This window comes from Paenibacillus sp. 7523-1 (genome assembly GCF_002276415.1).
Classification (GTDB): Bacteria; Bacillota; Bacilli; order Paenibacillales; family Paenibacillaceae; genus Paenibacillus; species Paenibacillus illinoisensis_A.
Genome location: NZ_NPBR01000020.1, coordinates 57,672 through 115,342 on the forward strand (window position 1 = coordinate 57,672; position 57,671 = coordinate 115,342).

Here is a 57,671-nt window from a genome sequence, read left to right on the forward strand (position 1 = left end):
GTGATTGCCCAGATATTTGAGGACAAATCCCTCAAGGACATGCAGAGCCTGGCGACCAAGCTGACGGAAGATCATGAGGGCATCGTGCTCTTTGCCAGCATTTCGGAGGCCAAGGTCGTTCTGGCCCAGAACGGGCAGCCGCCGGAGTGGTCTTGCGGTCCATTCTTCAAGGGCAATCTCGGAGCTTACCAGGGCAAGGGCGGGGGCAGTGACAGAATGGCTCAGGCAGGCTTTGCCAGCAGTGAAGATGCCTTAGCCTTTTATGAATTTACCAAGGACCAACTGGGACATCACTAAGGTGAATTGTGGTTTCGGGATGAAGCGATATCAGTAAGGAGCAGCACGTCACCTTGTGGCGTGCTTTTTCACATGAGGCGAAGATCCGTCTGAGAAGAGCCAGTACATCCCATGATTTTCCTATGATATACTCGGGGGTATATCGATCAGACGGCAAGGAGGTACAAAGGAATGACAGAACGCATTCCGTGTATCCGTGAAGGATGCACAAATACGATTTTACCGGCAACCGCGGCAAAGACAGGTGGGTACTGCATGCCCTGCAAGCAGGAGATGGAGCGGGAGGAACGCCGGAAATACATTGAAGCGAATCGACGGGACGTGAATTTGTATGAAGGAGTGCATGACCCGGTGGAGATTCTGAAAATCATGCATAAACCTCATGTACGCGATCCATTAATTCACTATGTGCCATATGAACTTTCCCAAGAGCAAGTCTACCTGTCACTGTCTGCGGAGCAGCAGGAAGCGATGGCAGACTATGCGATGGAGTTGATTCGTACCGATGATACGGATACCGGCAAAGACATTCTGCTGTATCTGGTCTGTTACCATGATATCTCGCTCGCTGCACAGATCCCCGAGTTGTTGGAGCAGGAGATCTACTATCCTGCGATTCTATATAAAAGTGCTTCAGCGAACGTGCGGGATCAGCTCTTGCAGCAGGTGCACAACGATGACGAGAATCGTAACCATATCCTGATTATGTTAGCCTATATTGGCGATGAGGTAGTAGTGGAGCAGTTTTGGCAATGGAAGCAGTCTCCGCCGGCCTGGGCAGATCAATTATATGTAAAACCAGAGCAATACACCTTCCAAGCCGGGTGGGAACTCACCAAGGACGGGAAGCGGAGAGAATTGTTCACCACCCCAAGTTATTCATTATATAAAAGTAAGGATGAGGATGGAACGATTGCGCCTTCAAGCGGCGTGCCCATTCAAATGCTTCAAACAAGTTCCAGCAGCTGTCCATGGTGTGGAACCGCTTTAACGAACTTGGTTGCTCTGGATGTGAGACATCCGGCCTTGCAGAATGTTTCCTGGCAAGCCGAAAAGCTGCAGATTCGAACTTGCATCAACTGCAGCTGCTACGGTGTGGTCTATATGGAGACAAGCTCAGCAGGGGAGCCCTTCTGGAGTTCCCACAATGTCATGCCAGTAGGAATGGATGACATTGATCCGGATAACTCGTTTGAAACTGCCCCGGATGTTTGTGATTCATTCTACATTGCGAAAGAACCCCGTCAGGCCTTCCATGGCAGTGAGTGGGCCATGGAACCGTCACTATCCCAGATTGGCGGTCATCCCGGATGGGTTCAGGATGCAGCGTATCCGGTCTGTCCCTGCTGCTCCACAACCATGAAGGCGGTTGGGCAGGTAGACTGGGCGCAGATCGAGGAGTATGGCGAGGGCATGTATTATATGTTTGTATGTGAACCGTGTCAGATGACTGCGGTGACGTATCAGCAATCTTAACTAGATTGCCGAATGATCGGAACTTATTTATTTGAGCAGGACTCAGAATAGGTTCCAAGTAGTATTATGTTTTGGAGATAATTAGGGAAAAGTGGACTATGTAAATACATCGTGAGTAGCTACCTACTTACGGTGTACCTCATTTATAATAATATTTCATACTACGGGTTGCCGAATTCTTGTGCCATTGTAGTGAGGATGAAAGATTCGTTTAACAACGGATACTTATTATATGAGGTACGCTATGACTACTATAAAAGTAACACCAGAGCAACTTCTGGCTGTATCCAGACAGTTCGAAGCTGCTCAGAACCAGATTTATCAGATGAATAACAACCTGAAACAACGAATGTTTGAGGTTGAGAGAGTATGGGATGGGAGTACAAAAGAAAACTTTTATGCTGATTTTACTCATGCACAGCGGGTTATGGATAACTTTGTGACCTTATCCATGTCAATATCGAAAGAGCTCAGAAGTCATTCCGAAAAGTTTCGGATGGCCGATAGTCAAACGGTACAATCCTATGATCCAAGATGTGCTCCACCTCCACCGGATGAATGTAGGGCTCCCGCAGCCGATACACGTAATGCTTTCCAGAAGTCTGCTGACAGTTTGGTCGAATTGGGACAAGCCTTTATGCAATCTGCAGATGATCGGTATCAGAAGCGTTACGATAGTGTAGGTGGATTTTTGGATTATTGGACGTTCGGCATCCCTAGTGGTCTTGTTCAGGGGTATGTGGATCGAGCGAATAAGGCGTTCGACTCTCCGAATGATACAGCGAATTGGCTTACATTCGGTATTCATGGTACGATCCGTGAAGCTACGTTTCCAACGAATGCTTGGTCTAGTGAGCACTGGGCTAACCTTTTTGGCGTAGGTGGATTGATGCTAGGTGGCGGGTATGCTTCTACGATTAAGCCCCACAATCTATTTACGTCTACAGGAGGGGGAGCGAAAATCAATTCGTTTTCCCGTCCTGGAACAGGAAATATGACGGGTGGCTTTCATGGTTTTCAGGATCAACGCTTGCGAATTACTGAAAACATTGCCGAAAGCAAAAAGGCGAGAGAGTCCTCGAAATTTTCTGAATTCGTGGAGAAGGAAAAGGAGATTGTTAAGGAGACTGTTAAAGGTAATTGGAATCTCGATGATTTACAAAATACAGAAGCTTTCAAAAAAGGAACAACGAGTAACGCATTAAATCATATTTTTGAGGGCGAACTCATAAAAGGACAAGCAGTTGGATTTCATTATGAAGGTATGCCAAATAGTAAGGGGAAAATTGTTGGGAATGTTGATCCCCCTAATGAGTATGGCGTATATAGAGCTAATATAGAGGTTGATGGAGTACTGAAAAAAGCAAAGACAACGTTTTTTCCGAAAGACTGGACATCGCAGCAAGTTATTGATGAGATAAATATAGCTTTCGACAACAAAGTTGTTTTCAAGAATAATAGATATAGAGGGACTGCGAGTACAGGAATGAATATTGAGTTTGTTGTAAAAAATGGGAAAATTACGTCAGCATATCCGTTGTATTAAGAGAATGGAGATAACTATATGATTAAATATTTGTATACAATTGAATACAGTGAAAATTTTAATGAGGTTATTTTTGATTTCGGTATAGATACATCATTAAAGAATGGTTATCTGATTAGTAATTCACTTGGTTCGGATATTTTTGGGGATTTTGCTACTGTAAAGGATGAAATCGAAAAATTATTCGAATTATTAGAAGGAAAGGTAACTTTATACGAAGGTGGGGGGAATGTAAACATAATAAAAGCAGATGAATGTTTTACAACCATTGAAGACATTTTTGCCGAAGATGGTGAAGAGGACAGTACATGTAAAATTGAGACTTTAGAATATGCAAAGATCATACTGGTATGGGCAAAGGAAAATTATCAGTATAAGTGCAAACGAGGCGTTATGTTAAGAGAAGAAGCAGAATTAGCAGTAGACTGGATAAATAAAAAATGCAATAAGGTGTATGAACTAGAGAGTAGATAGAGCGTTTTATGTAAACTCTCTACAGTCTTAACAACAAGGACTTACAACACCCCCAATGAAGCCACAATACCACTAACCCTTTTTGTCGTAGTTTTTTGGTTCTTAATCTGAATGCGAGGAACGTCGTTATATACACCAGGTCGAGCATGGTCAGGCCCACCATGGTTGACCTGGTGTATGTATTTTCGTTTTCTTACGGTTTAAAAAACAAATGCAATTTATGATTCGATAACCGGATGGATATAGTGTTAAGACCATCATATTCAAATTACAGGACTACATATACTATCTTGGAAGAGAACCAGTCTAACATATAACACTCGAACGAGATCACTTATAATAGATTAGTTTGTACCTCTCTCTAAAATTCGGCAGATGCCTGCGTCAGGAGACCAGCAAGCCATTCGTAATCCGGTGTATCCTTTTCCTTGATCTTGATCGTTTTGCGTTCCGCTGGTCCTTCAAATACTCCATCGGGTAGATCAAGAGCAGCCGCATTAAAAATGGTGAAGGACACCGCCTGCTTGGAAGGAGAGATGACTGCGGCATATTTGCCGTTCTTCAGGAAGTGAGGCTTCTTGTATTGTATGCGCTCTTGCGCGTCCGGAATGGAATCATGCACCAGCTGGCGTAATTGTCCTGCTACGGCGATTTGCCAGGGGGTTGAGATCTGTTCGATAAACTCCGTGACTTCTGTATTCAAGGCCATTATTGTTCTTCCTCCATTTGTATTGGATTAAGTGCTTCCCACTCCGGCTTAAGAATGCCCATCATCAGGCGGTCATAACGCCGTCCATCACGGTAAACTGCTTCGCGCGCTCGTCCTTCCAACTGAAAACCGGCCTTCTCATAGGCACGAATCCCTTTTGCGTTATACGAAATGACGTCCAGCCCCACACGATCGAGGTTCATCTCATGGAAGGCATATCGCAAAATCAGATTCAACGCTTCTGTTCCATACCCTTTGTTGCGATGTTCGGCAAGTCCAATGCCGATGGCCAGCTGTCCGCAGCGGTTGTTCCATTCAATGCTGTGAATGACAACAAAACCGATTAGTGTATCTTCCTCATGTGTTCGAAGCCTGAAGTACACTTCTTTGTTTTTCGTTTCCCCCTCATCTTCCAGTTGTTTCTCCGAATAGGGAATGGCAATATCGGTATCCACATTACGAAGATACTCCGGATCTTCATTCCATTGCAGCATTGTCTGCACGTCTTCCTCACGTGGAGGTGTCATTTTCAATCGTTTGCTATAAAACAGGTTGTCCGTTGTCAGTGTCATGTTGGTCTCCTTTGAAGATAAATGAAGCTCGCTTCACCTCAGTACGAAAATGAACTGTATGGTTGGCTCAATATCTTCGCCCCTTTGGAAAATCAGATAGCCCCATCATACTGGAAATTTTAGGGGATCACAATACACTTTTCAGTGGGTTTTCTTAATCTCTTGTCAGTAAACCTGCCACGGTAGTAAGATGAAATCATAAAGTTTAAAAACAGCGATGGAATATACCAAAATTGTTGGCAGGAGTGGTTGTTATGGAGATCAGAGTGGATGATTTGAGTGGGGATCAGGTTAAGGGGTTAATCGCAGTACATTTGCTTGGCATGGCCGAAGATTCGCCGCCGGAAAGCATTCATGCATTGGATCTGGATGGGTTGAAGAAACCTGAGATTACATTCTGGTGCGCATGGGAAGGTGAAGAATTGCTGGGATGTGGGGCCATGAAGGAATTGAGCGCCGAGCATGCCGAACTGAAATCGATGCGTACAGCCAAGGCCCATCTTCGAAAAGGCGTAGCGAGACAAATCCTGACTCACATCATTGAGGTTGCCAGAAGTCGGGGATACAAACGCATTAGCCTGGAGACCGGATCGATGGATTCGTTTATCCCGGCACGCCGGATGTATGAAGACTTTGGATTCGAATACTGCGAGCCTTTTGCAGATTATATATTGGACCCGAATAGTGCATTTATGACGAAGGAGTTATCACCGCTCGAATAGTCCTCCTCGTTGTTTCAATTTCATTTACAAAAGGGTAATCAACCAGGATTCTGCCTTCGCAGGGTTCTGGTTTTTTGGCGTGGCCGTATGAATTGAATGAATTTGCCATAACGAATCTCTGTGCTGAGGCATGAACAATAGGGTATACTGGAAATTATGTTATAAAAGCTTGAGAGAAGATTACAGACGTTGTTGACATCAGGAGGACTTGAATTGGCTCAGACAGAAGGAACATTACAGAAAAAGCTTAAACCAAGACACATCAGCTTCATGGCCATGGGCGGTGTCATTGGAACCGGAATTTTTAAAGGCAGTGCCGAAACGATTGGACTCGCAGGTCCGGGTGTTATTTTAACGTACATTTTTGCTGGACTATTACTGCTGGTTGTAATGGCAGCGATGGCGGAGATGGCTACCGTCTATAAAAACAAAAACATGAAAGACTTCGTGCAAGAAGCCTTTGGCAGCAGGGTATCCTTTGTAATGGGGTGGATGTACTGCTTCCTATGGTTATCCGTGTGTGTCATTGAGGTAATTGCTGCGGGGAGCTTCTTGCAATATTGGTTTACGGAAGTGCCGTTATGGATGCTGAGTCTGGCGTGCGCGGTATTTATTATACTCGTCAATCTGCTGAGTGTTGGGGTGTTCGGGGAGTTTGAATTTTGGCTGGCAGGCATTAAGATTGCCATGATCATTATTTTTATCATCCTTGGTGCCGCATTGATCTTTGGCATTATTCCAAGTGATAACACACCTTATCTGCAAAATTACACACATGCCGGAGGTTTCCTCCCGAATGGTTGGTCATCGATCTTCTCCGCGCTGCTTGTCGTCATGTTCTCGTATGGAGGCTCAGAACTCATTGGTCTGACACTGACGGAGACGGAAAATGCGGACAAGGTCATGCCGAAAATTGTGGGCAATTTCATGCTCCGAATTATTTTGTTCTTCACGCTGCCGATTCTCATCATCTGTGGTCTGATTCCATGGAATGAGATCGGGCCGGAAAGCAGCCCGTTTGTACAAGTGCTGGCTTCCACAGGTTTACCTGGTGCAGCGCATATTATGAACTTTATTCTGGTGACTGCCGTTCTATCGGCTGCCAATTCCGGCATTTACGGCGCATCCCGGATGCTTCATTCCATGGCGGTGGGTGGTGAGGCTCCAAAAGCACTGTCCAAAACCAATCGGAGCGGCAGTCCGGTGAATACGCTCTTGGTCTGTTCCGTTATTTTGCTCGGAGGCTCGATGCTTGGACTGTTCGCTCAGGATCAATTGTTCCGCGTATTGCTCGCAGTGCCTGGGTTTGTCGTGATGCTTGTATGGATCTGCATCGCCACTTCCCAATTAAAATTGCGGAAGAGATATCCGATCACACCGACATTCAAAGTCTGGGGATTCCCTTACGTAACCGGATTGGCCGTACTGGCGCTTGGAGTAATTGCGATGATGTTCATATTCGATGAGGGTAATCGATTCAGTATCAGTATCTGCCTCGGTGTTCTAGCCGTATTGATTATCTGGTCCCTGATCCGGTTCAGGAAGTCGAATGGGTAGGAAGTTTAAGGCTTGCAGAAGTAATATTGAAGAGCAGAGGTATGTACCTCGAAATGGATCAAACATCTCGGCATGTATGCCGGGGTGTTTTTTTTATGTGCAAAGGAATGGGCTCAGAGTATAAGGGAAGATATGATCTGTTACAATTGGGAGATATTGGGGGTAATACGAACTATGTAAATAAACCAGCAGTCGCTACGAAATAATTTTGTTCCATTTTATAATAGAAGGCCAAGTGTATATTTGAATCAATTCAATATTTCGTGCCTGCAGTATTCTTATAACAACGAAATACATATTTCGAACGAGGTATCATATGACAACGATAAAGGTAACACCTGAACAATTATCATCTGTTTCTAAACAATTTGCAGTCGCACAGAGCCAGGTTTTTCAGATGAATAGTATCTTGAAACAACATTTATTCGAGATCGAAAGACAGTGGGATGGAAGCACAAAGGAAAAGTTTTACGTTGATTTTGTGGTTGCCCAAAAGATAATGGATAACTTTGTTTCATTATCTCAGTCGATTTCGAAAGAACTCGAAGGACATGCGGAAAAATTCAGACTTGCAGATCAGCAAGCAGTGCAATCTTATGATTCGAGGTGTGCACCGCCACCGCCCGATGAATGTAGGGCTCCGGCAACGGACAACCGTAATGCATTCCAAAAATCAGCTGACAGCTTGGCCGAGTTAGGTCGTGCATTTATGCAATCTGCGGACGATCGATATCAAAAACGTTATGATAGTGTAGGGGGATTCCTGGATTACTGGACGTTTGGTATCCCGAGTGGACTGGTTCAGGGATATGTAGACCGAGCGGATAAAGCATTTAACTCTCCCAATGATACAGCAAACTGGCTTACATTCGGTATTCATGGAACGATTAGGGAGGCTACGATGCCAACCAATGCCTGGTCCAGCGAACACTGGGCGAATATGATTGGTATGGGAGTGCTGATGGTTGGTACCGGATATGCATCTTCTATGATCAAACCGCATAATCTACTGACATCTTCAGGAGGGGGCGTGAAAATAAATTCGTTCACACGTCCATCGGGTACAGGACAAATGACGGGTGGATTTAATGGCTTTCAGGATCCCCGCATGCGAGTGTTGGACAATATTGCCGAGAGTAAAAAGGCGAGAGAATCATCTGGATTCTCCGAGTTTCTGGAGAAGGAAAAGGAAATAGGAAAAGGGGATCATCGTCAGATATCTTCAGACGGTTTGAGGAACGAACTAGAATTAACAGATGCCCAGAAAACCGAACTGGTTAATTACTCTAAAAGATTAGGTTTCCCAGAAGAGAATATAGTGTTTCGAGAACATTGGAATACCGGAATGATGTATGACAGACTGTATATCAATACAGACGTTCTACCTGCAGAGTCCCATGGAATTGGCACATTGAGTGCCAACGCACGTGTTTCGGGTAGAGCTACTGTAGCTCATGAAATTATTGGACATTATGAAGCGTTTAAAAGCGGAAGAGCCTTTGAACTATATAATCTTGATGATAATACGTATACACGGAATTTTGCTTTAGACGAAGCTCAAGCCAGCATAAGAGCAGCGAGATTTGCTCCCGAGTTAAATTCTGTAGAGAGAATAACACTATTAAGAGATGCAATTACGAGATTAAAAAATGCAAATCTCCGTGTACGAGATGTCAAGAATGAACTTTATATTCAACATAGATAGAAAGGAGATTAGTATGTATAAATTGATGAATGTTGGAGATGTTTTTGAATCATTGGAATATGGCACTATTTTAGTGGGGATCAATCCTGAACTTGATGATCTCAGCCATGATCAAATTAAAAATCGCATCGATAATCGTATTGTTATTAGAACACCTGATAAAAAAGAATTTTCAATAGAAGTGGTTTCAATACAAATCTCAAGTTCATTAATGAATAAGAAAAGCATTGGTATCTGTGTTGGTAGATCAATCAACCAATCTGAAATTCCCCTTAACTCAGAAGTGTATACTGAAAAGTCTTAATGAGTTTAATGTCATGATTAGATGATGGTTGCCTTAATGAGTATATTATTATAGCTTGTTAGGATAAACATGAAACTTTAAGACTTTAAAAACTTACCTGATGTAATGTCGAAGGATGTATTAATTAAGTACTTTAATGCTTACTTGGATTTAATTGAAAACACAGTTGATTTGGCAAGCATAGACGTTTTAGAAACATTATCAGAATTAGCTGATAGAAAGGTTTATACTCACGAATTGTTAGAATCTAATCTAAGATCAAGAGTCGATCAAATTGTTCTTAATCTTTGGGATGTTTGATCTGTGGAACTGGTTGATAATTATGCCTATGTAGTTATAAACCTGAATTTGCGAAAAGGTTATGAGTTGATGAAGTCAGCTTTAAATATGGATTTGGATAAGCAAGTTAAGGAAATCATTGAAGAGTCTATAGATGAAGTTGGAGAAGGCATAGATATTCCTTACTGAGAGGTGCCCTTATTGAATCAACTTAACATTTTAACCCCTGAATTATTTAACGAAGAAATTTTGTCAGATCCAGCGAGTGTTGGTGCACCGAGCTGCACTGGACCAAACATCTCGGCATATATGCCGGGATGTTTTTTTATGTGCAAAGGAATGAGCTCAGAGAGTTGAGATCAGACGGCAACGAGGTCTTGCTCTTTCATGCCTTTTCTATGTTGAAAAGTGAGGCAGAGATCCTTGGTCAGCAGGAAGTCTTTAGAGAGTATTGAAACCAGATATGAAAATAGAAGTATATAATTAGAAGAATTAAATATTTTAGTTAACGACTGGGAGAAGGGAGAGATGGATGTAATAACATTTTTTAATAAAGTTTGGTTACGAAGGATTAGCAGGGGGAGAGTTTAAGCAGAAGTGTAATTCTAAATGTGTGAGCTGCTACGTGATGATGAAGTTTGTGTTGAATACAACCATAGAGGGAGGACGAGTATGCCATTCATTGGGGGAATGATTTTAGTCTTTATCTTAGCTTTTATTCTATGGTCATTAATGTTCCCGCTATTCAATATGGTAGGTAGAAGAGTGTTGAAAAGATACAACAAATTCAAACAAGAGGAGAATGTAAATGAAGAATCTAAAGACGTTTAAGGTAGGAGCCATTTCAGTAGCTTTAGTGATTATTGTGGGGGTAGTATTGGTAAGCTTTTTTGTGACACGAATTCCTAACGGTTATGTTGGCGTTGTCTATTCACCAAATGGGGGCGTAAAAGATAATACGCTGAGTCAGGGATGGAAGTTGGTTGGTGCTTTTGATAAGGTAACCAAATATCCAATTAGAATTCAAACCGTTGAATACAAGGATATCCAGATTGCCACGTCTGACGGAAAAAACATCACAATCGACTTTGCTTACAACTATCAAGTAGAACCAAGCCAAGTGTCTTCGATCTTCAATACCTTTGGACCCATTAGCATTCAAGAAATTGAAGATACATATCTGAAAACACGTTTTCGTGATGCTGCCCGGAAAGGTATTTCTAAATTTACTGTAATTGATGTATATGGCGAAAAATCATCTGAGGCTGGCGTAGACGTTCAACAACGTTTCGCAGACGATGTCAAAGAGCTAGGATTCATTGTATCCAATGTAACCGTTGGTGTTCCTCAACCAGATGCGAAAACCCAAGAAGCCATAGATAAACGGGTTGAGGCATCCCAAGAGTTGGAACGTAAAACGACTGAGCTTGAAATTGCGAAGAAAGAGGCAGAACGGAAACGTGTGGAAGCACAAGGTAACGCAGACAAACTATTGATTGAAGCAGAAGGTCAAGCCAAAGCAAATAAAGAGCTTCAACAATCACTTACAAGCCAACTTGTTCAATACGAAACGATTAAGAAGTGGGATGGTGTGCTGCCATATGTCAGTGGATCCAATACACCAATGATTCAGTTACCAACTGCAGCTGCAAAGACAGAAGAGGTAAAATAAATGAAGGGGAGTTTTTCTCCCCTACTGAGGTACAGATATGCAGGATCGGAAGAAGCTTCTGCTGGAGCAGCAAACCAATGAGATGAGCGAAGCCGTGAGAAAAGTAAAAGTGTAGGCATCACAAAGAAAAGGTACCCATGCTGCTGGAGGAGTTGAAGTGGATCATCCCCAGTGTGTGGTGTACCTTTTTGTTTAGTTTGGACCTGATTAATGATGCGAATTCTTATTAAAATTAAAAGAACTTAACTATTCAAATAATCCAGCTCGATCGCCTGTCTGAACTTCTGGGCAAATCGTTCTGCGGCAACGGCAACCTCCTTGGACTCGGTCTGTACGAAGCCGATTTGCATCTTGGGCTGGTCGATGGAGGCAATCTCAACCATCTTCACAAGGCCTTCTTTCCATAACGTGTTTTGATAGAAAGAGAAGTCATGGCCGATGCTGGCTGCTATATTGTTTCTAAGCACCGTGTTGATCGCTTCCGAATTGTTGGTCTTGAAGAGGATGGACAATGCTCCATAATCGTATGTGAAATCCTTAATGAAATCTTCTATGAAGCCATCGCGGTACAGCGCGAGGGGATGTTCCTTCAGTTGATCAGGCGTCACCCGATTCAGCTTGGCCAGATCAGACTGGTGATGGGTGCCTACAACCAGTTTACCGGAATACATTGGGCTGAAATGCAGTCCGTCGAATTCACGCAGCTGTTTCGTGTAGATGGCGATGAAGCCAAGGTGTGCCTTGTTGTTCCGGATATCTTCAATAATCTCCATGGAACCTTTCTCTTCAATGGAAATGTTCAGTAGAGGATGCTCCCGTTTCATATCGGCTGTGGTCTGGACAAGATAGTGCATGACACTGGGAAAAGTCGCTACATGCAGGTCGCCTGTGAGGCAGGATGCTTCCACATTCAGCGATTTCAATTCATCAACCCGCTGCAAAATGTCCAGTGCCTTGGCAATAAACTGTTTGCCCTCCGGTGTAGGGTGGGTCCCCTGACGGGAACGTTCGAACAGGATCAGGCCAAGCTCCTTTTCCAGACGATGGATAGACTGACTGATGGCCGATTGGGTAACGTGAAGGTGCTCCGAAGCGGCGGAGAACGATTGGGTTTTGGCAATTTCAACGACATATTCAAGCTGTTCCAGATTCATGGGCTCATCTCCGTTTTAACATTACTTCTACTAATATTAACATTAGTATCTATAAATATGAATAATAAGTGAACGGCGATATAATACATAGACAAGCTATTTATAAGCTCAATAAAAGGGGATGGATTTTCATGAAAGCAGCAGTATGGTACGGCCATAAAGATGTTCGAGTGGAAGAACGTGAAGTTCCGGTTGCTGGATCCGGACAAGTCAAAATTAAAGTGGAATATGCGGGGATCTGCGGCAGTGACTTGCATGCTTATCACCATGGTGTAGGGATTCAGGAAGGTGAGAATCATCCGCTCTCCGGTCAGAAGGCACCATTGACATTGGGCCATGAGTTCGCCGGAACGGTCAGTGAATTGGGAAGTGATGTAAGCGGTATCAGTATAGGAGACCGTGTTGTGGTAGAACCGTTGTATCATTGCGGTAAATGCGAATATTGTATCCAGGGCCGCTATAACCAATGTACCGAATTCGGTTTCGTAGGTTTGAATGGGGATGGTGGTTTTGCCGAGTATGTTGTTGTTGAAGCATATATGGTGCACCCATTGCCAGACAAGGTTTCTTTTGAAGAAGGTGCACTTGTTGAGCCTACAGCGGTAGCCTTCCATGCCGTTCGCCACAGCAAGCTGAAAGTGGGACAGAAGGTAGCCGTGTATGGTGCAGGCCCAATTGGACTGCTGACCATTCTATCTGCAAAAGCGGCAGGAGCTTCCACGATCTATGCGGTTGACGTGTTCGAGGAACGCCTGAATCTGGCGGCTAAACTGGGAGCCATTCCGGTGAACAGTGCCAAAGTGAATGCAACGGAAGTCATCCTGGAGCAATCTGGTGGAATTGATGTCGCCTATGAAGCAGCAGGTGTGCAACCTACGATGGATAGCGCTGTAGCGGTTGTCAAAAAAGGCGGAGAAGTGGTTGTCATTGCAGCCATCCCCAACCCACTGCAGGTGAACTTCTTCGATCTTCTGGTGAAGGAAGCGAATCTGACGGCCACACTGGCGTATCGCCACATTTTCCCTGAAGTCATCTCCCTCATAGCTGAAGGAGCTCTCGATGTGAAACAGGTTATTACGAAGAAAATCAAACTGGATAACATCGTGGAAGAAGGACTGGAGCTGCTGATGAGCGACAAGAGCCATGCGAAAATTTTGGTGGAGATCGGCGGTTAATAAGCAGTATTACATTGCTGCATCTTCCAATAGTAAAGGCCACTCGGATGAGTGGCCTTTTTTTCATCTTTATCACTTCAATTGAACTGAAGTTTATAGCTTGCGCTTAATAGCATGTGTTCTCATATGAATCATGAATCGTAACGATAACAGATGGCGTTTCCCCCACTGCTGCGTGTACTGAATTCTTCATCCTCCACAAAGCCAAAACGTTCATATAAACGGATGGCATTCGTCATCTGCCCGCCCGTGAACAGATACACCGTATTTTTGCCCATGTCCTTGGCGGATGCAACACACTGACGAAGGAGCTCCTGGGCAATACCGTGACCCCGCCACGCAGGATCCACGCCAAGCAGGCGAATGAACGGATAATCAATCGGGAGCTCGAAATTGGGATAGGCATTATGTGCAGTTTCGAACAATTGCACGGTTCCTACAATCTGGTCGTCCACTTTGGCGACCCACAATTGTGTGAGGTAGGGATTGTCCAGTGACTCCTCGATGTCTTTCACATAGGCTTCCCAACGTTGTTGATCCTGAAAGGTATCCTTGTACTCTGCATAACTTGCAATGAGGATATCTACAATCCCTTTATGATCAGCTTCTGAAGCGGGTTGAATCGTGACTGCCGTTGTCGTCATTGCAATTTCTCCTTCTTAAATGGGGTGGATGAAATACAGTTATTCCACATCTTAACACAACTAAATTTATCGGAATAATCAAAATATTCTATAGAATACGCATGAATTTCTATGAGTCAGTCTATGCGACAATCTTATGATTTCGTACTAATCCATTGATTATAAACGATTGAGCTGAGTGGAATACAGGTTATTGCGATATTCTGTTGGCGTACTGCCTTCGTACTGCTTGAACATGCGCAGGAACAGTTTGTAATCCGAGAATCCGCATTGCCCGGCTATTTCCTTAACACTGGCATTGGTATTGAGCAGCAGCTGTTTGGCCCGGTTAATTCGCTCGGTAAGGATGTAGGTTTTCAGCCCAATGCCCTTCTCGCGTTTTACCATTTTGGAGATATAATCCTTGTTAAAATTAAAGTGCTCCGCAATCTTGCCTACTGTTATATCGGTATGGAGATGAATACCAACCCACTTGCAAATATGGTCAACAACCGCATTATGAGGGCGATAACCAGCCTCCGTATTGCGTTCCAATTCTTTTAACAGCAGGAAAAGTGCAGCATTTGCCTCTTCAGTGGAGAAGGAGGAGACATGCAGCAGCTGCTTGAACAGCTGATTGGCCGTAGAGGGTACCGGGATAGTCGCATGTGTAGGATAACGATCGAACTCTTCAGCCATCGTGTCATAGTGAACCCAGTAAAAGCTGACAGGAGCATCGCTGACTTGATATCCGTAATGGGTATGGCCGGCTCTCAGAAACAGCAGATCATTGGCGCGAACCACGTAATGTCGCTCCTCCTCCGCAATGTACATTTCTCCCTCCAGCATCAAAATGATCTCATGCACAGGCATGATCCGTTTCATGTGTGTCCAATTGCCTTCCGTGATGAACTTACCGCACAGATAAAATTCGAGTGGCTTCTGCATAAGACGGATTTATCCACCTTTTCTTGGATTATGAGTCTGATGTAGTTGTATTTTATTTGATAATATGTGGATATTCAAGGGTTTGTATGAATTTGGGGTTATGAAGCAGCTGGTGGGTAGAACGGATTTTACCCTCTCGTATGATGCCGGAAAGATATCAGGAACTATAACATTCTGTACATAATGAGGAGGAGCATAGGTCATGATCGAAACGAAACGGGGATTTTTGGGTCCGGAGCACGTGCAGCTATTAAACGGGGTTTTCCAAACGTCTCAGGAGGTCGGGGAACGTTACCTGTTATCGCTGGATATTGATCGGTTTCTGGCTCCGTGTTATGAAGCACACGGGTTAACGGCGAAGAAGGAGCGGTATGCCGGCTGGGAAGCACGGACGATCAGTGGACATTCCCTGGGGCACTATATGTCTGCTCTGGCAGTGACTTATCAAGCCACAGGTAATGAGACGCTCAAACAAACATTGGATTATGCCGTGAACGAACTCGCGGGAATTCAGAAGACTACGGGAAGCGGCTATATTGGCGGTTTGACGGAAGAAGCATTCCATATCGCATTCCGGGCCGAACATATCGGTGGATTCAATATCGGTGAATACTGGGTTCCTTGGTACAGTGTGCACAAGATCTATCGTGGTCTGATTGACGCCTATACACGGACAGGCAACGGACTGGCACTTGAAGTTGTTACTCGATTTGCAGACTGGGCGGTAGAAGGATTGCTCCCGATGACAGAAGAACAGATGCAGACGATGCTTCAAAGTGAGCACGGAGGCATGAATGAGGTATTTGCACAATTATATGGGATCACTGGCAAAGCCGTATACCTTGAGATTGCTAACAAGTTTACCCATCAGTTGATCCTTGGACCCTTGGAACACAAGCAGGACGACCTTCAAGGCAAACACGCCAATACTCAGATTCCCAAAGTGATTGGTGCTGCCGAAATCTACAACCAGGATCAATCTCGAGAAAGTTATCGGACGGCGGCGGAGTTCTTCTGGGACACAACGATTCATCACCGTTCCTATGTGTTTGGTGCCACGAGCATATCGGAACATTATGAAGCAAAGGGTATGGAGAGTCTTGGCATCAAAACCGGGGAGAGCTGCTGTACCCACAACATGATGCATCTGACGAAGCAGCTGTTTGCCTGGAACCCGGACAGTGCCTACATGGACTATTATGAGAACGCTATCTACAATCACATTCTGGGCACACAGGACCCTGACACAGGGAATAAAACGTATTTTGCCTCAACCCTTCAGGGCCATTACAAAATCTATGGTACACACGATACCGCATGGTGGTGCTGCACAGGCTCAGGCTTGGAGAACCCGGGCAAATATGCCGAGGCCATCTATTTCGAAGATGAACAGGACCTGTATGTGAACCTCTATATCGCATCCGGGCTGGACTGGACGTCACAAGGGCTATCCCTGAAGCTTGAAACCGACTTTCCTTATTCGGAAAAGGTAACCCTGACGATTACCGGAGGACGTGCCCCGGCCAATCTAAGACTACGCGTGCCCTCTTGGCTGGAGGAGCCAATGACGGCAACCGTCAATGGGGATACGGCTCATCCGTATACACGGATGGAAGCCGGCTATCTCTCCATCCAGCGCACTTGGTCTGCCGGGGATGTCGTGACCATCACCCTGCCAATGTCGCTGAGCCGATACACGTCCAGGGATGATACCCACAAAGTCGCCTTCCTGTATGGACCCATTGTGCTCGCGGGCGCACTGGGAAGCGAAGGGCTGCCGGAAGATACCATCGTGGATGAGACGGCTCTGAATCCGAAGACAGCAACCGTGCCTGTGATTTGGACGGAGCAGGAAGATGTCCGGGAATGGATCAAGGTGGTGGATAAGGGGGCGTTAACCTTTGAGCTTAGCAAGGATGTGACGTCTACGGGTGAAGCCGTGAAGCTGGTTCCGTTCTACGATGTGCATCATGAGTTTTATACGGTCTATTGGCCGTTCAACGATGAAGGCGATGCACTGGAGAAGGAACTGAATGCGATTACGATCGACAGGGTGCAGCCAGACGGTCAGCAGGACGAGATCGGGCATCAGCTGGATAGCAACTGCCGAGCAGAACATCACAATGGTTCATACACGGATAGCCGTAATAGGCTGCATATGTGGCGCGAAGCTTTTGGTGTCAGCGAAGCCTATTTCAGTTACCGGCTGGCCGTGGATGGTTCTGGTACCAATGTCTTGTGCGTCGGCTACTGGGGCGGGGATCATTCACCATTTGAACGGGAAGGGACGAGGTATGACAGAACATTCAACCTACTGGTGGATGGAACCGTAGTTGGCGAACAGCGAATTCATCTGAACAAGATTGGTGAAGTGTTCTATGCGACCTATGATATTCCTCAGGCTGTTACCTCTGGTAAGGAGAGTGTGACAGTTACGTTCCAGGCCATTGGTGATCATGGGTGCGCAGGGAAAGTCGTAGAGGTGCGGACAACCCGAAGCAAGCCAAACTTTGTGATCTCATAAACGGGCAGAGCATGGAAATCAGCTAACACAATGGTATAATGAGGACAAAGTCGTACCCTTTCATCAGCTGTTCAGGCTGGAATAGAAGAATAAAATTTAAGTTACTCCGGTGCCCTGTGCCCGGAGTATTTTTGGTTGCTTTTTCGGCTCGTCCTATATAAAAAATGACACGTAACCTCTGGATTCCACGTATTACCTGTAAATCTTTCTTTTTCCTTTAACGGATATTTTCGTTTGTCTCCTCCGTCGTAAATCGGTTCAATAGTGAGCCGTCAAAAATCCGTCCACATGTCCCTGTATCGATGAAATGGGATAAGCTGGCGTCACGTATATTAGGAATATCCATATTCTTCGACCGAATCAGGGCTGCATCATGTACAATGAGTGATATACGCTAGTGGGAAATATCGACAATTGATCCGTCATATAGCGAGAAAGGAGGTCAGTGGATTACGATGACCAAATACATAAAATGGCTAGGCCTGATCTTCGGCGTTGTTGTCCTCAATATTTTGTTATTTTCACCAGGCTTCATCGGGCTTGGCTTCGGTGGTGGAGCCTTCTCCACTGCACTGTCCGTCACCATGCTGTTCGGAAGTGTGATGGCCCTGTGTTACGGAAGTTATACCCTGCTGTTCAAACAGCCTGTAGTCTTGCCGGTTAAGCAGATCGAGACACATGAAGATTATGTAGAAGCTTTATCCTTTTACAGACGAATTAAAGTGCTGGAGGAAGATATTACGCTGGGATTGTCCCAATTGAGCCGGATGAAGAAAAAGAAAGAGACGCTCCTGAACGTGCTGAACCAGCGGTTCGATCCGGGGGAGCTGAGTTATAAGAAATTTGCCTCCGTCACGCTTGAAGTGGAGAAGCTGCTGTATCTCAACATTCGAAGCGTGCTGAACAGACTCCATGTGTTCGATGAAGCCGAATACGCCGCCTTAATGAAATCCAAATCCTCTAAGATTCCACCCAAATTAGTTCAGGAAAAGACCAAAGTGTATAACGACTATCTATCCTATGTAAAAGACTCGCTCCATACGAATGAAGAAATACTGCTCAAACTTGACCAGCTGCTGCTGGAAATATCACGCCTGGACAGCTTTGAAGCCGGGGATATTGAACAGATGCCCTGTATGCAGGACATTGATCAGTTAATCAAGCACACCAAATTATACAGACAGTGAGGGGTTGCATTTATGGCCAAGAAGGGGAAGTTTTTTCTCATATCGATTGTGATGTTGGTGCTCGTGTTCGGATTGGTCTATGCAGGAATTACATTAACATCGAATTTCGGCAAATCCAGTACACAGGTGACAACAGAGAATGCAGGCAAAGAATTAGGCAAGTTGTATGCGGACATTGCGCCATCGACAGCTGAACCCGTGAAGGGACAGATTGATCTCGATCCGGTTGATGTGGCAGAGTCCCTGCCGGATATCTCGAAGTTCCCGATTACCGTTGAGAATACCACGAACGAGTATGTCGAGATTTTCTCTTCCATTGAGAAATCAGGCACCGGAGCAGACGGCTGGTTGACCGAGGTCAGTGAAGAATTCAACAAGGCTAACATTACAGTGGGAGGTCAGCCGGTATCGGTAAAAATCCGGAATATTGCTTCCGGTACGGCAGCCGATTACATCAAGTCTGGCAAATACGTGCCTGATGCATACACACCTTCCAACGAACTGTGGGGCGAGATGGTTGCCGCAAGTGGTGTGAAGACCGAGAAGGTGTCCGATAGACTCGTGGGCAACGTTCCCGGAATCGTAATCTCCAAAGCCAAATATGATTCGCTCGTTGACACGTACGGCTCCGTCAATGTCAAAACGGTCACCGAAGCGATTGCCAACAATGAACTCGCAATGGGGTATACCGACCCGTTTGCCAGCTCCACAGGACTTAACTTTCTTGTGACGGCACTGAATACGTACGATAGCTCCAATCCGCTGGGGGAGAAAGCGATTGAAGGTTTCGAGAAGTTCCAGGCTAATGTGCCATTTACGGCTTCCACAACCATTCAGATGCGTGAAGCCGCGAAGTCGGGCCGATTGGATGCTTTTGTGCTTGAATACCAGACATACGTCAATACCGCAGACCTGAAGAGCGGATATGTTTTTACCCCGTTTGGTGTAAGACATGACAGTCCGCTGTATGCACTGGGGCAGCTGCCGCAGAACAAACAGGAAATCATTCAGAAATTCGCTGAATTCGTCACTCAGGATAAGTACCAGAAGTCGGCAGAAGAGTTCGGATTTAACGGTTTGCAGGATTACAAGTCCGAGCTGGCAACCGTCGATGGGGGGACTCTATTATCCGCACAGAAAGTATGGAAAGAGAAAAAGAACGGAAGTAAACCGATCGCTGCCGTATTCGTAACGGACGTATCCGGAAGCATGGATGGAGAACCACTGAACCGGTTGAAGGAATCTCTTCGCAAAGGTCAGAAATATCTCGGTACCGATAATAGTATTGGCCTTGTTTCTTATTCCAGTGGCGTAACCGTTAACCTGCCGATTGCCAAGTATGATACCAACCAGCAGTCCATGTTCGTCGGGTCTGTGGATAGCTTGCAAGCAGGGGGCGGTACAGCGACCTTTGACGGTATCGTGGTAGCCATGAAGATGCTGGAGGACTATATGGCGGCTGATCCGAACGTGAAACCGCTGATTTTTGTCCTGAGTGATGGAGAGACCAATGAGGGACATACACTGAAAGATATACGTGAACTGGTCGAGACATATCAAGTGCCGATCTATACGATCGGATACAACGCTGACATCAAAGCACTGGAGAGCATCTCCAGCATTAACGAAGCGGCGAGTATCAATGCCGATACCGATGATGTCGTATACAAGATCGGAAACCTGTTTAACGTCCAGATGTAAATAAGTAATCTACCCTGAAAAAGGGAGATCAAGAAATCTGGGGATAACAGCGATCGGAAGATGGTACTGCATTCGTAGTGGGCGAGTGTAATCATCATTAGTTCATTTATATAGCTTGTAATTTAAGGGGGAGTTCGGATGTCGTTTTCGATGGAAATACCCAGCCAGAAGGAGATTCAGAAGGTTATCGAGGAAGAGGTGAAGCCTGTTCCAGCCGAGGTGGCAGAGCTGCAGCAGGTGGCGAACGCCAACGTGGAGATGATCATGTCGCTGGATCTGGAATCACTGGATAAGCGCAAGGAGATTTTGCAGTCCATTGAAGGCTTTGGCATGAACACGATGAGATCCTCATCGGAGAAAAACGCGCTGCTTCAAGTCTCTGTTGGACATCTGTCCAAGACGGGAGACGAGGGCGGTCAGGTCGCCAAAGGCTTGACCGAGCTGCACATGCAGCTCAAGGATCTCGACCCCAGCGTGGTCGATTTCGCCAAAACCGGATTCCTCGGCAAATTGTTCAACCCGCTGCGGGCCTATTTTCTCAAATACCAGAAGGCCGATGCAGTCATCGCCGATATTGTGACCTCGCTGGACAAAGGCAGGGCAACATTGCGCAATGATAATACAACACTGGAGATCGAGCAGCATACGCTTAGGGAACTGACCAAACGATTGCAAAAGGAGATCCAGCTCGGCGTGCTCATGGATGAGTCGATTGACGGACAGATTGAAGCAGCAAAGGTTCGGAATGAAGACCCGGAGAAAGTCCGGTTTATCACCGAAGAAGTATTGTTCCCGCTGCGTCAACGGGTCATGGATCTGCAGCAGATGCTGGTCGTGAACCAGCAGGGCATCATGGCGATTGAGGTGGTGATCCGCAACAACAAGGAATTGATCCGCGGAGTCGACCGGGCCAAGAATGTGACGATCTCGGCATTGAAAATTGCCGTTACCGTTGCCAGTGCGCTGTACAATCAGAAGATTGTTTTGCAGAAAATCGAGCTGCTGAATCAGACGACCAATGACCTGATCGCAGGCACGTCCAAGATGCTGAAGGACCAGGGTATCGCCATTCAGAAGCAGGCATATGATGCCAGCATATCAGTCGATACGATGAAGCAGGCCTTCACGGATGTGCTGTCCGCACTGGATTCCATCAGTGTATATAAGCAGGAGGCACTACCGCGAATGCGGGAGACGATCAACCAGTTCCGTGAACTCGCGGATACCGGTGAGCAGCAGATTCAGCGCTTGGAGAAAGGGCAGAAGCTGGGGCTGTAATGAGAATAAATACGTATTAGATTTTATCTTTATATTAAATTTAAAAAAGCGGCCATTCTCCATTATGCATGGGGAATGGTCGCTTTTCTGGGTTTCTATGAAGATTGGTACTAGCTGCCATAGCCCAAACTTCTTGCATAAGCGTATAACTGCTCTTCGCATTGGCTCATAAGAACATCAGCGGTGTTTACTTTGGCATTACCCTGTTTTAGTAACGTGTAATTTACTTTTTTCTTGGATACTGCCTTTTGGTACAATAAGTACCCTTCAAGCTGAGTGTAGCTTGCCTTGATAAATGTGGCGTGGATTTTCTTGAGTTGTGGGTTGGTAGGCTTGATTTGCTTTGCCTTGGATACCAATTTCGTATAATTGGGGATTACCGTATTTGTAAGTTTAAGATACATGGACTTGCGATTCGTTGAAGTTACCTGGGTGTCGATGCTTTCCAAAGCGGTAAAGGCTTTGGACTCATAAGTTTCAAGAGCAAATAACTGAGTAGTGTACTCTTTAAATTCTTCATAACTCTGATTTGAATATGTAGATGTTGCTTCTTTGGCTGCATTCGCAGAAGTGGCTGGAGAGAGAAGCGCTTCGCCAAGCAAAACCAAACTGGTAATCAATGATATAATCCATGACTTCTTCAAATGTAATGTCATCCTCCTTTTGTTTGTATTCCATTGGATAACCTAACATATAAATACCAGAAATTACAGGAATGTATTTACATCATTTTGGTTGTGAAGTTTCCTCGAAATTCTTCTCGATCCCCATACTATAGGGAAGTATAGCAATATAAATTTTTAGTCTTTCAACACGACATTGTCAGGCCGGTAATGAATGATCTTGAACAACTCCTCAGCCATGTAGGCGGGGGTGTGCTTGAAATCCTGTCTGATCCACTCCAAGATCATGCCGAAAATCGCATGAGACTGATAGCTTGCCAGCAGTTCAGGGTTGATGTGCTGCGGGAAGATCTGATTCAGATCCTTTAAGGAGAGATCCCGAAGAACATCACAGATCATGCGCTGAAAGTTGGAAGAAGCCTCGGATTTCACAACCAGCGTGTAGAATTGTGCGTGCTGGTGCACATGCTCAAATATGGTGATTGCCGAAGAGGGCATCAGACCAACCTCGAATTTTTTCATACCTTGATAGGGTTTGCGAAAAGAAGTCACCAGATCCTGTATCACATCATCAATAATTTCATCAAACAGATCTTCCTTGTATTGATAATGTCTGTAGAAAGTACCCCGATTCAGATCAGCGCGCTGCACAATATCCGTAATAGATATTTCTTTAAAGGGATATTTCTGCATCAAATGGATGAGTGCATCCTTCAGTGCAGCTTTTGATTTCTTGATTCTTCTATCCATTGAATTGGAAATATCAGACATGTGGAATCCTCCTGAGAAAGGCCTATTTAAAGTAAAAGTACATTTAGGCTCTATAGTGTTCATTAACGTACAATTGGGCAAGCTTTTACTGATTGAACCAGAATGCTATGACTTATTATACTAAGGATAAGAGTTAATGAACATTTGTTTGTTAACTTATTGTAAACGAATACACAAAGGAGGATACATCAGATGAAACTTCAAGATAAAGTAGCAGTAGTTACAGGCGCAGGTTCAGGTATGGGGAAAGCGATCGCAACGCTCTATGCACAAGAGGGGGCCAAAGTGGTTGTGTCCGATATCAACGAGGAGTCCGCACAGACGGTTGTCAATGAGATCAAAGCCCAAGGCGGGGAAGCCATCGTTGTGCTAGCCAATGTGGCCAATGAAGAGGATGTGCAAAACCTGATCGATACGACAGTTAGCACGTACGGTACAGTAGATATTCTGGTGAACAATGCAGGAATTATGGATGGCATGGAGCCGGCTGCAGAAGTAACGGATGAGAAGTGGGAACGACTCTTTGCGGTGAATACCACGAGTGTAATGCGTACAACGCGCAAAGTGCTGCCGATCTTCCAGGAGAAGCAAAACGGCGTCATCGTTAACGTTGCTTCGGCAGGCGGATTGCACGGTGGACGTGCGGGAGCGGCTTATACGGCATCGAAGCATGCTGTAGTCGGCCTTACCAAAAATACAGGGTTCATGTATGCAGAGCAAGGTATTCGCTGCAACGCCATCGCTCCGGGAGGGGTAGCAACCAATATTGGTTCCTCCATGGCAGGAATCAGCCAATTCGGCGCATCGAGACAACAACTGGGCATGGCGATTAACCCGCGCATAGGAACAAGTGAAGAGATTGCCAAGGTAGCCCTGTTCCTCGGCTCGGATGAGTCCAGCTTCGTGAACGGAACTGTGATTGAAGCGGATTCAGGCTGGAATTCCTATTAATCCCTTCGTAGATTGAAAAAACCGAATAATGATATGTAAACAGGAAGCCGCATGCTGCGGCTTCTTTTTTTGCTGCTACCCATTGTTACTAACCGAAGGTATTTCAAGAAATAGGACAAACGTTTGCATTGCTGCATGGAATTTCGAAAATCGTTTAAATGGAGGCAGGTTTAGACTTCGAAAAGAGAGAAGATTCGCGCACAATTAAACGATGCGGAATAATGACCGGATTCTGAGGCAGCGTTTCCCTGTTCAGAATTTTCAACAACACTTGAACGGCAGTATAACCAAGCTGGTAAGTTCCAATATCGATGGAGCTTAGGGGCGGAGAAGCCAGTTCCGATAAGGCGATGTTGTTAAAGCTGACCACGCTGATATCTTCAGGTACACGATAACCTAGTTCGGCAAGAGCTCTCAGTACGCCAAAAGCAACATTGTCATCAATCACAACGATGGCGGTAGGTCTGTCCGGCAGGGCCATGAACAATGACATCGCTCGGAATCCGCTCTCTTGTAGAAATTCACCTTCCACAATCCAGTCATTATTGGTATGAAGTCCCGCTTCGGCAAGTGCCTTTTGGTATCCTTGCATGCGGTCATGCGATAATGTAATGTCCGGTGGGCCGCTGACGAATCCAATCCGTGTATGCCCTTGAGCAATTAAATGCTGGGTCGCATCATAAGCGGTCTGTACGTTATCGTTATCGACCATGGGTGCGTCCGGGTGAGCCTCGCTGCGTCCGATCAGTACGAAAGGGAACTTTTCCTCTTCCAAAAAGGAGATGATTGGATCGTCCCGTTTGGAGCCTAACAGCAGAATGCCATCCACTCTTCGTCCATGAACCAGGCGGGAAATGGCGTGCAGTTCATTGTCTGATGACGTTTCGGTGGTCAGCAGCAGTTCATAATTCATGCGGGTGGCATGCGTAATAATTCCTCGCAGCAGCTCTCCGAAAAAGTAGTTCTGAAACAGCTCTTCTGCAGGACGTGGAAGCATAATGCCGAGAGTTTGGGTTGTTTTGGATACAAGGCTCTTGGCCATGATATTGGGATGGTAATTCAGTTCTTTCATAATTTGCTTCACTTTGAGAGACGTCTCGGTGCTGATTCTGGGATGGTTGGAAATCACCCGTGAAACTGTAGAAGGGGAGACACCCGCCATTTTGGCAATATCTTTGATCGTAATCATGTAAAAAATCCCTTCTGATCCATCATTTCAACATTCTCCTATGGTAATGCAACAGATTCGATAAATCAATTGCAAACTACAGCATGGAGGATACAGAAGAAGTAAAAATAAGGAAGAAGAAGACAGATCAAGCAAACAGGAAATTACTGGCGTTAGAACAAGAAATATGGATGAAATTGAACAAATATGGCTTGTGCAAACGTTTGTGCAAAGAAAGCCTGATATTGTATGATTTGATTGTTGTTGTAGCGCTTACATAAGTGGATTTAGCCTACATCTTAGAATATTTCTCCCTGAATACATACTTAGGAGTATCCTTGTCTTCCATTTGAGCAAACGTTTGTGCAAAAGCGAACATGGATTGCAAAACCTGCATCATTTGTACCAATCAAGGGTGGAAAGCGCGAGACTGGTTGAACCAAACAGAGGAAAGGGGACATTTACATGAGAAAATGGCAAGGGGCAACATTGTCTGTCATCATGGCCTTTACATTGGCCGCATGCTCGGCTGGAGGTGGAACGACCTCTCCGGCAGCGGGGGGAAGCGAGAATCCAGAGGAAGTTGTGGAGCTGACGGCAGAGAATCTTCAGCCGGAGGAAGGCGCAACTTTGGTCATCTGGGAAGATAAGAACCAACAGAGTTTTGTAGAGGAGAGAGCCAGGCTGTTTGAGGAAAAGTATGGTGTAACCGTGAAGATGGAGGAGCTGCCTCCTACCGATCAGGTAACCAAGCTGACAACGGACGGTCCGGCAGGACTCGCAGCAGATGTGGTCGTATTCCCACATGACAAGATTGGAAGCGCTTCAGAGGCGGGTCTCATTTTACCGAATGATATTTTTGAAGCAGAGACCGTAGCGAACACCAGCGAAAATGCGCTGAAGGCCGTAACGTTTAAGGACATTTTATATGGATATCCGTACAGCGTGGAAACGTATGCTCTCTTCTATAACAAGGCACTGTATCCGGAAGCACCGAAGAATTTTGAGGATATTGTCAGCTTCGCCAAAAATTTTAATGACGTGAAATCCAACCAATATGCCCTCATGTGGGAGCTGCAGCAGTTCTATTACAATTATGCGTTCCTGGCTTCCCAAGGCGGCTATATTTTCGGGGATAACGGAATGAACAGCGAAGATCTTGGCCTGAATAATGAAGGAGCCCAGAAGGGTGGGGAGTTCCTGAAGACACTGAAGTCGGAAGTGCTGCCGCTCAAGATGGGTGACGTGAACTATGATATCAAAAAAGGATTGTTCTCCAGTGGGAAGCTGGCTATGGACATTAACGGTCCTTGGACGATTGCCGACTATCGCAATGCAGGTATTGATTTCGGTGTTGCACCACTCCCAGCAATCGATGGCAAACCAATGACATCCTTTTCTGGCGTGAAAGCCTATTACGTCAATGCATTTACGCAATATCCGAATGCAGCCAAACTCTTCGCGGCTTTCCTCTCCAATGAAGAAGCACAGATGACCAACTTTGAAATGAACGGCACGCTTCCTGCCAACGCCAACGTGGCAGCCGATCCGAAGGTGCAGGAGGATCCGATCAACAAGGCGTTCCTTGAGCAGTTCAACAATTCAACGCCGATGCCTTCGCTTCCAGCAATGGATAGCGTCTGGGGTCCGATTACATCAGCCATGACGGATATCTGGGATGGCGGCAAGGATGTGAAGGCGTCGCTGGATAACGCCGTGAAGCAGATCCAGGAGAGCCTTGCAACGGTTCAATAATCGGATGAAGCACCTGGTTTGGAGAAGGTGGGGAGGAGAGAGCGAATGAAACAGCAGCATGTCCCGGTGTCTGCTCCGCCCAGCAGGGAAAAGCAGCACCGGATGACAGCGGCCATATTATCGATCATACTGCAAGGTCTAGGACAGCTGTACAATCGGCAATGGATCAAGGGAATTTGCCTACTGTTACTGGAGGGGGCAGGTCTTGCTTACCTGCTTCCCCGCCTGTCGCAGGCCGTATGGGGAATATGGACACTGGGGGAAAATACGCAGCGTTTTGTCAAAGTGAATGGGTCTACGGTGCTTCAACGGGGCGACCATTCCATCTTTTTACTGTTAGAGGGAATTATTGTGCTGCTCGTGTTTTTTGTGTTTATCATTGTCTACATCCTGAACATCCGTGATGCGTACCTTACGGGACTTGCGAGGGAGGAAGGAAAGAAAACACTGGGAGCGGCAGCTTCACTCCGTAACATGATGGACAAAAATTTCCCGTATCTGTTTTTGTCCATTCCGGCTCTGGGGGTACTGTTCTTCACGATCATGCCGATCCTGTTTACAATCACCCTGGCGTTTACCAACTACTCGGCACCGGATCATATTCCGCCTGCCAAGCTCGTGGATTGGGTAGGGTTCAAGACATTTAGCGACCTGATTCAGCTCAAATCATGGAGTCATACCTTTTATGGCGTATTAACATGGACGGTTATATGGGCGATACTCGCAACCGTGACCACTTATTTTGGCGGGGTACTTGTAGCGCTGCTGATTGAGCAGCGGGGCATCCGGTTCAAAAAGCTGTGGCGGACGATCTTCATTCTCCCTTATGCCATACCACAGATCATTTCCTTGCTGCTCATGCGGAACCTGTTCAATGGTCAATTCGGTCCAATCAATACGTATATGAGAGCTTTTGGTCTGGAGGGACTGCCCTGGCTAACTGATCCATTCTGGGCCAAGGTCACGGTCATTGTTGTTAACATGTGGATCGGTATTCCGGTCAGCATGGTACTGATCCTTGGCATTCTGACGGCGATTCCACGTGATCTGTATGAGGCCGCTGAAGTGGATGGAGCATCCGCATTCCAGAAATTCCGGATCATCACGATGCCATTCATCCTTTTTGCAACAACTCCGGTGCTTATCATGCAATTTGCCGGAAACTTCAACAATTTCAATGTCATCTTCCTGCTGACCAACGGTAATCCGTTACGAGGCGACTACCAGTATGCAGGGGCAACAGACCTGCTGGTGACCTGGCTCTACAAGCTTACGCTGGACAACAACAAATACAACATGGCTTCAGCGGTGGGCATCATCATCTTCATTATTATCGCGTCGTTTTCCATCTGGAATTTCCGTCGCTCCAAATCGTTTAAGGAGGAGGACATGATTCAATGAAGAAACGTAATAACCCGCTGCGCCTAACCCTTAGTTATGTGCTGCTGATTATCATCGCCGTGGTTTCCATCTATCCGGTATTGTGGATCTTTCTCTCTTCCCTGCGACCTGGTGCGGCACTGTTCAGCGAGCGCTTATGGCCAGAAGCCTTTACCTTGTCCCACTATGGAGAATTGTTCAACAATCCATCCTTCATGTATGGCAGGTGGTATCTGAACACGCTGAAAATTGCCTTTTTCACCATGATCTTCTCCACGCTGATGGTGACGCTCGGGATGTATGCCCTATCCCGTTTCCGTTTCAGGGGGCGGCAAACGATTCTCTCCACCATGCTGATCCTAGGCATGTTCCCGAGCTTTATGAGTATGATCGCGATCTATATCATTCTGCTGCAGATCAAGCTGCTCGATACGCATGCCGCGTTAATCCTGGTGTATTCTTCCGGAGCGGTACTCGGCGGATTTATCGTCAAAGGATTCTTCGATACGATCCCGCGCAGTCTGGATGAGGCAGCACGCATTGATGGTGCGAGTCATCTGAAGGTGTTCACCAGCATCATCCTGCCGTTATCCAAACCGATGCTGACCTATGTGGCGCTAACCAGCTTCACTGGTGCATGGATGGATTTCATCTTCGCCCGCCTGGTTCTTCGGACGAAGGAAAACTGGACGCTTGCAGTAGGCATGTGGGACCTGGTTAATCGGTACCAGGACAGTAACTTCACCATGTTTGCCGCAGGGGCTGTGCTGATCGCGATACCGATTACGCTGCTGTTCGTGTTCCTCCAGCGCTTCCTGGTCCAGGGGCTCACTACAGGTGCTTCTAAAGGATAATGCCGTGCCAGTAACAGCATAGATGGCCGCCTCTACGCGGCCGTACATTCAGGCACTTCCGCCATGTCATGTCTCTTTTCGACGGACATGACAACGGAAGTGCCTGATTTTGCATAGGGCTCCATCATAATTTGGGGAGGAAAGGGATGTATGGGAATAATACCGTCCACTGAGCCCGAGGCGATTGGATATCAAGATGGACAAGCCTTGCTGGGCGAAGAAAACAAGGTTCCTCCAAAGCTCTGGCAGCATGTCACCTTCCGCAGGATTTTATATGGTTACGGCATCTCCGTGTTCGGAGACTGCTTTAACGGCATTGCCATCAGTCTATGGGTGCTCCAGACAACTGGAAGTGCCAAGAGCATGGCTGCCGTACAGATCTGCAACATGGCAGTCAGTTTTTTATTTGGATCATTCGCAGGTACCGTTGCTGATCGGTTGGATCGCCGGAAGCTGATGCTGACCTCGGATGTATTTCGGGGCGTGATGGCCATATTCATCGCGGTTAGTTTGTTTGGGCTGCATGCACCATTTCCTGTGCTGCTGCTGATGCTCTCGCTTTCCATGTTCTCCAGTCTGTTTCAGGCGCCTGCATTCCACGCGTCTGTGGCAAGCATGGTGGGCAGAGAGCACATTCAGCAAGCTACGGGAGCCATCCATCTGGTGGATAACCTGGCCCGAATCAGCGGGCTTGCTGCAGCCGGGATCGCGGTTGCCGCCTTTGGCGGGTTTGTCGCCATATTGATCACGGGAGCAACCTTTCTTTTGTCGGCGGTCTGCGTGCTGATGGCCGGTCGCTTCCCAGAGATCCGACGATCTGAAGACCAGAAGACGACCTTTGTTCAAGAATGGCGGGGATCATTCTCCTATATCTACCGCAGTCCTCTAATTCGGTCGATCGTATTGCTTAATCCACTGCTGATTTTATTTTTCATGTCGGCCATGATGCTTGTTCAGGTGATGGCAGTCAAGGTATGGGAGGCAGACCCCGTGCAGTTTGGATTGATTGAAACCTGTATTCCGCTTGGTTATATGATTGGATCGGGGGTGTTGATCGCATCGGGGAAACGAATGAAGCGAAGAGGACGATGGGTATTTATCGGTCTGCTGGTACTGGGGCCGCTCTATATTCTCCTGTCCCAGGTAACTTCGCCCATGATGGCACTTCCGCTCATCATGGGCGGGGGAGCGATGTTTGCCTGCTGCACGATGCTCACCCAGATCATGCTAAGAACAGCGGTACCCGATGAGCTGCAGGGGAGAATCTATGGTGTTGTCGGTACAATTACAAGCACGGCGCCTATCCTGGGATTGACAGTTGTCTCGGTGATGGCTGATCAGTGGGGTGCAGCGGCGGTGCTGGAGGGACTCGGTATGCTGCTGCTCGCAACCGGAATTCTTGCGGCAACCACATTGAAGTCCATTCGAACGTACCGATAAACCAGAAACAGATTAAACGTCAAAACCCGGAGCGTACGCTGTATAAGCGCTGCTCCGGGCTTCCTTAATGAATCATGGCTAGTTATTGCCAGTTTACCGTTACTGTGGCTGTACCACTCGTCGGGGTTGTAAAGGTGTGATTGGATCCACCCTCCCACGTAATGGTAGCGCCGTTTTTCTTAAAGAACTTGAATTCCAGCTGTTTCCCGGCTGGAACACTTACGTCATAATACCAAGTCGGGTAGGCGTGAATGACCTGATTGAAAGCCGGTCCAATAGAAGCTGAACCTGTGGTCCAGTTACCGAGTTCGGACACGTTGCCTGTCAGGTAGATATTCTCACCCAGCGCGGTTGTGGCATTATTGATGACGAACCGAACCGATACCTGATCGCCGCTAAGGATGGTGAAATCGTTATAGGCGTTGCTGTTCACACCATTGGCAGCTACTTTCACTGCATAGTCACCGCCTGCTACTGGTGGAATAGTGACTTTAATTTGAGTGTCTTCCCAGGAAGTGATGGCTGAGCCCGTAACGGCTGTTGTACCGAAGTAGACGGTACCTTTGGCAGAGCCGAACCCGCGTCCGTCGATGGTAACGACGTTACCTGGTTTGCCCATTACAGGGCCAACGTGACCGATGGTCGGCGTCGTTTCACTTGCCGTATACTGCCACACAGCGGTAGCTCCTGCTGCGAGCGTGAAGGAAGAAATATTGCCTCCGCTGGAAGTAACATTGTTTCCGTTCAGCACGCCGCCCAGCACATCGGTGTATGTTCCTGATGGAAGCGACGTATTCAGGTTGGTGATACTGGTTGGCGTCGTGAGATTGCGGTTAACGGCCACGACGGCAACGCTTTTGCCAAACTTGCGCTCATAGATATATACATCATTGTTGATCCAGCGCTGTTGTGTGGAACCGTAGGCAATCGCCGGGTTGGATTTGCGCAGAGGTGCCAGCTTGCTGATGACGCTGAACGCTGTAGTCGATTTGGAGAAGGAAGGCATTTTGCCCCGGTTATCCGGATCGCCGTTCCCGGTCAGATACTGCTCGGTACCATAATAGATGGCAGGTACGCCGCGTGATGTCAGCGTGAAGGCCAGAGCCTGTTCCAGGCGACGGTTGTTCACCGCACTTGTTTTGAAACGGTCCATATCATGGTTGTCAATGAAAGTGACTTGGTCATTCACTTGATTGTAATCTGCTGCCGTAGCCGTAAGCATGGAATCCAGCGCGTACATGTTGGATGTGTTATCCCGGAACACGTTGCGCACAGCCGAATTGAAACGGAAATCAAGCAAACTCATGCCGGATTCGTTGGCAAAATCTGTGTTATCCGCATCGGGTGCAGCAGATCCCAGGAACCATTCGCCGAAGGTAAATACCGGCTTGTGTGCATAGATGGATGACATCCAGTTCTTCTGCCAGCCCTGAGGCATGTGCTTCACCGCATCGACACGGATGCCGTCCACGCCCATATCCAGCCACAGCTTGATGGCGTCTTTGAAATATGTATCGATCGTGCTGTTATTGTGATTCAGATCGGCCAGATCGTAGAGGTTTTTGTAAATGCCATTCTCAAGAGTGGAGAAATCGGAGCCGCCATTGTGGTGGAAATATCCGTTCGTATCATTGGTGTACCCGCCAACCAGGTTGCCGTTATCGTACAGCTTGCCATTCTCAGCGAAGGAGGTATCGGTTTCCATGGCAGGGGACGTATGGTTTGGCGCAAAATCAATAATGATTTTGATGCCTTTAGCATGTGCGGTGGTTACCAGATTCTGAAAATCGGTCATGGTTCCGAAATATGGATTGGTCTTCTTGAAATCCCGTGCCCAATAGCCGTGATAAGCAGTGTTGGTTACACCACTGTAATTGATGGTTGCAAAAATATTTTCGACAGGCTGGGAGATCCAGAGGGCTGTGACACCCAGGTCACTGAAATAGTTGTCATTGATTTTGTTAATCAGCCCCTGCCAGTCGCCTCCGCAGTACAGCTTCAGGTTGCTGCATGTGCCATCAAAGGCAGCCCCGGTAGGGTTGTTGGATGGGTTACCATCCAGAAACCGGTCCGTAAAAACTTGATAGATGACATCGGTACTGAAATTTTGCTTGTTGGTGACAGCCGTATCCGCATCGGCATAAATCGCGGAAGCAGGCAGGAAAGGCAATGCACTGCCGGCAAGCATGCTGAACGTTAGCGTGGTACTGAGGAGAACGCGTTTGGCCATTTGAAACATGGTAATCCACCCTTCATGAATGTAGTAGTTTTCAACAAAAACAACTAACCTGGCTCTTAAATAATAGCGCTTACAATTGTACGAGGAGACATTCTTGTGGCTTAAAGACTTCCCTCCTTCGACACGCCAACAACCCCGGTATCTCCTGGGGAGTTACCGGGGTTGTCCTAAACCGCTTGGGTTTAAAAGCATGGCCCTCGAGTTATGATCACATCGTTATCGTAAGAAATAATTACAGTTATGTCAATAACTTTTTTAGAAGCATTTTTTTTCTATTTTTATATTTACAAATGACGATCCGGGACTTAAACTATTCGCAGATCCACCAATATGAGGGCCATGTATTTTAGGACATTGATGTGTCTTGAAACAACCCCGTCTCTACTGAGGCGGGGTTGTTTGTGCATGCAGCCATGGCGGGGATGGAATGAGGGGAACGTAGGGTACCTGAATCATGTATGATTCGGAGCAATTCGGAGATGAGAGGCGGTTGATGATCCATTGAGCACGCATTCGGTCATTGAATGTCTGGAAGGTATTCGTGCGTCACAGCTGGGCAATGTCCGCAATATTTATGTTTACCTCCCGCCAGGTTATCAGGAGCAGACGGATCGCCATTATCCTGTTCTGTATGTTCATGCTGGTCAGCGGGCTTTTGGTCCATCTGGACCCGGTAATGAAACGTGGCATATGGATCGAGCGGTGGACGAGCTAATTACCGCCGGGCGGATCGAGCCACTGATTATGGTTGGCATTGCACATGTTCGCCCGGTTACGCACAACGAGTTATATCACTTCATTGCACCCGAGAGGGAAGCCATAAGTGTGGGTTGTTCAGGGATCGCATACGAGCATTTCATCATTCATGAATTGAAGCCACTGATCGACCATCGATACCGTACGCTTCCGGACAAGTCCAATACAGGGCTGCTTGGTTCATCAGCAGCGGCACTATGTACACTTCATATGGGCATGCGGAATCCGGAGGTATTCGGCAAACTGATAATGATGTCGCCGTTTTTGGTAGATGTGCAGCTGGATGAATGGTCGGACAGCGGTCTGTTGGAGGAAGCCATGTATCGCTTGCCGGATAAGGTGCCAGACGTCCAAATGTGGATGGACATTGGGGATGCAGAAGGACTCTTTCAGCCCTCCCAGGTAAGAAAGGTTGCTCATGAATTACTTGAGAGAGGGATCGGAACTCGGGATCGCATGGCTTTTCTGGAGCAACCGGAAGCCTGCCATCAGGAATCCGATTGGGGCGCACGCGTCTACCTTCCGTTACTGTACATGTTCGGCGAAGTAGGCCAACCTATGGCATTGGAAATGCAAGGCAGAGAGATCATTGGTTTATCCGGTGGAATGAACACGTGCATTAATGCACGACTCCACTATGATAGCGGATGGGTACAGAGCCTGCTCGAAGGGAGCTATACAACAAGTCATCCGCATGTGCTTCAAGTACGTCCGAATGGTGAATTGGTGCCTGTCGGCCCAGGCAGTGCGCTCATCACCCTGACCGTAGGAGAATTATCGACGACCCGTCAGTATACCGTTGTTCCTGAACTATCTGCTCACGTTGAGGTGTGTATCTCTGCTGAAGTGGAACATGAAGAAGAGCCTGCTGAATCCATTTATGGAGGGATGGGCATGAAGCTGGTTCGCACGGGAACGGGGCGTTATGAAGGCTGTTACCGTGTTCCACGCGATAGTGGTTTTTCCTTTCGGTTCACACGCGGTTTCCGGCGCTTTGAGACGGACATGAATGGCAACTCCGTAGCCAATCGGGTCATTCGGGCAACAGATAACTTGTCAGTACATTACAGCATTCAGTCTTGGGGCAGTTCGACTGCCAAAGCGGGAACAGGAGGCCAATGATGATGATCCAATCGTTCGCTCCAGTAATGGACATCCCGTACTACTATCCCTGCAACTTTCCTCTGATTCATGAGGTGCTTCTACGGCAAGGGTCGATCAGCAGCCTGGCTCTGCTCGCCGCAAGCCGATTATACTGCCTCCCTTCGTGCGCGGATAACGGACTGGTGAAGCCTTATTTTCACAAGCTGGACTATGAGGAACCGATCTGGGAGATGTATGGCCAGCGGGAGCTGGGCAGCTTCGAGGAGGGGAAGGTGCATATGCGGCAGCATATAGGCGAAGGCGGACTTTTTCTCGCTACGGGAACTAGTTATCATCTGCCTTATTGCGAAGATTATCAGAACCCCGAGTACATCCGCAAACATGTCAAACCAGGCTCTCGTCTGCATCTGGTAGATCACTGGATTGCAGTGTATGGCATCGATGATGAGCATTTTCACGTCTATGATCCGGTTCCCTCGAAATATATCGGAAAGGTCTCCCAAGAAGCCTTTCATGAATTCTGGAAAGGAAACCAAAGCATACCCGAGCTAGCTCCTGCGAAGCGCAAGGAGAAGCTGCGTACCTATGGCACCATGGACGTCCGCGCAACCGGAAAGCTTGATTCCTCCGGTTATCGTGAGATGTTGACCCAGGCGCTGGGGACACAGATCAGTGAATTTATGACGGGTAGGACCATTACCCAAGGGGAGCGCAGCTATCATTTTGGACAGGGCGTGTCCCTTCATTTGATGAAGGCACTGCAGGAGTGGGAGGAAGGGAATTTAGGGAATCAACCGAATGACACGCTGATAGCGGGTCTGCTGTTCGATATGCGCTGGAGCCGCTATTTTCTCCGGGATCTGCTTCAAGAAGCCGCACTATGGCTTGGTTCTCCACTGGATCAGTATTCCGTAGCGTTTGATGCAATCATTGAACGGTGGGAGAAAGCAAACCAATTGCTTCAGGTCAGTCGGATCAAGCAGCGGGCGGATTGGCGGGTACAGCTAACAAGCGTAATACACCAGTTGATCGCCGATGAATGGCGCTGGTACGAAGCTCTCCGAAGTGCTGTTCCGCAGGAGGCATGCTTCAATCGGCAGATGGCCCCGCGAACCGAAAATGGCTACAGGGATGCCCTGCTCCGCATTGTGCTGGATAGCTGCCGGGAACTGAATGCGTATCATAATACGACCATACCCCTCGACAAGGGTGGGAATGCACCGCTATATGGCCGGGATGGACAACTGGATTCACTGGAGCTGGTGTCCTTGCTTGCTGTCGTCGAACAGGGGCTTGAAGACGAATGGGGAACTGGAGCAGGAGCTGCACTTTCCGAGATGGCCGCAGCCTCATTGCCGGAGAGCCCGTATCAAACGGTTGGATCGCTGGTGGACTATCTTGAACGTCAATGGCTGCCTGATCAGGAGGAGGATGCGGGATGAGCATTCAATTCCTGCTGGAGAGATTCGCAGAACAAGGCGCGCGTCCCGCATTCATCTGGGAAGATCGGGAGTATAGCTACGCATGGCTGCTCGAGCAGATCGTGATGATGGATGAATGGATTGCGGCAGAAGGACTGCATGGGCAGCTCGTAACGCTGGAGGAAGACTACTCTCCCTATGCGGCCGCAGCGTTCATTGCACTTCTTGGAAAGGGATGCATTGTGCTGCCCATGGACCTTCATCTGGTTGAAGCCAAGCGGCAGGAATATATTCGGCTGGCACAGGTGAAGTGGCGTCTTGGTATTGAAAATGGCAGGTTATCGATCCGGGATGAGTCTGATGCCTGTTCACGTCCTGCTTTACTGGCTGCGCTTGAGCAGGAAGGTGTGGGTGGACTCGTGCTCTTCTCATCCGGATCGACCGGTGTGAGCAAGGCCACGGTTCATCGTGCAGATCGGCTCTTACAGCGTTTCCGGCGGCAGGTGCGGCCATTGCGAACGATTCCGTTTATGATGTTTGACCATATCGGCGGGGTAAATACAATGCTGCAATCGCTGTCCAGTGGAGGCTGCCTGTGCATTATTGCGGATCGTTCCCCCGAGGAAGTATGCCGGACGATTGAGAAGCATCGAGTTCAGGCTCTCCCGGTTTCTCCAACATTCATGAATCTGCTGCTGCTCGGCCGAAATGATGAGGCATACGATCTATCGAGTCTTGAAGTTGTCTCCTACGGGTCAGAGGTCATGCCCGAAACGGTACTGGCCGCCTGGAATCGACGGTTCCCTGGGATACGAACGATACAGGCTTATGGTATGTCTGAACTCGGCATTCTGCCGACACGTTCCAAGGAGCCAGGATCGCTGCTGTTTGCCATTCATGATGATCACGTCAAGTTCAGGGTAGTTGAAGGAGAACTTCAGATCCGGACAGAAACAGCCATGATCGGTTATCTGAACGCCCCGTCGCCATTTACCGACGACGGATGGCTGCGCACAGGGGATGAAGCGGTACTGGAACAGGGGTATATCCGTATCCTCGGCCGCCGCTCCGAGATCATTAATGTAGGCGGGCGTAAGGTGTATCCGGCCGAAGTGGAGAGCATTCTGGAACAGATGGACTGCATCCAGGCAGCAGTGATTACAGGAGAACCGAGCAGCATCACAGGGCAGAAGGTGAAGGCCACCGTTAAGCTCGCGACAGACGGCACGCTTGCCGAGCTGCGACGATTGATCTGGGCGTACTGCCAGGACAAGCTGCCCCCGTACAAGATTCCACAGAAAATTGTCATTACGGAAGAGGGGCTTGTGAGCTCGAGAATGAAGAAAGTCAGAACACCTTCAGCAGCTGATTCACCCATGGATGAAGTTGCGGCAGCGAGGGAAGAGACATCAGCAGCTTTGGAATCGGAATCGTCGTAAGCTTATATCCTAAGAAGAGGGATGTTTGATATTTCATTATTCATTAGGGTATTGGAACGCTTAATGGGACGTTTAAGAGAGAAGGGCTGGACGTTATTCAACGTTCAGCCCTTTTTATGCCCGGAAGAAGAAGGGGATTAATGAAGTACAAGAAATAAGGTGCACGGACGGTGAAATGTCTAAGTCTTAGACTGCTGCCATAGGAACGGTCAGGTGATCAGGCTTCTGCAGGTTGTTTCACTTCGAGCTGCAGCAGGGAGAAGCCGTAAGCTTCCAGTTTTACAGATAATCTGTTTTGTTTCGCTTCTATAGAAGTGGTCGTAAACAGGTCTCGCCAGACGCTTCGATCTGTCAGCGGCAAGTCTACACTGCAAGCTTCGTCACCAGCGTTCAGCACGATGAGGAAACGTTTGCCCGTCGCTGAATCCACTCGTTCCATTGCAATAACCGGATCTCCAGCTTCGGCAAGGAGAATTTTCAACTCGGTGCTGCGCAGTGCAGGGTGCGCTTTGCGCAGGGCAATCGTCTGCTTAAAGAAGTCGAGAAGCTCAAGATTCTGCTTGGTTTCATCCCACTCCATACATTTGCGGCAGCCGGGATCATATCCGCCATCCAGACCCACTTCGTCTCCGTAATAGATGCAGGGTACCCCTGGGTACGTGAGAAGCATTGTAACGGCAAGCTTCATCTTGCGGATATCCCCGTCGCACAGGGTAAGCAGTCTGGGTGTATCATGGCTGCCCAGCAGATTGAAGGCAGCTTCGGTCACAGGCTGGGAGTAGGCTGCGAGCAGCTTGCCGATCTCATTCGCGAAGCCGAGTCCATCCAGCTTGCCGTGAACTGCATAGTCCAGCACCGAGTTGGTGAATGGGTAGTTCATCACCGCATCGAACTGATCTCCCTGCAGCCACATCAGCGAATCATGCCAGATCTCGCCGAGCAAATAGGCGTCAGGCTTGATAGCCTTTACTGTTTGACGGAATTCACGCCAGAACTGATGATCCACCTCGTTGGCAACGTCCAGTCTCCATCCATCGATGTCCATTTCCTCAATCCAGTACCGCGCGACCTCCAGCAGATAGGCCTTAACCTCGGGATGCTCCGTATTCAGCTTCGGCATAAGCGGTTCGAAGGCAAAGGTATCGTAGGTCGGTATGCCATCTTCAATGCGTGGCGGCCAATCCCTGATGTAGAACCAGTCCGCATAGGGGGAAGCTGCCCCGTTCGCCAATACGTCAGCAAAAGGAGGGAACTCTCGGCCCGAATGGTTGAAGACTGCATCAAGCACAACCCGAATGCCACGCTGATGACAGGCATCCACCAGCTCTTTCAGTTGTTCATTGGTCCCGAAATGAGGGTCCACCTTCATATAGTCAGCCGTATTGTACTTGTGATTGGTTGTAGCCTCGAACAGCGGGCAGAAGTAGATTGCATTCACGCCAAGCTGACTCAGATGATCCAGATGATCAAGCACACCCTGCAGATCCCCCCCGAAGAAATTCACTGGTGTAGGCTCCCCTCCCCAAGGCTCGGCGTTCTTCGGACTAATGGAAGGATCACCATTCGCATAGCGTTCAGGGAAAATCTGATAAAATACAGCGTCCTTGACCCAAGCAGGCGGTTCAAAAATGTCGACCGGATTCATAAACGGGAAATCGAAGAATTCCAGCGGATGTTCCGGCAGAGCTTCCTCGAATCCGCGTTCGGTCATCCAGACGCTTTTCTCGCCCTCGACCAGCTGGAAGCCGTAACGTAGTCTCCGGTAAGGAGGCTGGGTTTCGACTTCCCAATAATCGAACAGCTCATCCCTTGCGAAGATCCGCATGGGTGTGTGGGTGATGGTCTGCTCCCAGGCATATTTATCCCCGGTAATGGCGATAACGGCATCCAGATCTCCGCGCTTGGAACGCAGCCTCAGGTGCATGGTGGACCGGTCGTAGGCATAGGACCAGTTTAATTTGGGACGATGGTAAATGGCTTCAAGAATCATGTTGAATCACTCCTTATACGATGAAATTCAGATGATATTTGGCCATGAAAACGCAAAAAAGGCACAACCTCCATTGTTCACGAGGTTGTACCTTTCGGCAGCATAGCCTTTTGATTATACGGCTATTATACGAATTATCCTGGCAAAAGAAAACACTTTTTTTTCCTGAAATCTCATTTTATTTAAATGGGAAGGCAGGTGAATGTGCATGCTTCCGCTTGGGCTGTTCGTCTAAAGTTTGCTTCATTAAAAATCGTAGCCCAGTTCTTGGGCGTAGGCTTGGATCTCTTTTTTGTATTGCTCCAGAATTTTAATGCCTGTGTCAATTTTGGCATTGCCTTGTTTCAGAAGGGCGCTGTTTACTTTGGTTTTGGATACGGATTTCTTGAACAGCAGATAGCCTTCAAGTTGTGCATAGCTTCCTTTGACCAGTTTGGCATGGATTTTTTTCAGTTCTGCGTTCTCCGGCTTGATCTGCTTCAGCATGGACACATACTTGGTGTAATTGGGAACCGCAGTATTATTCAATTTCAGGAAGATGGATTTGCGGTTGGCGGATGTAACATACGTGCTGCCAATGGAATCAAGGGCTTTCTTTTCATAAACCGTTGTCAGATCAAGTGCATCCAGGTAGTTCAGGAAATCTTCCTCTTCAGCGCTAGGAATTGGCTCTTGTTCCGACGTGTCCACTTCCGTGTAGTTATCTTCCGAATATGTAGTGGTGGTGTCTTCCGCTGCAGCCGCATAGGAACCAGCAGGAGCGAATACCCCGCCCAGCAATACAAAACTCATAATAATGGATAATACCCAAGACCTCTTTTTCACGTTACATGTCCCCTATCTATAGATGTGATTTTATTCCAAGGGATAATCTAACATAGGATTACAAGAAATTACAGGAATAGTTTTACAAATATTTGGAGATCGGCGTTGTTTCCTTAAATTTGAATCGTTAGACTGATACTTCATATAGGTATAAAGGAATATCCATATGTTCAAATATGAACGCTCAGCTGAACATGAGTAGAGGCCATCAGGACCCCATAAAATTCTAATGTGGATTGTTCATATAATCTCACCAAAAAATGCATGAAATTAACGTACATCGAAACCATCAGATGATATAATCGGTTGGAGTATTCATGTCCTGCCGATCCGTTTTTCGAAAAGGTTATCGGCGAAAGTCGTCATTTTTTTGTAAACGCAAACATAAATCACACAGAAAGTGAGAATAGCGATGAATCAGAAAAAGCTTTTTAACGATGGGTGGCAATTTGCGAAAACCAAACTGGATGTTACGGACCCTGCGGGATTGGCATTCGAGCCTGTGGAGATTCCCCATGACTGGCTGATCTACAATACGCTCGACCTGTACGAAGACAGCATTGGGTGGTACCGCAAAACATTCCCGTACACGAAGGATGATCAGCAGCATCTGCTTTGTTTTGATGGCGTTTACATGAACTCTTCCGTATATGTGAACAACCAGCTGGTTGGGGAGTGGAAATACGGTTATTCCGCGTTTGAACATGAGATCACGGATGCGCTGGTGGAAGGCGATAATGAAATCATCGTAAAAGTGGTGCATCAGAGTCCGAACAGCAGATGGTATTCCGGGGCCGGAATTTACCGCAATGTATGGCTCAAAACGAGAGATCGCAATCATATCGTGACGGATGGCATCTACGTATCCATTAAGCAGCAGCCAGCGGGCTGGCAGGTTGAACTGGACACGGAGCTGAATATCGATCAGAACGCACAGCTTGTGCATACGATCCGATATGCGGGTCAGGTTATTGCGACTAATACAGCGGCGGTTACGGCTGCTGCAGGTGGAGATACAGAAGTAACGGACCGTCAGCAGATTGTGGTGGAGAACCCAAAACTGTGGAGCACCGATGAACCGAATCTGTACGAACTGGTGACAGAACTGCAAGTGACGGATGCGGACCAACATGTACAGACAATTGAGTCGGTATCGCAGCGAATTGGCTTCAGGGACGTCCAGCTGGATCCGAACGAAGGCTTCCATCTGAATGGGGTCAAAATGAAAATGAATGGTGTGTGCGAGCACCATGATCTGGGCGCACTCGGGGCGGCTTTCAACCTGACGGCACTTCGCAGAAGGTTCAATCTGCTGCGGGAGATGGGCGTCAATGCGATCCGGACCGCGCACAATATGCCTGCCAAGGAGTTCATGGAGCTCGCAGATGAGATGGGGATGCTGATCGTCTCGGAAGCCTTCGACATGTGGGAACGATCCAAAACGCCTTATGACTACGCAAGATTTTTCCCGGAATGGGCGCACACGGACGTGAAGAGCTGGGTGAAGCGGGACCGCAACCATCCAAGTCTGGTCATGTGGAGTATCGGGAATGAAATCTATGATACCCATGCGGATGAGCGGGGCCAGGAAGTAACGCGAATGCTGATGGAGTATGTACTGGAATTCGATCCAAAAGGCAACGCAGGCATAACCATTGGTTCCAACTACATGCCTTGGGAAAATGCGCAAAAATGCGCGGATATCGTGAAGCTGGCAGGCTACAACTATGCGGAGAAATATTACGACAAGCATCACGAAGAGCACCCAGACTGGATCATCTACGGTAGTGAAACATCATCTGTGGTGCAGAGCCGCGGGATCTATCACTTCCCATTCGAGCAATCCATCCTGGCAGATGATGACGAGCAGTGCTCCGCACTGGGCAACAGTACAACAAGCTGGGGCGCGAAGTCGGCAGAATACTGCATTCTAGCCGAACGGGATCGGCCATATTCACTGGGGCAATTCCTGTGGACCGGATTCGACTATATCGGAGAGCCGACCCCATATCATACGAAGAATTCATATTTTGGACAGCTGGACACGGCAACGTTCCCGAAAGACTCCTACTATATCTATCAAGCAGCCTGGACCGATTACAAAACAAGCCCGATGGTGCACCTGTTCCCTTATTGGGATTTCAGCCCTGGTCAGCTGATTGATGTACGCGTGTGCAGTAATGCGCCGAAGATCGAATTGCAGCTGAACGGCAAGACGATCGGAACATATGATATTGATCATGCGAACGGAACCCAGCTGGTCGGCTGGTGGAAGGTGCCGTATGAAGAGGGCGAGCTAAAAGCGATCGCTTATGATGAGAACGGAGAGATTATCGCAACGGATGTACAGCGATCCTATACAGACGCACAGAAGGTTCGTCTGCAAGCGGATAAAGAGCAGCTGCAAGCGAATGGAACTGATCTTATTTTCGTGGAGATTCAAGTGGAAGATGAAGCGGGCAATCCCGTGCAAAATGCAAACAACCGTGTACAAGTTAAGGTGACAGGTGCAGGACGACTGCTTGGTCTGGATAACGGGGACAGCACGGACTATGATCCGTACAAAGGTCTGAGCAGAAGATTGTTCAGCGGCAAGCTGATGGCAATCATCGGGGCAACACATGAACCGGGCAGCATCCGGATCGAAGTGACCTCCGAAGGACTCCAGGGTGCAGCAGCCGAGTTTGAATCGAAGGCAGTGGATGGCGAAGTCATGAATGCGTCCGCTTCCGTTGCAACTCGAGGACAAACCGTGTTAACCGAGAACGAAGAACGCCCAGTCCTCACCGGACGTGCGCAGGAGATTCCTTTGCGAAAAATCGAGATTATCAGTGAAGCCGGACAAGCCTTCGATCCGACGATCCAGGAGATGGTGGTTACCGCCAAGCTGTATCCGGAGAACACGTCGTACCGTGACATTGAGTGGGCTGTTGTCAACGATGCCGGTATTGAGTCCAACATTGCGAAGGTCGAAGCGAACGGTCTGGAAGTACGCGTGTCAGCGCTGGGCGATGGCGAATTCCGCCTTCGTGCAACGAGCAGCAATGGTACGGACAAAACAAAGCTGATCTCACAGCTTGAATTCAAAGCAACGGGTCTGGGCACAGCCTACAAAGATCCGTACGGCTTCATTACTGGTGGATTGTACGATTACACCAAAGGCGATGTCGGTAACGGCAATGAACGCGGCGTAGCGACAAGTCGTGATGGGGAGACGCATGTCGGCTTCCGCAATATCGACTTCGGACCGTACGGCTCCGATACGATTACCATTCCGATCTTTGCACTGTCCAGCGAGGATTATTTCCTGCAGATCTGGGAAGGTATGCCGGATGAAGAGGGCAGCACGCTGCTGGCTGACGTGGTCTACCAGAAGGAATCCAGATGGAATGTGTACCAGGAAGAGACGTACCAGCTATCCAAGCGGCTGAGCGGCATTACGTCGATCTGTTTTGTACTGAAGCAGAAGATTCATATCAAGGGCTTCTCGTTCGAGCGTCAGAGTCGTGCATTTGAGCAAAACACGGCGGCTTCATGCGATCATCTCTACGGCGATACGTTCTCGATTCAGGATGAGTATGTAGAGGGGATCGGTAACAACGTATCACTGGAGTTCGAAAATATGGACTTTACGACAGAAGGCACGTCGAAGCTCGTCATCTATGGCCGTTCGCCGATTGATAAAAACACGATCCATATCCGCTTCGCAGGCGAAGATGGACAGAGCAATCAGCTGGTTGAGTTCACGCACTCGGAAGGGTATGAGGAGCGGGTGTTTGAGCTTGAACAGGTATCAGGCGTGCAAAAAGTGACCTTTATCTTCCTGCCGGGAAGTCAGTTTGACTTCGGATGGTTCAGGTTTGAGAAGTAAGTCGTTTTAAGAAATACATGGCCTTATAGTAGGATAAATTAATTTTAAAAAAATTAAATAAATTAAATCCCCTTCAAGCTGTATGGTTTAAGTTCAAATGAACCTAAACCGCATGCGTGAAGGGGATTTTGGTATGTAACCTATTCGCGTGCGAATGTTTAACGGAATTGTTCCGCACGTATAGAGAGATCCATGTCATGCCCAATTCTGCTGTAGATGTATACTTTGACATCAGTGTCCTGTAAGGCAAGAAGATTCACGGTCTTTTCACTGTTTTTGCTGATCATGGTCTCCATAGGTTCACTGTAGTCGTCGACATACAGGTTCATATACATGGGATGATTACTATGATTTTCAATGATAATGTCCGCAAGTGTTCCATTGTCAGCAACCATTGTGAAACTGCCGGTGTATGCTGCACGGCCTTGGTGATGAGTTTGACCAATGAGCAGAGCATTCAGATCTGGTTTTACTGAATCTTCTGCAGCATTGACCGCCTTGGATGACGGTTCTGTGGGGGTTCTACTTTCAGCATCCAATGTACTAATGGGCATGAGCAGGACTGAGAAAACGATACCTGCACCCATAATCTTTTTTAACAACATTGTAATGATCCTCCTGTACATAATGAATGTTCTCGTTGCTACGTATCACTTTGAATAGTCAACAAGCTTGTCTCTTCATCCCAGTTCACAGTAAGTCCCAGGGCCTCAAATACTTCAAAGGGAACGGTCGTCGCACCCGAATAATTGCTTATCGGTTCTGGTAATGAAATGGATTGAACTGTAGAGGAAGAGACTGATTTCACGGTTGCCTCCGTCTCGTTGGGACGGATTGTGACGGTACGATCTTCATATTGCAATGAATAAGCTTCGACGAGTCCGTTTACCTGGTTCATTTCAAATGCTGCCCCAATCGTTGTAGCTACGACTCTGACTGGAAGTTGAACGGTATGTTGGGTTTGGACTGCCGAATACGTGGACTGGAGCAGCTCATCGTTAATATACACATCTATGCCCAGCTTGGCCTGAACGGGTCGGTAAACCATGCCTCCAGATGATGTTGCAGGTGCGCCAGCCTCCTGATACTTGTCACTTCCCCAACCCCAGACGGTTCCATTGGAGGATAAGGCAAGACTGTGGTGATACCCTGCCGAAATATCGGTAATACCCGACAGATGCTTAACTCTGCCTTCTTTGCCTGTAACCGTCCTTCCGTAGCTGTACACCTCACCCGAAGTGGTTAACAGCAGGATATATTGCGAATTCCCGTCCATCTGCTTCACCTTGAGGTCGTCATGGAGAAGAACTGGTTTGCCCTTTTCCCCCAGGGCCCACACTTTCCCGTTCTGGTCCAGTACAAGCAGGGAGGTATCTGTGCTTGTGATCGATGATATGTTGGACAGACCCTTTAACTTGGCTGGTTTGGAAGGGGTTTCATCTGGTTGGTTTGGTTCATTCCATGTCCACAGGGAGCCATCCTTCTTCAAGGCATAGCCTTGTTGGCCGGATGATCCTACCTGAATGATGTTTTTCAGTCCGCTTATTGCGTGTGGACGATGTACTTCAGAATCGTTTCCTTGAGTCCCATGGCCCAGCCATGACATAACTGTACCGTTCCGGAGAAGGGCGATATTGAAAGAACCAGACACCACATCCTTCGCAGAGGGAATGCCTTCGACTTGGTAGGGGAGTGTACCAGCGCCCCATTCCCACACGGTTCCATCTGCCTGAACGGCTGCGTTAATCCCACCTCCTGCGGCTGAAATGGCTATGACATTCGAAATTCCCGGAATGCGAATGGGACTGGACGTATGGCGATAGCGGATGTCTTCACTGACACCAAGCTCTCCGAACATATTGCGACCCCAAGCCCAGACGGAACCGTCATTTCGCAGTGCGATCGTATAATAATGAGCCCCCTCCACAGCGGTATATGTAAGTCTCTTTTCTGTGGTTGCTGCGGTGGTATGGACCGTAGATGTACCGCTGGGAGGCAGCGTAGTTGTTGCTGCGTATGATATGGAGCCATGGCCCAGTCCCAATAAAAGAATTGTGGTCAACCAAGTAGAAGCGACCGCCAGGCGCCATCTACGAGCTGGTTTACCTTTTACAGGGGGATCGTGTGGTATGAAGGAATTTTGTGCCGGGTTAGTTCTATGATCAGATGGCTCCGGCCAGCTCATGAAATCGCCTCTTTTTCGGGTGGGTTAGGGGACTGCTGTTTTTCTACCTTTCTAAACGCTCTTGGGAGTGATGAAGTTACAGAGAAATGATAAAATACCTATATATTGAAAATATTTTAGATCTAACTATGTGAATCGATGGACCATTCAGGTAAGGGAGAAAAGGAGGATGAACGATGAAGTTTAGTGAAGATGTACTATGGAATCAACTGCAGGATGTGAGGCAATTTACGCTGGGAGTGTGCGCCTCTGTGGATGAAGGACAGGTTCATGATGTACCGAAGGGATTCAATAACTCCATCCTGTGGAATGTGGGACACATTATTTTGGACCAGGATATGTGGTTTCACTATCTAATTGCTGATGACTCGGAAGTGCCTGCGGACTATGCAAAGTTCTTCGGTTATGGGACAAGCCCGGCAACGTGGGATGCCGCACCCCCATCCTGGTCTCAATTGATAGAGCGTCTAAGGGTGCAACCAGACCAATTGAAAAACAAATTTACAGGTCGTCTGGAAGAGCCGCTGCTCCGGGAGAGCGAGTTAGGCATGAGTACAATCGGCGAAGTGATTCCGCGTACACTCTATCATGAGTGGTACCATCTGGGATACATTCAATCTATTCGCAGATGTCTGAGTGTATCTTAGCGGGTTGAGGTCTACATATATTAAAGTTGTGTTGGATGGAGAAATCCTGTGGAGCAGAGTAGACAACAAGAAAGAGTTAACTCATGGTGATCATGAATTAACTCTTTTTCAGTTCCAGTGTATATGGAGAGTAAGTGCTATGTTCCAGCGGTGCTGATTCGTCAGACACTTCAACTGCAAAGTACAGTATGATGGGGAGAATGAGCACAATAAGGCCGATGATCATAGCAATGATGATACTTCTTTTGTTCAAGTAGACAAGCTCCTTTCTGGTAATAAGATTTTAGCTTTTTTGGAACTGTAACATATATTAACCAATGTAAAAGACATAAGATTAATCATATGAAGTACGTGTAAATGTTTATGATGTAACGCTTTATCCAGATAGGCATCGTTAGGAAGGGAGAGAACACTTGGAGAGAAAGATGACAGATGTAGAGATATTAAATCGAGTAATTAAAGGAGAGGTAGTGGGTTGTCCTTTTTGTGGAGAAATATTAGCTTATCAAACAGTAGAGCAGGGATTACCTCCGGCAGTGATCTGCCCCAATGGTGATTATCGTCTGAAAATAAATATTAGCAGTGGAAATCTGCTAGATAGACTAGGTTTAAATAGCAAGGAAAAATAGTATCAGTGAGCGATTGCAGGGTGGTGCTCAGAACAGCAGATATCTACAAGAGAAATGGAGAACTAACATGTCATTTATATTAATTGAAAGAGAAGACAAGCCTGTTCGATTGCGTGGAAACCGAGTGATCCCGTCAACAATAACGGTTCATAACAAGGATGGTCTCATTTTAGGAAACTATGTGGGCTTCAGAAGTGGACTTCAAGTTAAACTGATTAACTATGGAGGAGTGATTCTGGCTGCACCTGAGGCTAAATATGCGTACAAACTTGGAAATTTGATCCCTGCTACATTGAGTGAGGAAGTAGTTCATTGCCCTGCCTCCGAGTTGTTTGTGAGGGAGGAGGAGTTGCCTACAGTGCGAGAGTATTCTTTTTCTGTCATACATACGGAACATATGAACCAAACGTACGACGAGATAACAACATCAATGTGGATACCAGGGAATATTTACGTGGGACAAGAACAGGAGTTGTTATCTTGGATAAAAATATCAACTCAAGAGATGGTGGTCATTGGCATGATAATATCAGGTGAAGACCGTGGTGGGGCTGTCGCCTTTGTTCCCACAATGGATTCGTCCAAAATCATTTCAATTCGAGGAATTCAATGTGTGCACTAATGCGAAAATTACATTCTATAGAATGTTGCTCAACTACTGTATAACCTTAGAGAAAATGAACCCCTCGTTTGATTCCAATCCTCCTTCTGACTTGTTAAAATTTAGGTATATACTACGGTCAGTTGGCGGTGAAGAGGAATGCAGCGAATTGAGGTTCATCCTGATGTATTAGATGAAAAGGCGAGGTTCGTCCAGCAAAAGAAACAGGAACTGGAGCGGATGGTCTGGGAATTGGAAAAGTCGATCTATCTCTTACAATCTGATTGGTCAGGTGTAACAGGAGAACGATTCTTTTGGGACTTCATGCAAGTAAAAGAAGTTTTCCCTACGACATTGGGGCTCTTGGATAAAATCCAGAATGAGTTTACCTTTGTAGCCAAAAATTTCAGGACGACAGATGGTTCAGGCGAGGTTGCACTCTATATTCCCGAGGAGCTTAAACCAACTTTTGCTAAGGGCCTTGCGGATGGTTCAGTTGGAGAAACGGTAAACGGAATGGGGCAGACGGCCGAGGCGCTCTTTTATGATCCGTTCGGCACGGTGGCTAGTTTTGCCTATGCGATGACTCTTGGAAAAGTTGTCGATGCTGGGCGAGGCATTAAGTTTGCTTGGGATGCAGCATGGGGAACGGGAACAGCAAGATCTGATGTGGAGCAATTTGTAGAAGATCAGAAAAAACAGATCGACCAAGATGGATTGGGTTATTACAGCGGATCGATGGCAGGTCAGGTACTGGCCTATGCTTTCTTTGGCAAAGCGTTTCGGGCTGCTGAAAATAAGCATAGCGATCTGGGAGGGTCGGGTGGAGGAAAGCCGGAGGCTGGAAAGGGAACTGGGGGGGCAGGCAGTTACAGTAGGAATAACCTAATAGAACCTTCTTTACCACTAGGGGGAATCCCTAAAGGAAATTATGCTAATGTTGAAGGTGGACGAGGAAATGTTAGGCAAAATGAATCTGCTAATTTACTCGCAGAACAGGGTTATGATATAGAAATGTTAGATGAAGTTGTTGGTGGGAATGGTTATGGTATCAAAAAAGGAAAAAATCCAGATTTTATAATTGAAGGAAGAGTTTTTGATTGTTATTCACCTGATACTGATACTCCAATTGATAGTATTTGTGCGAAAATAAAAAACAAAACGAAAAATCAGGCGCAAAGAATTGTACTGAACCTGGATGATTACCCTTCGGAGAAAATAGATGAACTCCTGGAAACTATTTTGAGGCAGACAAATCCACAAGCAAACTTAAAGCACTTGGATGAGCTAACTATGATTAAGGATGGAAAAATCACAAAAGTTTTTGGGAGGTAGTAGAAGGTGGACTACGAACTATTTATAAATAATAGCTCTGAGGCAGAAAAAATAGGTAATATTATATTTGAAATAATGAAAGAAGTTATAGGTAAGGAAGTCAAAGTCGAAAAATTGCAGCATAAATTAGGGTATCAATATGTTTACATTGAATCAGAATATTTAACAATTGATATTGATTTGGAGGATGAAGATGGTGAAATGGAAGAATACCATGAGATGAATCTGAAATATTATAGCGTAAATACAAATATGCGAATCAATATTCAACTGTTCTCAAAGACTTTTGATACAAGTTGGTTGAAATTGATTGAAACAGTGGGGCAATTGTTATCTGTTGTGGAAGGCGATGTACTTTTGCTAGATGATAGATCCTTTCCAATAATGAAGAGAACCAACAATGTCTTGCTTGTAAATAATGATTTAGATGAGTATCAAATCAAGTATATTACTAAAGAAAGCTTAAAACTTCTTAACTGTCATTATGTTGAGAGGAGTTTCAAAGCTGAATAGAAATCTTGTAATTGATGCGCTGTGCAATTCAATTTCAATAGTTTGAGGATTTTGCATATTTCAGGAGAGAAAAGTCCATGGAATATTCTCTAAAGGTTAATGGAAAAGAAGAGGCGTTATGGTTAAAAGAATTGTTAGAAACTAAAAATCTCGAATATCGTTATATAAACAAAAAACATAATTCATTGTCTATTGATGAATTTGATCTAGCCAATGGTCTGAGAATAAGTGTTTATGAAAATAATTTTCCGCCCAATCATCCGGCGGCTACTTATGAAACTATGTTTCAAGAAGAGGACTTTGTTTATGAACAAACAATATCTTATGAGTTAGAGAATAACGAACAATTTGAACGTTGTTATAAAACCATGTACGAAGTTTCTTTTTCTATCTTAGAATCTCTCAAAGTAGATGGGTTATTTTATCCATCAGGAGAGGAGATATTTTTCTATAGAGATGGAAAGTACACCTTTAACGGAAAATATCTTGAATTGCTCGAAGACCAATACAGCGAAATTCTTAAAAGTATCAATTATACGCTTTTTGGTAGCTAATTGATGGCATCAGCGGAGTTATATCATAATCACGACAGGCAACTATGTTTTAGAATTGCTGATGAACCTTATCCGTATAAAACTTGTTAATTATCATCAGAAGGTTATTTCAAAACAGTGGTGTCGAGTGACTGTAATGACAACGAATATTGTTTAAAGTTCTGTTTGTCTTTCTGAATGAATTTCCGGTATAAACCCTAAAGACATCTAAATGAGTAACTGAAATTCAAAATAAAGAGAGATTAAACTTTAGGACATATTCGAAATGAAATTAAGTAAGCACTTCTACCAAGAAAAGAGTAGAGGTGCTTTTTGCTATGGATTCAAAACAACTAATGAAATCTTCCACACGTTGGACGATAATATAGTAGAAACATTATGTAGCTCTAACTCGCAAATTATTGAAGTGAAAAAGTCAGCGGGAGCAGTGAAAACAGACCAAATCGATAGACTAGTAGATACAAATAATAAAGAATTTTTTAATTATAATAAGAAGGAAGTTGTTTTATATATTGATGCACCGCTAGAAAACGCGGGTCGAATTGCATCTGAGAAAATAGATTATATCAGGAACAAGGGCGTCAAAGTGGTTAACTCGTTGGAAGAATTAAGGGAGGTACTGAAGTAATGGCATCTGCTTTTGTGTTGGTAGAAGAGAAAAGTAATATCCCCATAGACCGTTTGGTTCGAGATATACAACAAACTTGTTTGGAAGCAAAGTTAAATTTAGTTTTTGGGATTCAAGATATAGATTCGGAAGAGAACATGAAACATTGCGCCTTAGGCATTTCACTCCCAGCCCAACAAGTGTCAGATCATGGTGAGATAAATAATACGATCAGAATTGATGTATATGATGAACCTGCTCCACATCAATACAGAGAATTAGAATGGAGAGATACTGGGCAGATATATTTTAACACGCTCATTATCGATGAAGTATATCAACATGAAGAGGTCGCGCTAACCTTTCTGTATCATTTTCTAATGAGGTACCCACAGATGGTGGTATGGATGGAGGAAGACTGGGTCTATACATTATCTGACCTGGAGAAAGCTCTGAAAACTTCAAATCAATCTGATTGGTGTTATGTGAATCCGAATTCTATATAAGTAACAAAAAAATCTCTGAGTAGATTTCAAAGATCCTGGAGGACTAGGTAACATCTCACTAAAAGGCCCTTTTCTTAACGCCAGACAGGAGCCGCTTAATCTTGCTCAACAAAATGCGTAGGGGAGATTCATTTGGCACAAAGTGCAATTCGTTATGCTAAACAAACAAGGTATATTCAGGATGCTCAATTAGGGAGAGTCATACATTGTATTTTTAAAGTTGTTGATGGTATTAGGTCTGTAGAGCTCATCGAATATGAATGGTTGTTAAATGCAATAAATGAATGGTGGAGTGACTTTGAAGATATGCCGCCAGGATTAAAGGATATTGAATTAGACAAATGGCTTACAGATGTAAACCGCAAAGATTATTTTTATTCAATACTAATCAAGGCACGAGAAAAATGTGATGAATCGCTAAAAGAGGACGTATCTAAATTTATTGAAATCTTGCATAACTAACATGAGAATGATTGAATAAACTCAACGCTAGCAAGAAGGGGATTTGTCTAGATCGACTGTGCTGACATCGAGTATAAGACAAAAGATTTTTACAAAAAGGCTGCTTAAATTCAGTTTTGAATTTATAGCAGCTTTTTAGATTCTCTTAAGAATGAAGTACCATATGATCGGGAGTTACATTTTTTCATTTTGGGGCTCCTCATCCTTAACAAAGCAAGGAGCAAACTCGCTGGCAGGAGTAGAGGCTGAAGCAGATTGTCAATGGGTGGGACTGTAAACTGTGATACAACATAACCGGTAATCCCAATTTGTAAGTAATTTGTCGAAATATGAAATAATACCTAAGACATATGGCTTAATTATAATGAATCTTGAATATCGTGTTAACATACTAAATTTTGTGTGTTAGGCTTTAATAGTAAACAAATTCCAATTGAGGAGTTGAGTGTAATTATAAAAGATTCATGTCAGCAATCACATCTAGAAAGAAGGTCCTCATGATGAAAAAAAAAATTGCAACTATATTTGTTCTATTATCCTTTCTTGAATTAATCGTATTAATTATTGTTGGTAAGTCTATTATCAATAATATAATTCAACCAGATACGTTCACAGGAATTATATCTCTTCCGTTAGCAGCTTGTTTTCTTTCTTTATGGATGTTTTTCTCCAAACAAAAACTTGAAGAACGTATCGTAGGACTGCAAATTTGCTTTATCACAGCATGTTTAGCAATTGGGCCGTTAGTTTGTCTATGGTTTGTAACTTGAAATTACGTAAAACTATCTAGTTATAAGTAGGAGGACTCATGAAAAGAATAGTAAAGTTTATTACAGCAGTACTTCCCCTTGTTCTTGTTTTTAATTTGATTTTTGTCGGTACAAGTAGCGCAAAAGATTCTGATACTGAAGTAAATGGTGTACAAAATTTCACTTTAGAAAATCAAACCTTATTAAGTGACGGATCAGAAGTAAGTACATTTCAATTAAATCCAGAAAACGGAGAGTCTCCGGTAATTTATGACGTAACAGATAATAAAGATACAGTAACTGTAATCGCTACACAAAATGGAGTTGAGCTCGACAGAGCCATAACTGATAAAAGAACTGGAACGATTAAGCAATTAAAAAATGAAGTAGTTGTAGCGGAGTACAAAATTGAAGATCATGTAACCATTAAATCAACTGAGAGTAATAGTATAAATGAAAATGAACAATCCATTCAGTCTGCTCAATCTCAAAATCTCTTAAGATCTGCATATAATTCTGGCATTGGGCAGTATGGATATTTGTATGGTGACTTCACAACTAGATATGGCGATACTTATACGTTAAATTTTGGTGTGGGTACTTCTATATCTATTATCGTCGGAGCACTGGCTAGTATCGTAACCGGTACTGCATTAGTTGTGGCTATAATAACGGCACTCGGCTCTACAGTTGTAGCAAATGCTATTACATCGCTTATTAGTGGGGATGTTTTTGCTCAGTTTAAAGACTATAACCTTGAGGTTCGTTCCCAGGGTAAAGTTGGTTTAGTATCTAAACAGACGATTGTTAATGCAAAGGTTAATAATTATCGAACAGGTGGATCTTCGTGGGTGTATTTACGAACTGAAGGGGACGGAAGAAGTTGGGATGATTTATGTATTATAGGAGCCTACAATGTATATCTCCAAAATCTATAATTAGAATCAAATCATGTATAAATGAACGATTAAACAGCAATAATTATGCAGGCAGCGGTTCTTTGACCATTCTAGGGTCGGTAGAGAACCGCTGTTTGTGATGTCCTTGGTTTAGATTGGAAGCCGATTGAACCTGCATATGATATGCTCAAGGAGATCGACAGCATCAGGACATAGCGGTAAATCTTATAAGCTTGAGATCATTATCAAGTATGACCTTATGTAACAGTCAAGAAAATAGAAGAAGAAAGTTGTATCCAAATTAGCCGCTTCAAAATCAATTGCGCAGGACTGACCAGGGGAGAAGGGAGGAGTTTGTCTATCTTTTTAGACTGGCTGCATGTACAGGCTGTTTAAGGGTACGTAGTGTTTTGTTTAAGATGTAGTTCACCTTAGTTTCTGAAGAAATGACAATCTCCTTTTATGACAATATGGATACCGATTCGAAACCAAAAATGGATATTTTTGCAGTATAATCCATTTGGCCTTGGTACGGAATCTTGTGTCAAAAGATGAAAGGAGATTTAATCGGTGAATAAGGGAATAGCAGTATGGTCACTGATGGGTGCTTTTTTGGTTGCAGAATGTGAGGCCGACTCTACAGGATCTAATCCGCCAGAGCAATCAGAATCGCCAAGCAGACAGGTAACAATAGAGCCAAAGCAAGAAACGAATCCAACATTACATTGGCTCGGATCGTCGGAGGGTGGACAAGTAAAACTCTATGATAACAGGGAAGCAAAAGATTCACACCATATATTCACTCTAGAGATAAATGGAAATACCAAAGACTTTGATTGGTACTATCTTGGGGATATGGGAACGGACCCACAGGTGCACTATACGGATCTTACGGGGGACGGTAAGGAAGAAGCTGTAGTAATTATCCAAACTGGACGAGGAACCGGATTAAATAATTACGATATCCATGTCGTGAGCGCCGATGATCTCTCCGAAATTAAAGTGCAGAGTTACGAAGACATCGTAGCGAATTACATTGAATCGCATGTTAAGAAGAACGGGGATGGCACGTTAGCGATTGCAGTAGAAGCACAAGGACAAGCCTATAACTTCGATTATGATTTCGATCCCGCTCCAGATTACGAGCAAGATGAGCTTGGTTTTGGCGGTGTAACAATCTACAGGCTGGAGAATCAGAAAATTAAATTAAATCTTCCCGGATCTGTTGGGATATCTCCCACATATGTATGTGATTTTAATGTGACCTACACATATGACGAGGCCAAGAACGAGTTCATCGTTGATCAGATTGAAGTTGAACCTGTTGAAAATACAAAAGATTAACCCTATTGCATGACACATCCAATACATTTCATAAAACGTTTACAAACTTTCAATTCTGCCCTACCTTTTCAGGAGCGAAGCTGAGATAATGGGAGAGGAATATGGCTAAGAAACCAAAGGCAAAACATTCTTCACCCACAGCATAAATAAACGCTACATACCCATAGGAGGAGTAGAGATGACGACACAACCATTACAACTGATCCAGTCCGCAGAAGGCCAAGCATTGCTTGCTCAAATGTACGGACAGCAGCAGGTCGAGGAACAGACTGCACGTTACACAAAGCTAAATGCTACCTTTGAAGAGTACTTTGGTGTACAAGAGGGCAGCAAATTGTTTAGCGCCGCAGGACGCAGTGAGATTGGTGGTAACCATACGGACCATAACCATGGCAAGGTACTGGCAGGCAGCATTACGCTAGATACGATTGCTGTGGCGGCACCAACCACGGAATCCGTGATTACCTTTTATTCGGAAGGTTATGATAAGAAATATGTAATCGATCTCACAGATCTGACGCCGAAGGCAGAAGACGACGGTACGACGGCGTTGATTCGCGGTATGGCTGCGGGATTCGGAGAGTTTGGATACAAGATTGGCGGCTTCCAGGCATACATCTCCAGTAACGTGTTCTCGGCATCGGGTCTAAGCTCGTCAGCTTCATTCGAGATGCTGATCTGTACGATTCTGAATCACTTCTACAACGAAGGATCACTGGATGTTGTGATAATGTCCAAGATTGGTCAGTATGCGGAAAACCAATATTGGAATAAACCGTCCGGTCTGCTGGATCAGATGGCTTGTGCTTATGGTGGTCTGATCGCGATTGATTTTGCGAACCCGGCTGAGCCTGTCATTGAACCCGTGCAATGGGATTTCCAACAGAATGGCTACTCCTTGGTGATTGTAAATACAGGCGGAAACCACGCCGATCTGACCGAAGATTATGCTGCCGTGCCTTATGAGATGAGAGCGGTTGCTCAGGTGCTGGGCCAAGAGTATGTTCGGGAGATTACAGCCGAGAATATCTACGCGAACCTCAAGCAGGTCCGTGAAGCTGCGGGAGATCGTGCGGTGCTGCGTGCACTTCATTTCCTGGAGGAGAATAACCGGGTAGATGGCCAGGTGCAGGCGCTGCGGGATGGACGTTTTGCTGACTTCCTGAATTTGATTACAGCGTCAGGGAACTCATCCTGGAAGTGGCTCCAGAATGTATATCAGAGTGGCTCCGTGAAGGAGCAGGAGATTGGAATCGCGCTTGCCCTGACTGAAAACTATCTGCAAAATCTGGGCGATGGTGCCTGCCGTATACACGGTGGTGGATTTGCTGGGGTTATCCTGACCATCCTTCCAAACGACAAAGTCGAGGAGTATATGTCCTGGATGCACGGCATGTTGGAAACGCCAATTATTGTCGTTAACGTGCGTGCACAGGGAGCAGTATGCCTGAATGAATTGATCGGATAAGCGTAAAGTCTTCCCATTAAATTTATGGGTAACGATGTAACGCTACAAACATAAATAATTGTGGAACGTGAATAAACGAATTAGAAGAAAAAATAATGTTCAACCAAGTCCGGGCCTGCCCGGGCTTTTTGGTTTATTCTAATTTCGACTAAAGTCCAAACTTTGAAGGTGGTTTATGTGTTGTTAGGTAGAGGGTTATAAACCCTGGGCCGTTGCTTGGATGAGACGTAACTTGTAACAGAGGAATATTTCAGTAGGTTTTGACAAGGGAGGGTATTCAAGATGACTACAACCACAGTGACGGATGCGCTTAAAGAGAAACAATTATATGAAGAGTTGAGGCGTGAACTGGAAGATATAGGGGATGGCGAGCAGCGGCAAAGAGTCCTGAGCCGAATGATCAGACAGCTCAAGTTTGCCAAATGGCGAAAAGAACGAATGCATAAGTTCGATACCTACTTTCAAAATGTAAAACCGGTAACATTGTGGGTTATTTTAGCGACGGGGGCACTTACGCCCGTACTGTTATTTAGCATGTTCATATGGGTGTCGCTGTGGTTGGAATGAGATTGAAGCAGAGAGGGTAATTACCTTGTATAGGGGAGAAGCAAGAAATTGACATCAAGAGACAAGGGAGGTACTTATGTTATTTGCAGTTTTTTTGTTGCCATTATATTCAGTG

Annotated in this window: 54 protein-coding genes (2 of these 54 cut by a window edge); 40 read left to right on the forward strand and 14 right to left on the reverse strand. The window is 46.0% G+C overall.

Annotated elements, in window-relative coordinates; translation table 11 throughout:
* The 4 genes from CHH60_RS21405 to CHH60_RS21420 form a co-directional block, all read left to right on the forward strand.
* Positions 1 to 297 carry the end of an alanyl-tRNA editing protein gene (locus CHH60_RS21405; RefSeq protein ID WP_095361057.1) on the forward strand. It extends 879 nt beyond the left edge of the window, so 297 of the gene's 1,176 nt are visible here — the last part of the coding sequence; its start codon lies off the left edge, out of view; the stop codon is at positions 295 to 297.
* Between the two features lie 171 nt (positions 298 to 468).
* A complete protein-coding gene (locus CHH60_RS21410) occupies positions 469 to 1,773 on the forward strand; it encodes a DUF1963 domain-containing protein (RefSeq protein ID WP_095361058.1) in 1,305 nt (434 codons plus the stop codon).
* A gap of 244 nt (positions 1,774 to 2,017) precedes the next feature.
* Positions 2,018 to 3,319: a WXG100 family type VII secretion target gene (locus CHH60_RS30365; protein ID WP_255248036.1), complete on the forward strand. Its 1,302-nt coding sequence runs from the start codon at positions 2,018 to 2,020 to the stop codon at positions 3,317 to 3,319.
* An 18-nt stretch (positions 3,320 to 3,337) separates the two neighbouring features.
* Complete coding sequence (locus tag CHH60_RS21420; RefSeq protein WP_095361059.1) at positions 3,338 to 3,793, forward strand: hypothetical protein; 456 nt, start codon at positions 3,338 to 3,340, stop codon at positions 3,791 to 3,793.
* Between the two features lie 361 nt (positions 3,794 to 4,154).
* Here CHH60_RS21420 and CHH60_RS21425 read toward each other — a convergent pair whose 3' ends face one another.
* Positions 4,155 to 4,496 carry a DUF1801 domain-containing protein gene (locus CHH60_RS21425; RefSeq protein WP_095361199.1) on the reverse strand — a complete coding sequence of 114 codons (342 nt, stop codon included), beginning with the start codon at positions 4,494 to 4,496 and terminating at the stop codon, positions 4,155 to 4,157.
* A 5-nt stretch (positions 4,497 to 4,501) separates the two neighbouring features.
* Positions 4,502 to 5,074 (reverse strand): GNAT family N-acetyltransferase, encoded by a 573-nt coding sequence (locus CHH60_RS21430; RefSeq protein WP_176476159.1) that lies wholly within the window; start codon positions 5,072 to 5,074, stop codon positions 4,502 to 4,504.
* A 254-nt stretch (positions 5,075 to 5,328) separates the two neighbouring features.
* Here CHH60_RS21430 and CHH60_RS21435 point away from each other — a divergent pair, with 254 nt between their 5' ends.
* The 6 genes from CHH60_RS21435 (at position 5,329) to CHH60_RS21460 (ending at position 11,313) form a co-directional block, all read left to right on the forward strand.
* On the forward strand, positions 5,329 to 5,796 hold the full coding sequence (locus tag CHH60_RS21435) for a GNAT family N-acetyltransferase (RefSeq protein ID WP_095361060.1): 468 nt from the start codon (positions 5,329 to 5,331) through the stop codon (positions 5,794 to 5,796).
* A 213-nt stretch (positions 5,797 to 6,009) separates the two neighbouring features.
* Positions 6,010 to 7,353: an amino acid permease gene (locus tag CHH60_RS21440; protein ID WP_141236979.1), complete on the forward strand. Its 1,344-nt coding sequence runs from the start codon at positions 6,010 to 6,012 to the stop codon at positions 7,351 to 7,353.
* Between the two features lie 316 nt (positions 7,354 to 7,669).
* Positions 7,670 to 9,058, forward strand: a complete 1,389-nt coding sequence (locus tag CHH60_RS21445; protein WP_095361061.1) for a WXG100 family type VII secretion target — start codon at positions 7,670 to 7,672, stop codon at positions 9,056 to 9,058.
* 13 nt (positions 9,059 to 9,071) lie between these two features.
* Positions 9,072 to 9,362 carry a hypothetical protein gene (locus CHH60_RS21450; RefSeq protein ID WP_095361062.1) on the forward strand — a complete coding sequence of 97 codons (291 nt, stop codon included), beginning with the start codon at positions 9,072 to 9,074 and terminating at the stop codon, positions 9,360 to 9,362.
* A 303-nt stretch (positions 9,363 to 9,665) separates the two neighbouring features.
* Positions 9,666 to 9,830, forward strand: a complete 165-nt coding sequence (locus CHH60_RS30370; RefSeq protein ID WP_255248037.1) for a hypothetical protein — start codon at positions 9,666 to 9,668, stop codon at positions 9,828 to 9,830.
* A gap of 619 nt (positions 9,831 to 10,449) precedes the next feature.
* Complete coding sequence (locus CHH60_RS21460) at positions 10,450 to 11,313, forward strand: prohibitin family protein (protein WP_095361063.1); 864 nt, start codon at positions 10,450 to 10,452, stop codon at positions 11,311 to 11,313.
* 242 nt (positions 11,314 to 11,555) lie between these two features.
* On the opposite strand, the gene CHH60_RS21465 is transcribed toward CHH60_RS21460, so the two are convergent.
* Complete coding sequence (locus tag CHH60_RS21465) at positions 11,556 to 12,467, reverse strand: LysR family transcriptional regulator (protein WP_095361064.1); 912 nt, start codon at positions 12,465 to 12,467, stop codon at positions 11,556 to 11,558.
* 131 nt (positions 12,468 to 12,598) lie between these two features.
* On the opposite strand from CHH60_RS21465, the gene CHH60_RS21470 reads away from it, so the two are divergent.
* Entirely contained in the window at positions 12,599 to 13,642 is a 1,044-nt protein-coding gene (locus CHH60_RS21470) for a 2,3-butanediol dehydrogenase (protein ID WP_095361065.1), read from the forward strand.
* 131 nt (positions 13,643 to 13,773) lie between these two features.
* On the opposite strand, the gene CHH60_RS21475 is transcribed toward CHH60_RS21470, so the two are convergent.
* Positions 13,774 to 14,286 (reverse strand): GNAT family N-acetyltransferase, encoded by a 513-nt coding sequence (locus tag CHH60_RS21475; RefSeq protein WP_095361066.1) that lies wholly within the window; start codon positions 14,284 to 14,286, stop codon positions 13,774 to 13,776.
* Positions 14,287 to 14,445: 159 nt separating this feature from the next.
* Positions 14,446 to 15,213, reverse strand: a complete 768-nt coding sequence (locus CHH60_RS21480; protein ID WP_095361067.1) for a helix-turn-helix transcriptional regulator — start codon at positions 15,211 to 15,213, stop codon at positions 14,446 to 14,448.
* A 202-nt stretch (positions 15,214 to 15,415) separates the two neighbouring features.
* On the opposite strand from CHH60_RS21480, the gene CHH60_RS21485 reads away from it, so the two are divergent.
* The 4 genes from CHH60_RS21485 (at position 15,416) to CHH60_RS21500 (ending at position 21,903) form a co-directional block, all read left to right on the forward strand.
* The gene (locus CHH60_RS21485) at positions 15,416 to 17,737 is read left to right on the forward strand and encodes a beta-L-arabinofuranosidase domain-containing protein (RefSeq protein WP_095361068.1); all 2,322 of its coding nucleotides are present in this window, start codon (positions 15,416 to 15,418) and stop codon (positions 17,735 to 17,737) included.
* Between the two features lie 449 nt (positions 17,738 to 18,186).
* The gene (locus tag CHH60_RS21490; RefSeq protein WP_095361069.1) at positions 18,187 to 18,924 is read left to right on the forward strand and encodes a hypothetical protein; all 738 of its coding nucleotides are present in this window, start codon (positions 18,187 to 18,189) and stop codon (positions 18,922 to 18,924) included.
* Positions 18,925 to 18,936: 12 nt separating this feature from the next.
* Positions 18,937 to 20,625, forward strand: coding sequence for a vWA domain-containing protein (locus CHH60_RS21495; protein ID WP_095361070.1), 1,689 nt, complete (start codon positions 18,937 to 18,939; stop codon positions 20,623 to 20,625).
* Between the two features lie 138 nt (positions 20,626 to 20,763).
* A complete protein-coding gene (locus tag CHH60_RS21500) occupies positions 20,764 to 21,903 on the forward strand; it encodes a toxic anion resistance protein (protein WP_095288665.1) in 1,140 nt (379 codons plus the stop codon).
* 110 nt (positions 21,904 to 22,013) lie between these two features.
* Here CHH60_RS21500 and CHH60_RS21505 read toward each other — a convergent pair whose 3' ends face one another.
* Positions 22,014 to 22,547, reverse strand: coding sequence for a hypothetical protein (locus tag CHH60_RS21505; protein ID WP_095361071.1), 534 nt, complete (start codon positions 22,545 to 22,547; stop codon positions 22,014 to 22,016).
* A 156-nt stretch (positions 22,548 to 22,703) separates the two neighbouring features.
* Entirely contained in the window at positions 22,704 to 23,297 is a 594-nt protein-coding gene (locus CHH60_RS21510) for a TetR/AcrR family transcriptional regulator (protein WP_095361072.1), read from the reverse strand.
* 192 nt (positions 23,298 to 23,489) lie between these two features.
* Here CHH60_RS21510 and CHH60_RS21515 point away from each other — a divergent pair, with 192 nt between their 5' ends.
* Positions 23,490 to 24,248, forward strand: coding sequence for an SDR family oxidoreductase (locus CHH60_RS21515; RefSeq protein ID WP_095361073.1), 759 nt, complete (start codon positions 23,490 to 23,492; stop codon positions 24,246 to 24,248).
* Between the two features lie 154 nt (positions 24,249 to 24,402).
* Here CHH60_RS21515 and CHH60_RS21520 read toward each other — a convergent pair whose 3' ends face one another.
* A complete protein-coding gene (locus CHH60_RS21520; RefSeq protein ID WP_095361074.1) occupies positions 24,403 to 25,437 on the reverse strand; it encodes a LacI family DNA-binding transcriptional regulator in 1,035 nt (344 codons plus the stop codon).
* Positions 25,438 to 25,520: 83 nt separating this feature from the next.
* Here CHH60_RS21520 and CHH60_RS29930 point away from each other — a divergent pair, with 83 nt between their 5' ends.
* The 5 genes from CHH60_RS29930 to CHH60_RS21540 all read left to right on the forward strand — a co-directional run bounded on the left by CHH60_RS29930 (position 25,521) and on the right by CHH60_RS21540 (position 30,845).
* Positions 25,521 to 25,697, forward strand: coding sequence for a hypothetical protein (locus tag CHH60_RS29930; RefSeq protein WP_176476160.1), 177 nt, complete (start codon positions 25,521 to 25,523; stop codon positions 25,695 to 25,697).
* A 184-nt stretch (positions 25,698 to 25,881) separates the two neighbouring features.
* The gene (locus CHH60_RS21525; RefSeq protein ID WP_095361075.1) at positions 25,882 to 27,171 is read left to right on the forward strand and encodes a sugar ABC transporter substrate-binding protein; all 1,290 of its coding nucleotides are present in this window, start codon (positions 25,882 to 25,884) and stop codon (positions 27,169 to 27,171) included.
* A 45-nt stretch (positions 27,172 to 27,216) separates the two neighbouring features.
* The gene (locus tag CHH60_RS21530; protein ID WP_095361076.1) at positions 27,217 to 28,572 is read left to right on the forward strand and encodes a sugar ABC transporter permease; all 1,356 of its coding nucleotides are present in this window, start codon (positions 27,217 to 27,219) and stop codon (positions 28,570 to 28,572) included.
* Positions 28,569 to 29,405, forward strand: a complete 837-nt coding sequence (locus CHH60_RS21535; RefSeq protein WP_095361077.1) for a sugar ABC transporter permease — start codon at positions 28,569 to 28,571, stop codon at positions 29,403 to 29,405. The genes CHH60_RS21530 and CHH60_RS21535 overlap by 4 nt, the downstream gene beginning before the upstream one ends.
* A 150-nt stretch (positions 29,406 to 29,555) precedes the next feature.
* On the forward strand, positions 29,556 to 30,845 hold the full coding sequence (locus tag CHH60_RS21540; protein ID WP_095361078.1) for an MFS transporter: 1,290 nt from the start codon (positions 29,556 to 29,558) through the stop codon (positions 30,843 to 30,845).
* Positions 30,846 to 30,927: 82 nt separating this feature from the next.
* On the opposite strand, the gene CHH60_RS21545 is transcribed toward CHH60_RS21540, so the two are convergent.
* A complete protein-coding gene (locus tag CHH60_RS21545; protein ID WP_441339408.1) occupies positions 30,928 to 33,033 on the reverse strand; it encodes an alpha-amylase family glycosyl hydrolase in 2,106 nt (701 codons plus the stop codon).
* A gap of 552 nt (positions 33,034 to 33,585) precedes the next feature.
* Here CHH60_RS21545 and CHH60_RS21550 point away from each other — a divergent pair.
* The 3 genes from CHH60_RS21550 to CHH60_RS21560 are packed head-to-tail and all read left to right on the forward strand — an operon-like array spanning position 33,586 to position 37,804.
* Positions 33,586 to 34,962, forward strand: a complete 1,377-nt coding sequence (locus CHH60_RS21550) for an alpha/beta hydrolase (protein ID WP_095361079.1) — start codon at positions 33,586 to 33,588, stop codon at positions 34,960 to 34,962.
* Positions 34,962 to 36,386, forward strand: coding sequence for a hypothetical protein (locus CHH60_RS21555; RefSeq protein WP_095361080.1), 1,425 nt, complete (start codon positions 34,962 to 34,964; stop codon positions 36,384 to 36,386). The genes CHH60_RS21550 and CHH60_RS21555 overlap by 1 nt, the downstream gene beginning before the upstream one ends.
* The gene (locus CHH60_RS21560) at positions 36,383 to 37,804 is read left to right on the forward strand and encodes a class I adenylate-forming enzyme family protein (RefSeq protein WP_095361081.1); all 1,422 of its coding nucleotides are present in this window, start codon (positions 36,383 to 36,385) and stop codon (positions 37,802 to 37,804) included. Before CHH60_RS21555 ends, CHH60_RS21560 begins: the two co-directional genes overlap by 4 nt.
* A gap of 217 nt (positions 37,805 to 38,021) precedes the next feature.
* On the opposite strand, the gene CHH60_RS21565 is transcribed toward CHH60_RS21560, so the two are convergent.
* On the reverse strand, positions 38,022 to 39,794 hold the full coding sequence (locus CHH60_RS21565) for an alpha-glycosidase (protein WP_095361082.1): 1,773 nt from the start codon (positions 39,792 to 39,794) through the stop codon (positions 38,022 to 38,024).
* Positions 39,795 to 40,040: 246 nt separating this feature from the next.
* Positions 40,041 to 40,619, reverse strand: a complete 579-nt coding sequence (locus CHH60_RS21570; RefSeq protein ID WP_095361083.1) for a hypothetical protein — start codon at positions 40,617 to 40,619, stop codon at positions 40,041 to 40,043.
* A gap of 412 nt (positions 40,620 to 41,031) precedes the next feature.
* Between CHH60_RS21570 and CHH60_RS21575 the strand changes: the two genes are divergently transcribed.
* Complete coding sequence (locus CHH60_RS21575; RefSeq protein ID WP_095361084.1) at positions 41,032 to 44,490, forward strand: glycoside hydrolase family 2 TIM barrel-domain containing protein; 3,459 nt, start codon at positions 41,032 to 41,034, stop codon at positions 44,488 to 44,490.
* A 158-nt stretch (positions 44,491 to 44,648) separates the two neighbouring features.
* On the opposite strand, the gene CHH60_RS21580 is transcribed toward CHH60_RS21575, so the two are convergent.
* Positions 44,649 to 45,095 (reverse strand): hypothetical protein, encoded by a 447-nt coding sequence (locus CHH60_RS21580; RefSeq protein WP_095361085.1) that lies wholly within the window; start codon positions 45,093 to 45,095, stop codon positions 44,649 to 44,651.
* A 38-nt stretch (positions 45,096 to 45,133) separates the two neighbouring features.
* A complete protein-coding gene (locus CHH60_RS21585; protein WP_095361086.1) occupies positions 45,134 to 46,675 on the reverse strand; it encodes a stalk domain-containing protein in 1,542 nt (513 codons plus the stop codon).
* Between the two features lie 176 nt (positions 46,676 to 46,851).
* Between CHH60_RS21585 and CHH60_RS21590 the strand changes: the two genes are divergently transcribed.
* Positions 46,852 to 47,322, forward strand: coding sequence for a DinB family protein (locus CHH60_RS21590; protein ID WP_095361087.1), 471 nt, complete (start codon positions 46,852 to 46,854; stop codon positions 47,320 to 47,322).
* Positions 47,323 to 47,419: 97 nt separating this feature from the next.
* Here CHH60_RS21590 and CHH60_RS29935 read toward each other — a convergent pair whose 3' ends face one another.
* Positions 47,420 to 47,575 (reverse strand): hypothetical protein, encoded by a 156-nt coding sequence (locus tag CHH60_RS29935; protein WP_176476161.1) that lies wholly within the window; start codon positions 47,573 to 47,575, stop codon positions 47,420 to 47,422.
* 160 nt (positions 47,576 to 47,735) lie between these two features.
* On the opposite strand from CHH60_RS29935, the gene CHH60_RS21595 reads away from it, so the two are divergent.
* The 14 genes from CHH60_RS21595 to CHH60_RS21660 form a co-directional block, all read left to right on the forward strand.
* Entirely contained in the window at positions 47,736 to 47,951 is a 216-nt protein-coding gene (locus tag CHH60_RS21595) for a hypothetical protein (protein ID WP_095361088.1), read from the forward strand.
* A 67-nt stretch (positions 47,952 to 48,018) separates the two neighbouring features.
* On the forward strand, positions 48,019 to 48,573 hold the full coding sequence (locus CHH60_RS21600; protein ID WP_095361089.1) for a hypothetical protein: 555 nt from the start codon (positions 48,019 to 48,021) through the stop codon (positions 48,571 to 48,573).
* A gap of 138 nt (positions 48,574 to 48,711) precedes the next feature.
* Positions 48,712 to 49,887 (forward strand): WXG100 family type VII secretion target, encoded by a 1,176-nt coding sequence (locus tag CHH60_RS21605; RefSeq protein WP_095361090.1) that lies wholly within the window; start codon positions 48,712 to 48,714, stop codon positions 49,885 to 49,887.
* A gap of 6 nt (positions 49,888 to 49,893) precedes the next feature.
* Positions 49,894 to 50,400: a hypothetical protein gene (locus CHH60_RS21610; protein ID WP_095361091.1), complete on the forward strand. Its 507-nt coding sequence runs from the start codon at positions 49,894 to 49,896 to the stop codon at positions 50,398 to 50,400.
* Between the two features lie 77 nt (positions 50,401 to 50,477).
* On the forward strand, positions 50,478 to 50,954 hold the full coding sequence (locus tag CHH60_RS21615; RefSeq protein ID WP_095361092.1) for a hypothetical protein: 477 nt from the start codon (positions 50,478 to 50,480) through the stop codon (positions 50,952 to 50,954).
* Between the two features lie 265 nt (positions 50,955 to 51,219).
* Complete coding sequence (locus tag CHH60_RS21620; RefSeq protein ID WP_095361093.1) at positions 51,220 to 51,582, forward strand: hypothetical protein; 363 nt, start codon at positions 51,220 to 51,222, stop codon at positions 51,580 to 51,582.
* Complete coding sequence (locus CHH60_RS21625; protein ID WP_095361094.1) at positions 51,582 to 52,067, forward strand: hypothetical protein; 486 nt, start codon at positions 51,582 to 51,584, stop codon at positions 52,065 to 52,067. Before CHH60_RS21620 ends, CHH60_RS21625 begins: the two co-directional genes overlap by 1 nt.
* A gap of 132 nt (positions 52,068 to 52,199) precedes the next feature.
* Positions 52,200 to 52,529 carry a hypothetical protein gene (locus CHH60_RS21630; RefSeq protein ID WP_095361095.1) on the forward strand — a complete coding sequence of 110 codons (330 nt, stop codon included), beginning with the start codon at positions 52,200 to 52,202 and terminating at the stop codon, positions 52,527 to 52,529.
* A gap of 500 nt (positions 52,530 to 53,029) precedes the next feature.
* Positions 53,030 to 53,299 (forward strand): hypothetical protein, encoded by a 270-nt coding sequence (locus CHH60_RS21635; protein WP_095361096.1) that lies wholly within the window; start codon positions 53,030 to 53,032, stop codon positions 53,297 to 53,299.
* Between the two features lie 38 nt (positions 53,300 to 53,337).
* The gene (locus CHH60_RS21640) at positions 53,338 to 54,216 is read left to right on the forward strand and encodes a hypothetical protein (RefSeq protein WP_095361097.1); all 879 of its coding nucleotides are present in this window, start codon (positions 53,338 to 53,340) and stop codon (positions 54,214 to 54,216) included.
* A gap of 531 nt (positions 54,217 to 54,747) precedes the next feature.
* Positions 54,748 to 55,521 carry a hypothetical protein gene (locus tag CHH60_RS21645; protein ID WP_095361098.1) on the forward strand — a complete coding sequence of 258 codons (774 nt, stop codon included), beginning with the start codon at positions 54,748 to 54,750 and terminating at the stop codon, positions 55,519 to 55,521.
* A gap of 178 nt (positions 55,522 to 55,699) precedes the next feature.
* The gene (locus CHH60_RS21650) at positions 55,700 to 56,989 is read left to right on the forward strand and encodes a galactokinase (RefSeq protein WP_095361099.1); all 1,290 of its coding nucleotides are present in this window, start codon (positions 55,700 to 55,702) and stop codon (positions 56,987 to 56,989) included.
* A 282-nt stretch (positions 56,990 to 57,271) separates the two neighbouring features.
* Positions 57,272 to 57,556: a hypothetical protein gene (locus tag CHH60_RS21655; RefSeq protein ID WP_095361100.1), complete on the forward strand. Its 285-nt coding sequence runs from the start codon at positions 57,272 to 57,274 to the stop codon at positions 57,554 to 57,556.
* 48 nt (positions 57,557 to 57,604) lie between these two features.
* Positions 57,605 to 57,671, forward strand: the 5' end (the start) of a protein-coding gene (locus CHH60_RS21660; RefSeq protein ID WP_095361101.1) for a hypothetical protein. The gene runs 242 nt beyond the window's last position; 67 of the gene's 309 nt are visible here — the first part of the coding sequence; the start codon lies at positions 57,605 to 57,607; its stop codon lies off the right edge, out of view.

What these genes read in the sequence shown, in the direction of transcription:
- CHH60_RS21410 (WP_095361058.1), top strand. Translation starts at nt 469, where the DNA reads ATGACAGAACGCATTCCGTGTATCCGTGAAGGATGCACAAATACGATT.
- CHH60_RS30365 (WP_255248036.1), top strand. Translation starts at nt 2,018, where the DNA reads ATGACTACTATAAAAGTAACACCAGAGCAACTTCTGGCTGTATCCAGA.
- CHH60_RS21420 (WP_095361059.1), top strand. Translation starts at nt 3,338, where the DNA reads ATGATTAAATATTTGTATACAATTGAATACAGTGAAAATTTTAATGAG.
- CHH60_RS21430 (WP_176476159.1), bottom strand. Translation starts at nt 5,074, where the DNA reads ATGACACTGACAACGGACAACCTGTTTTATAGCAAACGATTGAAAATG.
- CHH60_RS21435 (WP_095361060.1), top strand. Translation starts at nt 5,329, where the DNA reads ATGGAGATCAGAGTGGATGATTTGAGTGGGGATCAGGTTAAGGGGTTA.
- CHH60_RS21445 (WP_095361061.1), top strand. Translation starts at nt 7,670, where the DNA reads ATGACAACGATAAAGGTAACACCTGAACAATTATCATCTGTTTCTAAA.
- CHH60_RS21450 (WP_095361062.1), top strand. Translation starts at nt 9,072, where the DNA reads ATGTATAAATTGATGAATGTTGGAGATGTTTTTGAATCATTGGAATAT.
- CHH60_RS21460 (WP_095361063.1), top strand. Translation starts at nt 10,450, where the DNA reads ATGAAGAATCTAAAGACGTTTAAGGTAGGAGCCATTTCAGTAGCTTTA.
- CHH60_RS21465 (WP_095361064.1), bottom strand. Translation starts at nt 12,467, where the DNA reads ATGAATCTGGAACAGCTTGAATATGTCGTTGAAATTGCCAAAACCCAA.
- CHH60_RS21470 (WP_095361065.1), top strand. Translation starts at nt 12,599, where the DNA reads ATGAAAGCAGCAGTATGGTACGGCCATAAAGATGTTCGAGTGGAAGAA.
- CHH60_RS21475 (WP_095361066.1), bottom strand. Translation starts at nt 14,286, where the DNA reads ATGACGACAACGGCAGTCACGATTCAACCCGCTTCAGAAGCTGATCAT.
- CHH60_RS21480 (WP_095361067.1), bottom strand. Translation starts at nt 15,213, where the DNA reads ATGCAGAAGCCACTCGAATTTTATCTGTGCGGTAAGTTCATCACGGAA.
- CHH60_RS21485 (WP_095361068.1), top strand. Translation starts at nt 15,416, where the DNA reads ATGATCGAAACGAAACGGGGATTTTTGGGTCCGGAGCACGTGCAGCTA.
- CHH60_RS21495 (WP_095361070.1), top strand. Translation starts at nt 18,937, where the DNA reads ATGGCCAAGAAGGGGAAGTTTTTTCTCATATCGATTGTGATGTTGGTG.
- CHH60_RS21500 (WP_095288665.1), top strand. Translation starts at nt 20,764, where the DNA reads ATGTCGTTTTCGATGGAAATACCCAGCCAGAAGGAGATTCAGAAGGTT.
- CHH60_RS21510 (WP_095361072.1), bottom strand. Translation starts at nt 23,297, where the DNA reads ATGTCTGATATTTCCAATTCAATGGATAGAAGAATCAAGAAATCAAAA.
- CHH60_RS21515 (WP_095361073.1), top strand. Translation starts at nt 23,490, where the DNA reads ATGAAACTTCAAGATAAAGTAGCAGTAGTTACAGGCGCAGGTTCAGGT.
- CHH60_RS21520 (WP_095361074.1), bottom strand. Translation starts at nt 25,437, where the DNA reads ATGATTACGATCAAAGATATTGCCAAAATGGCGGGTGTCTCCCCTTCT.
- CHH60_RS29930 (WP_176476160.1), top strand. Translation starts at nt 25,521, where the DNA reads ATGGAGGATACAGAAGAAGTAAAAATAAGGAAGAAGAAGACAGATCAA.
- CHH60_RS21525 (WP_095361075.1), top strand. Translation starts at nt 25,882, where the DNA reads ATGAGAAAATGGCAAGGGGCAACATTGTCTGTCATCATGGCCTTTACA.
- CHH60_RS21530 (WP_095361076.1), top strand. Translation starts at nt 27,217, where the DNA reads ATGAAACAGCAGCATGTCCCGGTGTCTGCTCCGCCCAGCAGGGAAAAG.
- CHH60_RS21535 (WP_095361077.1), top strand. Translation starts at nt 28,569, where the DNA reads ATGAAGAAACGTAATAACCCGCTGCGCCTAACCCTTAGTTATGTGCTG.
- CHH60_RS21540 (WP_095361078.1), top strand. Translation starts at nt 29,556, where the DNA reads ATGGGAATAATACCGTCCACTGAGCCCGAGGCGATTGGATATCAAGAT.
- CHH60_RS21545 (WP_441339408.1), bottom strand. Translation starts at nt 33,033, where the DNA reads ATGCTTGCCGGCAGTGCATTGCCTTTCCTGCCTGCTTCCGCGATTTAT.
- CHH60_RS21555 (WP_095361080.1), top strand. Translation starts at nt 34,962, where the DNA reads ATGATGATCCAATCGTTCGCTCCAGTAATGGACATCCCGTACTACTAT.
- CHH60_RS21560 (WP_095361081.1), top strand. Translation starts at nt 36,383, where the DNA reads ATGAGCATTCAATTCCTGCTGGAGAGATTCGCAGAACAAGGCGCGCGT.
- CHH60_RS21565 (WP_095361082.1), bottom strand. Translation starts at nt 39,794, where the DNA reads ATGATTCTTGAAGCCATTTACCATCGTCCCAAATTAAACTGGTCCTAT.
- CHH60_RS21575 (WP_095361084.1), top strand. Translation starts at nt 41,032, where the DNA reads ATGAATCAGAAAAAGCTTTTTAACGATGGGTGGCAATTTGCGAAAACC.
- CHH60_RS21580 (WP_095361085.1), bottom strand. Translation starts at nt 45,095, where the DNA reads ATGTTGTTAAAAAAGATTATGGGTGCAGGTATCGTTTTCTCAGTCCTG.
- CHH60_RS21585 (WP_095361086.1), bottom strand. Translation starts at nt 46,675, where the DNA reads ATGAGCTGGCCGGAGCCATCTGATCATAGAACTAACCCGGCACAAAAT.
- CHH60_RS21590 (WP_095361087.1), top strand. Translation starts at nt 46,852, where the DNA reads ATGAAGTTTAGTGAAGATGTACTATGGAATCAACTGCAGGATGTGAGG.
- CHH60_RS21600 (WP_095361089.1), top strand. Translation starts at nt 48,019, where the DNA reads ATGTCATTTATATTAATTGAAAGAGAAGACAAGCCTGTTCGATTGCGT.
- CHH60_RS21605 (WP_095361090.1), top strand. Translation starts at nt 48,712, where the DNA reads ATGCAGCGAATTGAGGTTCATCCTGATGTATTAGATGAAAAGGCGAGG.
- CHH60_RS21615 (WP_095361092.1), top strand. Translation starts at nt 50,478, where the DNA reads ATGGAATATTCTCTAAAGGTTAATGGAAAAGAAGAGGCGTTATGGTTA.
- CHH60_RS21620 (WP_095361093.1), top strand. Translation starts at nt 51,220, where the DNA reads ATGAAATTAAGTAAGCACTTCTACCAAGAAAAGAGTAGAGGTGCTTTT.
- CHH60_RS21625 (WP_095361094.1), top strand. Translation starts at nt 51,582, where the DNA reads ATGGCATCTGCTTTTGTGTTGGTAGAAGAGAAAAGTAATATCCCCATA.
- CHH60_RS21635 (WP_095361096.1), top strand. Translation starts at nt 53,030, where the DNA reads ATGAAAAAAAAAATTGCAACTATATTTGTTCTATTATCCTTTCTTGAA.
- CHH60_RS21640 (WP_095361097.1), top strand. Translation starts at nt 53,338, where the DNA reads ATGAAAAGAATAGTAAAGTTTATTACAGCAGTACTTCCCCTTGTTCTT.
- CHH60_RS21650 (WP_095361099.1), top strand. Translation starts at nt 55,700, where the DNA reads ATGACGACACAACCATTACAACTGATCCAGTCCGCAGAAGGCCAAGCA.
- CHH60_RS21655 (WP_095361100.1), top strand. Translation starts at nt 57,272, where the DNA reads ATGACTACAACCACAGTGACGGATGCGCTTAAAGAGAAACAATTATAT.